Here is a 56,127-nt window from a genome sequence, read left to right as displayed (position 1 = left end):
GGGCGCCGTGCGTCGTGCCCCGCGTCCCCCGGCGGCAGGGCGGGCAGCCGGAGCGCGAGCAGGACGGCGACCGCGCTGCAGGCGGCCGACAGCCAGTACGGCGAGGGCGCGTACCACTGCATGAGCGCGCCGGCGGCGGGAAGGCCGGCGATCCGGCCGGTCAGCGTGTACGCGCGCCCGCTGCCTTCGGCCTGCTGGTAGGCCGCGACGGACTCCGAGCGCCGCAGGTACTCGTACAGGTAGGCGCTGCCCGCGCCGGACACCAGCGAGTTGCCGAGCGCGACGAGCAGGAAGTGGACGAGGAATCCGGCGTAGGACGTCCAGGCGACGGGGACGAGGTTGGCCGCCGTCAGCACGAGCGCGCCGGCCTGCAGGAACCTGCGGTAGTCGAAGCGGTCGGCCAGCGCGCCGGTCGGGATCTCCAGGAGGCAGAACGCCAGGTAGTAGATGCTCTGGATGCCGAAGATCTGCCCGTCGGACAGTCCGCTGTCGTGCTGGTAGACGTAGTAGATCGGCAGCCACCACAGCAGACCGGTGAACAGCTTGTAACCGTTGAAGAGCCTGACGACGCGCCGGACGGCCGGTGTGGTGCCCGCCGTCATGATGCGGGCCGGTAGGGCCGGATCTGCAGGAGTTCGATGCGGTCGCCGTCCAGGGCCCACTCGATGTCGACGGGCACCCCGTAGAGGTAGTCCGGGGAGAAGTGCGACTGCAGCAGGCGGCCGATCAGCGCCAGCCGGGCGAGGGAGTCCTTCGTGGCGGGGTCCAGGTCGGAGCGCGCGGACCCGAGGGAGATCGTCCGGCCGCCGCCCTCGACGGTGTTGTAGAGATGCTGCACCGGGTCGGCGGTCCCGGTGACGACGTCGGCGACCGAGCCCGCGGAGATGTTGACGTAGACGTTCCTGAAGTCGCGGGGGTCGGCCGGGTTGCAGGTGACCAGGACGCCGCCGAGGGGGACGTCGACCCACTCCTGCACGATCACCCCCATGTAGCAGTCCTCCAGGGGGATGCCGGCCTGCTCGCGCAGCCGTACGCTGCGTGCGGACACGAGCGAGGACCACACCTCCTTGACCCCGTCGGCGATCGAGTCGAGCGTGCGCGCGTGCGCCACCGACTCGTACACCCCCGCCGCGGAGAAGCCCGCCAGGTCCTCCGCGTTGGACGAGCTGCGCACCACGAACTGCCCGACACCGGACAGGTGGCTGACGATGGCGTCGTCGATCCGCCGCAGGAGGTCGCCGGGCAGCCGCGTCTCCATGATCATCTGCTGGAGCTCCGCGCAGATGTCCTCGACGTGGTGGGTGCCGGCCTCCAGTGCCATCTTCAGCCGGCCGATGGTCTGCTGGATCCGCGGCGACGACTCCAGGAACTGCCGCTGCAGGGAGAACGGCAGCGCGATACCGCGCGGCACCTCGACGTGCTGCCTGATCAGACGCTCGGCGGCGGCCGACAGGGTGGCGTCGTCGGCGGGGACGCTCACGCCGAGCCGCCCGGCCAGGTAGCCGAGGAGGTCGGGCCGCGGCGGCCGGGGGATCTGGTAGAAGCCGAGCCAGCGGCGCGAGCCGTGTTCCAGCACGTGGCACACCTCGCCGAGGTTGGCGGCCTTGGTGCCGTAGCGATAGTGGTCGCCCATCCGCAGCCATGACAGCGGGACGATCTCGGCGGCGGCCGTCTCGGGCCGTTCCAGCGAGACGCGCCCGGCGGCCCACGGCGGCCGGGAGTCGAGACCGGCGGGCCGGTCGGCCGCCTCGATGAGCACCTCTGGAGCGTCGGGCGCCACCTCGTACCGCACCCAGCCGCCGTCGAGCTCGGCCAGGCCGGGCCGGTCGAGCAGGTCGGTCTGGATGGCGTTGGGGATGCCCCACCCGGTGGCCAGCACGTTGGTGTGCGACAGCGGGGTGGTGTGCTCCGTGTTGACCAGACCGGACACCCGCGGGATGTCGTCGGGGACGCGCGGCATGACGATGATGTCGTGCCATTCCACGGAGCGGGCGGCGGCGCGGTAGTCGGCGGCCGAGGCGAACAGCCGGAGCCTGCCGTACGCCGTGCCGCTGTTGAGCGGCACGAACGGCGCCTGGGACAGCAGCTCGTGGGCGAGGAGCCGGGGTAACTCCTCCTCCGGGATGCCCGCGACGTGGGTCTCCTGCAGGTGGTTGGCCGGCTTGAGGAAGAGCGGCACCGACGGGTCGAGGTGCGCGCGCACGTGGCGGTAGAAGGACAGCAGCATGTCCGCGGACATGGTGTCGGCCTCCACGGTCTCCAGCGACAGGAAGACGCGCTCCTCCCCGTCGCCGTCGTCCGGCCTGCGCCTGTGCAGCGCGAGCAGGCCCAGCAGGAAGCGCCGGTCGGGGCGGACGTAGACGTCGTGGTTGAAGGCGTCGATGTCGCGCAGGAGGTTCTCCGCCGGCACGCCGAGGATGTGCTCGGCGATGTAATGCACGTGCAGCGGGTTGCCGGTGCTGTCGATGACGTGGAACTCCGCCTTTTCGAGATCCACGACGACCTTCACGAACGGGAACCCGGCCAGGCGCCCGGCGAGCCTCATGAACGTCGGGACGGTCAACGGCACGTCCAGTGTGGCGGGAATGACGGAGGTGCGGGGAAGCGTCTTCACGTGATCTCCTTTCGCTACCGTGTGCGGGTTTCGCTGCCGTGTGCGGGCACGCGGGAGGGCACCGTACGCGGGCGCGCGGACGGTGCCTTGGTGCTGTTCATGGGGGGTGCGTGCGGGCGGACAGGCCCGATGCGGCTCCGCCGCGCGGTCTCCCGGGGCAATGGCCGGAGACGTCAGAAGAGGTGGCGCGGCTGTTCGGCACGGCGCGCGGAATAAGGGCGGGAATAACTCGCCGAGGTCAACGGGTCGCGAATGGCTAATATCTCATCTGCTGCAACCTTAAACCTTTCTGCGTTCAAGCACATGGGTGGCGGGACGGTTGTGCGCCGTCGCCGGGGTACGACGATACACATGCCCTGCAGTTAGGAAAAATCACCAATTGCCGGAGGCCCCGGGTTTGCCGCGGTCATCGGCGGGGACTATGATCAACAAGTAAATGCGGCGCTAATTCGCAGTGCCGTACGACGTATCTCGCTGTTTTCCGCGTCCGTCGATTTCGCCGGGCGTCGGCCGTCGCGTCGGCGGTCATGCGAGCTGCCCGCGTGCCGCGGCCGGAAACCCGCTTGAGCGGTCACGGTCGTCCTTGCCAGACTGGGAAGCCGCCCGGACCTGGAACCACCAGCGTCACCCATCGGCGTGAGCCGGGCCGTGAAAGAGCTGGTCAGTGGAAGATCCTAGCTTCGACGATCTCGGACGCGCCGTCGAGATCGCCTGCGACGAGTCCGGCTCGGAGGGCGAGAAGCTGGTCGGCGGCAACACGAACATGTTCGCCCACGCGAGCGTGCGCATGGACGTCCAGGCGGCGGAGCGGTGCCTCGAAGCCGTGCGCGAGCGGGCGCCGTCCCCGACCACCATGTACAAGTCCAGCATCCTGCGCCGGGCCAAGCACCGCTGGGTCGTGGTCTGGCTGCTCGGACCCTCGGGCCCGCTGCTCGGCCGCGCCCACGTCCACCTGATCGACAAGCCGCGCTTCTTCACCCTCCGGCTCGCCGACCTGCTCACGGGCAGCCCCGAGCGGGCGCGCCACCTGGCCGCCGCGCTCGGCGTGGAGGGGCCGCGGGTGTACGGCGCGGAGGGCTGGACGGCGCTCCTGGCCTCGCTCAACGACGTCCTGAGAGCCCGCAACGGCCGGGTCGAGGTCACCGCGGACGCCGCGTTCGACCTGGTGGAGTCCCTGCGCCCGGCCGCGCCGCCCGGCGGCCCGGTGGCCGAGCTCATGGACCTGCTCCTCCGCGCCAGGCCGCGGGTGGAGGCGTTCGGCGAGCGGGCCCCCGGCGCGATGCCCGTCCTGGACCCGCTCATCGCGGCCATCGTCGGCACCGTCGCCCACTGGGCCCGGGGCGGCGCCCGCGTGCGCGTCGTCCACGACCGGCAGACCATCCTGACCGACGACCGGATCTCCGAGCTGACGAGCCTCGCGGGGCCGCTGCCCGGCGGCGGCCGGCTGGACGGGTTCCGCCTGGCGCCCTCCGCCTCGGACGCCAGGATCCAGGTGGCCGACCTGCTGGCCGGCGCGGCCCGGCAGATCGCCGAGGCCGACCGCCGGGGCCGCCCCGACCCTGAACTGGCGGCCCTGCTCCGCCCGTACACGTCCTCCTGAGACCTCAGCGGGCGTACGTCTTGAGGACCCTGCCGTTCGTGTCGGCCGCCAGGTAGCCGGTGCCGTACTCGTCGCCGACGTAGAACAGGATGACCGGCTGGTTGTTCGCGAACACCCAGGCGCCCTGCGCGATCACGTAGTGCGTGGTCGGCTTCTTGACGCCGAGCCGCCGGTCGGCGTACTGGCGCAGCTTCGGCAGGGAGTCCCAGTCGAACGACCGCGCCGTGAACGGCTTCGCGTCCGGGCTGAGCGGGCCCCCGGTCGCGCGGATCACCTGACCGTCGCGGTAGGTGTAGGTGTCGTAGCCCTTCTTGGCGGGCACCGCCACCTGAGCGATCGCGAAGTCCTCGTACACGGTGAGCCCCGTGAACCGCCTGCCGCGCGACGCCTTCTCCAGCGCGCTGATGGCCGTGCGGACGCCGGCGGGCGTCAGGAGGTTCGCCGGCTTGTCGGGGTTCGCGTCGGCGGGCTCGGTCGCGGCGGGCTCGGTCGCGCCCGGCTTGGTCCTGACGGGCGTGGAGGTCGTCCCTGGGAGGTCGGGGGTGACGCGGTCCTGCAGCCGGGGGACCACGATGAGGGCGGCGGCGACCACGCCGCCGACGGCGGCCATCCCCGCGATCGTCGCGGCCCGCCGCCCGCCGGAGCGCCGCTTCGTATCCTCCGTGGGCAGGCCCGTGTACGCGTGCTGCCGCCCCGGGCCGGTCGCGTGACCGCCCCCGGGCGGCACGGGTCCGGATGCCATGGGGCCGGACGGCATGGGTGCGGACGGCATGGGTCCGGACGGCATGGACCCGGCGGGCGGCGGGGTGAAGGGATGCGGCGTGAAGGACGGCGGCGGGGGCGCGGTCGCCGCCTGCTCCTCCGCCCGGGCCAGCATCCGGTCCAGCTCCGCCACCGGAGGACGCGCCCCGGGGTCGGACGTCAGCAGGGCGTGCAGCACGTTCGCCAGCGGCCCGGCCCGGTACGGCGGCGGGACCTGCCCGTTCAGCACCGCCGCGAGCGTCGCGATGGGAGTGTCGCGGCGTAACGGATGACGGCCCTCCACCGCCACGTACAGCAGCATGCCGAGCGACCACAGGTCGGAGGCGGGGTCGCCCTCGTGGCCGCGCAGCCGTTCCGGGGCGATGTACTCGGGGGAGCCCACCACGTCGCCGCTGGCCGTCAGGCCGGGGGAGTCGAGCATCGCCGCGATGCCGAAGTCGGTGAGCACCGGGCTGCCGTCCGGGCGCAGCAGGACGTTCGCCGGTTTCACGTCGCGGTGGCAGATGCCCGCCTGGTGGGCGGTCCGCAGCGCGGCCAGGGTGCCGCGCCCCAGCCGGGCCGCCTCGACGGGCGCCATCGGGCCCTCGGTGAGCCGGTCGGCCAGCGACCGCCCGCGCACCAGCTCCATGACGATCCACGGGTGCGTCAGGGCCGGCGTGTCCACGATGTGGTGGATGGTCACCACGTTCGGATGGTCGAGCCGGGCCAGCGCGCGGGCCTCGCGCAGCACCCGTTCGCGCATCATGCGGGCCCGGCTGGAGTCGGGGTCGGGGGAGTCCGAGGGACGGACCTCCTTGAGCGCGACCTCGCGTTGCAGGGCCAGGTCGTAGGCACGCCACACCGTGCCCATGCCGCCGCTGCCCAACCGCCCGACCAGCTCGAATCGGCCGTCGATGACCGTACGCCCGGATGTCACAGCGCACAGCCTAGAGCCGCCAAAGCGGATACATCGGGTTGATCTTCCCGAATCCGCCCGGCACGATATGCGGACTCCCTTTTTCCCTATTTCTGGATCACATGTTTTCTCGAAAGCTCCTCCCGGCACTCGTCCTCGCGGCGGCCGTGACGGCGGCCACCGCGACCCCCGCCGGGGCGAACGGCTTCGGCTCCGGCAACGGCTGCTGCCCCTTCGCCGACAACGGCAAGCACTGGTACAACTACGCGTCCCTGGAGACCCGCACCCGCACCGCCGTGAAGGCCGCGCTGCTGAACCTCGACGCCCAGACCGACATGACCGTGGCCGCCGACACCACGCCCGACCCCAGCACCGACGTGGAGTCGTTCGACCGCTACTACGTCGACCACTGGGACCTCGACTGGGACGGCTCCAGCACGGGCTACAACCTGTACGCGTACTCGAAGTGCGTCAAGACCATCGCCCCGGCCGACAGCAGCCAGCCGTGGCGCTGCGACCAGTACGAGGTCCGCTACGACCTGCGCGACATCGACTGGATGACCGCGACCCAGCGGCAGGCGCTGGCCTGCCACGAGGTCGGGCACACGGTCGGCCTCGACCACTCCACCGAGTCGACGTCCTGCCTGAAGACCGGCGCGCACAAGATCCTCAAGTACAGCGCGCACGACGTCGCCCACATCAACGGCCGCTACTAGGAGACCGGCGATGCGCAACCTCAAGCTCCTCGCGGCCGGCCTCGCCGCCGCCGCGTCCGTCGCCTCCGTCACCGCGTGCGCGGCCCAGCAGAGCGCCGTCCCGCAGGCTGAACGGCAGCCCCAGCGGTCGTTCTGGTCCCAGCTCCACCCGGACGCGGGCGGGACGGGGCAGTACCTGTTCGACTCGCTCGACGACATCACGCCCGGCGCCCGGCCGTCCGGCGCGTTCCGCCCGGCCGCCGCGCTGGTGGAGGGCACGGTCGTCGGCGTCGAGCCCGGCATCGCGTACGCCTCGGACGACGACTCGCCGACGCCGCGGGTCGTGCCGTACGAGAGCGCGGAGGCCGCGATCCGCTGGGCCAGCGTCGTGGTGAGGGTCGACAAGGTCCTCGCCGGCAAGCTCGGCCGCGGCCACACCGGCGGGCAGATCCGGCTGCGGGTCGAGCAGCCCACCGGCACCACGCTCGACGGCCTGCGCCAGTCGCTCGGCACGGCCGGCCGTGGCCTGTTCTACGTGGACAGCGCCCTCGCCCGGGCCAAGCGCCGGGCCGCGTCACCGCAGGCGCAGGCGTACCAGGCGTCGGTGCACATCCCGATCGGGCAGGGCGTGTTCATCGAGGAGAAGCCGGGCGCGGCGCTGGTCGCCCCGCTCACCGACGAGAACCGCGCCGCCCAGCTCCTCGGGGACACCGGCGAGCCCGCGGCCACGTCCGCGAGCGCCACGCCGTCGGCCACGTCCGCGAGCGCCAGTCCGTCGGCCACAGCCGACGCCGCGAGTGCCTCGCCCTCCGCCCGGCCCGCCTCGACGGGCGCCTCGCCGCGATCCACGGCCACGGGTGCGTCGCCGCAGCTCAAGGCCGCCGCGGACTCGCCGCTGGCCCGGCTCAGGGGCCGCGCCCAACGTTCGGCCTGCGAGACGGGGACGGCCACGGACCGCTCCTCCTGCTGACGCCCACGTCCGAGGGGACGTCCCATGCCGGGACGCCCCTTCGGGAACCCGAAGTCCGGGCTCCCATCCGAAGCCCTGGCTCTCAGGCGTGGCTGATGACGACCTTGCCGAAGCCGCCGCCGGCCATGCAGTAGCGGTACGCCTCGTGGACGTCCTCGAACGGGAACACCCGGTCGATCACGGGACGCAGCCGGTGCGCGGTCATGACCCGGTTCACCTGGAGGAAATGGGCCCGGCTGCCGGTCGCGACCGGGCGCAGCACCGCGCCCGCGCCGAACAGCACCGCCGGGTCCACCGGCGCGGCCCCCTCGGCGCCCGACAGGCGGTAGCCGACGAACGCCACCTCGCCGCCGAGCGCCACCGAGCGCAGCGACTGCTCCAGCGGCCCCGCCGGGTCGATGACGCGGTCGGCGCCTCGGCCGTTCGTCACGGCGCGGACCTGCTCCGACCACGACGGGTTCGCCCGATAGTCGATCACCTCGTCGGCGCCGAGCTCGCGCAGCCGCGCCGCCTTGTCCGGGCCGGACGTCGTCACGATCACCCGGGCGCCGCCGGCCTTGGCGAACATCAGCGCGAACAGCGACACTCCGCCCGATCCGAGCGTCAGCACGGTCTCGCCCGGCCGGGGCGCGCCGCCGGAGGTCAGCGCGTTCCACGCGGTCACGGCCGCCAGCGGCAGCGCCGCCGCCTCCTCGTACGACAGGTGCTCCGGAAGAGGCACCACGCCGTCCTCGCTGAGCACCGCGTACTCGGTCAGCATGCCGTTGATCATGGTGCCGAGCTGGGCGGCGTTCTCAAGCAGGAACGGCCCGTCCTGCCACTGCGGGAACACGGTGGCCGCCACACGGTCGCCCGGCCCGACCCGGGTGACGCCCTCACCGACGGAGACCACCTCGCCCACGCCCTCGCAGCCGGGCACGATGCCGGGCGTGATCGGCAGCGGGTAGTCGTCCTTCAGCACCATCAGGTCGCGAAAGCCCAGCCCGTTGGCGCGCATCCGCACCACGACCTGCCCGCGTCCCGGCGTGGGCTCGTCGTGGTCCGCGGTGGTCAGCCCGTCGAGCCCGCCCCCCGGATGCAGGTGATAGCTCCTCATCGCACGTCCTTCCTCGCCATGTTGCGGTACGAGGGAATCGTCCGGACGAACGCTGACATCGGGCAATTCCCTGGAAGGAATCGCCGGCTGTCGTACGAAGCCGATAGAACTGCCTGGTGAGCACCACCATGACCGAGCGCAGCGGCATCGGCGGCACCAGCGGCAGCGGCAGCGGTATCGGCGGCGAGCTGAGGCGCTGGCGCCACAGCCGCCGCGTCAGCCAGCTCGAACTCGCCACGCTGGCCGGCACGACCCAGCGCCATCTGAGCTTCATCGAGAGCGGCCGCTCCCTGCCGGGGCGCGCCATCGTGATCCGGCTGGCGGAGTCGCTCGGCCTCACGCTGCGCGAGCGCAACGACCTGCTCACCGCGGCGGGCTACGCGCCGGTGTTCGCCGAGTCCGGCTTCGACGAGGCCGCGCTGCGTCCCGTGCGCGCGGCGCTGGAGCAGATCCTGGACGGCCATCTGCCGTACCCGGCGCTGGTCATCGGGCCGTACGGACAGGTGGTGGCGGCGAACGCCGCCATCGAGGTGTTCACCGAGGACGCGGCGCCCGAGCTGCTCGAACCCCCGCTCAACATGCTCCGGCTCATGCTGCACCCCGACGGCATGGGGCACCGCCTGCGCAACCTCCCGGAATGGGGCCGGCACGTCATCGAGAACCTCCGCGCCCGCGCCCGCCGCAGCCCCGACCCGCGCCTCGACGCCCTGGTCGACGAGCTGGCCGGGTACGTGCCCCAGACCCCGGTCGGGCCGGAGCACCTCGGCTTCGCGGTGCCCATGCGGCTGGCCTCGGCCGACGGGGAGCTGCGGCTGATCACGACGCTGACGTCGTTCGCCACGGCGACGGACGTCACGCTCGCCGAGCTGCGCCTGGAGGCGTTCCTGCCCGCCGACGACGCCACGTCCGCCCTCCTCCACAGCCGCGCCCGACACCGTCACGCGACCGAGTAGCCCTATGGCGGGCTCCGCGATCGAACGGGCGGGCGGCGGCTCTACGGCGGACTCCGTGATCGACCGGGCCGCCGACGGCCCTACGGTGGACCCGACGATCGGGTAGCAAGGAGACGGACCTCCGGTGGACTTCACCATCGACTACACGCCCACGCAGGACGAGGTGGCGCGGGCCTTCGGGCAGGGACTCAGACGGCAGCTCAGCGCGCTTCGCGTGGCGCTCCCGGCGATCCTCGTGCTCGCGGGAGCGGCCTGCGCCGTGATGGGCGGCATCGGCCTGGCGGTCGGCATGTTCGCCGGGGCGGTCGCGTTCCCCGTGGCGCTGACGTGGGCGATCCGCCGGGCGGCGCGGCGGCAGCTCGCGTACCTCTGTGTGCCGACGACGCTGCGGGTGACCGGCCAGGGGTACGAGTGCCGGACCGACCAGTACACGACCACCCTCAACTGGTCCATGTTCGGAAATATCGTGACCACGCCGGAGTTCTGGCTGTTCTTCATCGGCAAGCAGTGCGCGGCCTTCCTCCCCAGGCGCGCCTTCGACTCCGATCAGCAGGCCGCACTCGACGCTCTCTTCGCCGCCCGGCCCGCCACGGGCACATCGGTCGCATAAGATCGAGAAACGATCACCGGCACCCCGCGGGAGGGCGCGTGGACCGCACGATCCGCATGATGAGGGAGCAGCCGCCCGTCGCCTCGTGCTTCGGCGTCCCGTTCCTCCTGATCGCCCGCCTCCGCCGCCTGGCGGTGGGCTGAGCCGTGCAGCCGGAGCCCATGCCGCGCACGGTCAAGGTCGTGCACTTCATCCTGACACTGCAGTGCTTCCTGTCGCTTCTGGGCTCGGTGCTCGCTCTCCTGCTCGCCATCTCGGCGGGCGGGACGGTGTGGATCCTGCCGGTCATGGCCGCCGCCTGGGCCGCTGTCCAAGGATGGGCGCTCAAGCGCGTCCCGGGGCGGCTCCGGAGCACCCGATGGCTCCTGGTCGCGATCGGGGCCGTCCAGGGGGTCATGTTCCTGGCTCTCCAGGTGGCGGACGACACTTTCGACTCGCCCGCCGCGCTCTTCGTGAACGTGTCCGAATCCGCGGTGGTCGTCGTCCTGCTCCTGCTCCCGTCGGCGGGGCGGTGGTTCGACCGCCCCCGTGACGCCGCTCACCTCAGCGCGCCGCGCACCAGCGACGGGTAGTCCTTCAGCGTGATGTTCTCGGCGAAGTCGTCGGTCATCTTCATCATGAGCTTGAGCAGGAAGCCCACCTTGAACGTCCAGTTGCGCATCCGGATGCGGGCCGCCGACGGGGGAGCCAGCCACGGCCCGGCGTTGCCCTTCTCCGAGACCTTGGCGTACTCGCGGAAGCCCTCCTCGTACCGCTGGAACGCCACCCGGTGGTCGCCGCCGGCCGCCGCCAGCTCGCCCGCCAGCACGTACGCGCCGACCAGCGCCAGCCCGGACCCGAACCCGCCGAGCGTGTTCGCGTAGGCCGCGTCGCCCACCAGCGCCACCCGGCCCTCGGAGTACCGGTCGATCTTCACCCGGCTGATCGAGTCGAGGTAGAAGTCGCCCGTGCGGCGCACCGCGTCCAGGATCTCGGGCGTCCGCCAGCCCATACCGGCGTACGCGTCGATCACGATCCGCCGCATCTGCTCGGTGTCGTAACGGTCGTAGTCGAGGCGCGGCGAGGCGAAGACGAAGAACGCGGACGCCTTGGGGCCGCCCGCGGCGACCATCCGGCCCGGCTCGTTGTACATCTGCGCCTCGCCGCCGAACCGCTCGGGCACCTCGGCCAGCGCGTAGTAGTGGCCGAGGAACTCGACGTAGTCCGACTCGGGGCCGAAGGCCAGGCGGCGCACGTTCGAGTGGATGCCGTCGGCCCCGATCACCAGGTCGAACGTGCGAGGCGCGGACCGCTCGAAGGTCACGTGCACGCCGTCGGGCGACTCGGTGAGCGAGGTGATCGAGTCGCCGAAGACGTACGCGCAGCCCGCCGCGACGCTCTTGTCGTGGACCAGCCGCGCCAGGTCGCCGCGGTGGATCTCCAGCTCGCCGCCGGTGAACTCGCCGGGCAGGACCGCGACCGCCCGGCCGCGGGCGTCGACGAAGGTCTGGTCGGTGCCGCCGGTCTGGAGCCGCCGCACGTCGTCCAGGATGCCCATGCGGCGCAGGACCGTCATGTGGACGTCCCCCTTGAAGTCCACCGCCTGCCCGCCGGGACGCAGGGCGGGGGCCTTCTCGACGACCGTGACGCGGAAGCCGTAGCGGGCGAGCCAGTAACCGAGGGCGGGACCGCCGACGCTGGCACCGGAGATGAGGATGTTGGTGTTCTGCATGTCCACGACTTTCGCGGGACGCGCTGACACTCCGAGCTCAACCGGCTGACAGCCGGCGACCACCCGCGAGCGCACTGACAGCACGCGGCCTCCGCCCAGCCGGAGAGCGCGGACGGGTCAGTCGAAGAGGGCGGCCAGCGCCTCCTCCTGGCTCAGCGCGGCGCCCTTGGCGAAGTGCCCGGCGAACGCCTCGGCCCCCAGGAACCCCGTGACCCCGGCCGCCACTCTGGCGACGTCGCGGTCGCCGGTGATCGTGGTGCCGCGCAGCGCGGCGCCCACCCCGAGCAGGTACGCCGCCCGCTCGGCCGCCCCTTCGAGCAGCGCCGGCCCGGCCAGGCCCTCGGCGACGTCGGCCACGTCCGCGTACACCGCCCCGCGCGCCAGGCGCAGCGCCTCGGCGTGCCTGCGACCGGCCTCCGCCAGGTCGCCCTCCGCCTCGGCCAGCCGCCCGAGCGCGGTGTGGGCGAACGGCCTCATGCCCTCGGTCACGTACGCGCCCGAGACGGCGGACTCCAGCACCGCCGTGTAGCGGGCCCGCGCCTCGTCGAGATCACCGGCGAAGCGGGCCAGGTCGCCCCAGCCCAGGTCGAGCGCCGGCGTCGAACCGGACGTGCCCGTGCGCCGGGCCAGCTCGGTGGCCTGTTCGAGGTCGGCGCGCGCCCCGGCCAGGTCACCCTCCCGCACCAGCCCCGCCGCTCTGCGGCACAGCACGTCCACCTGCTCGTCCACGGAGCCCAGTTGCCCGTGCAGGTCGAGGGCCTGCCCCCAGAGCCGTCTCGCCCCCGCCCAGTCGCCGCGCCAGCTCGCGATCATCGCCAGCCATTCGAGGGCCTGCGCCATCCCCCAGCGCTCGCCGAGGGCGCGGAAGCGCGCCAGCGTCTCCTCCAGCCCGCGCTCGGCCTGGCCGGGCCGGCCGTGCACCAACGAGATCAGCGCCTCGCCGAGCATGAACACGGCCTGGCTCCACGGATCGGAGTCGAGCAGCCGCCCGTGCCGCTGGACCGTCACCGTGTCGCGGGGGCCCGCCATCATGCCCCACAGCACGGCCAGGAACGGGTGGCGCAGCTCGTGGTCGATCGACCGCATGAGCTCCGCCGCCCGTGCCCACCGCTCGGGCGGCAGGTCGCGGACGGCGAGCAGCACGCACAGGATGTACTCCTCCTCCAGCCCCTCAAGCGGCTCGCCGCCGATCCGGTCGAGCAGCCGCACCACCGAGGAGGTGATCTGGCCGCGCCGCCCGCTCAGCCACCAGTACGCCGCCAGCGCCCCGGCCAGCCGTGACGCCGTCTCGGGGTCGTCCTGGACGCAGTGCCGGATCGCGGCCTGCAGGTTGTCGTGCTCCTCGGAGAGCGCGGCCAGCCAGTCGAGCTGCTCGGCCCGGCGCAGCCACGGGTCGGCGCGCCGCGCGAGGGTGAGACACCAGGCGGCGTGCGCGTCGCGGGCCTGCCGCTGGTCTCCCGCCTCGGCGAGCCGTTCGGCGCAGAACAGGCGGATGGTGTCGAGCATGCGGTAGCGCCCGCCGTCGGCCTCGACGAGGGACTTGTCGACCAGGTCGGCCAGCACGTCGCCGTCACCGCAGACGGCCTCGGCCGCCTCCAGCGACGCGCCCCCGGCGAACACCGAGAACCGCCTGGCCGCCTCCCGCTCCTCGGGGCTGAGCAGGCTCCAGCTCCACTCGACCACCGCGTGGAGGGTGCGGTGCCGGGCCGCGGCCGTGCGGTCGCCGCGGGAGAGCAGCTTGAAGCGGCCGTGCTCGTTCAGCCGGGCGGCGATCTCGGGCCCGGTGAACGTGCGCAGCCTGGCCGCGGCCAGCTCGATGGCCAGGGGCAGGCCGTCCAGCGTGGCGCAGATCTCGGCGACCTCCGGGCCGATCGTGAACCCGGGCCGGACGGCGGCGGCCCGATCGGCGAACAGGCGGACGGCGGGATAGGACAGCGCGTCGCCCGGGTCGGTGCCCGGCGGCGGCACGGCGAGCGGGGCCAGCGGGACGAGGACCTCGCCGGTGAGCCCGAGCGGTTCCCGGCTGGTGGCCAGGATCGTGAGGCCCGGGCAGGCGTCCAGCAGCCGCCGGACCAGCTCCGCCGCGGCGGCGATCACGTGCTCGCAGTTGTCGAGGACCAGCAGCAGCGGCCGGTCGGCGAGCGCGGCGACGAGGCGGTCGGCCGGGTCGGGACGGCCCGCCGCCGGAGCCTGCAGGCCCGCCTCGCGCAGCCCGAGCGCGCCGAGCACGGCCAGCGGCGCCTGCGACCCGTCGTCGACCGGCGACAGGTCGGCGAACCCGGCCTCACGCCCGGGACCCGCCCGGTGGGCGGCCTCGACGGCCAGACGGGTCTTGCCGGTGCCGCCGGGGCCGACGATCGTGACCAGCCGGGCGTCGCCGAGCGCGGCGATCCTGGCCAGCTCCTCCTCCCGCCCGATGAGCGGGTTGAGCGGGGCGGGCAGCCGTCGCCTCGGGGGTTGCCGCTGCTCCCCGCCGCGCAGGATCGCCAGGTGCAGCTCCGCCAGCTCCGGCGCGGGGTCGGCGCCCAGCTCGTCGGCCAGCAGCCGGCGGGTCTCGTCGTAGACGGCCAGCGCGGCGGCCTGCTGCCCGGAGGCGTGCAACGCCCGCATGAGCAGGCCGCGCGGGCGCTCGCGCAGCGGATGGGCCGCCACCAGCTCGCGCAGCTCGGCGACCGGCGCGCCGCCGGGCAGGGCGAGCTGGGCCTCCGCGAGGTCCTCCCTGGCCGCGAGCCGGGTCTCCTCCAGGCGGGCCGCCTGCGGCTGCGCGAACGGCGCGTCGGCCACGTCGGCCAGCGCGGGCCCGCGCCACAGCTCCAGCGCCTCCTTCAGCAGCCGGGCGGCCCGCTCGTGCTGCCCCGCGGCCAGCGTCTCCCGGCCCTCGCGGGCCAGCCGCTCGAACCGGTGGGCGTCGACGTCCTCCCGGTCGACCGCAAGCCGGTAGCCGGAGCCGTGGAACTCGACCAGGCCGGCCGGCAGGTTGCGGCGCAGCCTGGAGACGTGGGTCTGGATCGCGTTGGCCGCCCCGGCCGGCGGGTCGTCGCCGTACTGGCCGTCGATGAGCCGCTCCACGCTGACGAGGCGCCCGGCGTCGAGCAGCAGCAACGCGAGCAGCGCCCGGGGGCGGGGCCCGCCGACCGCGACCGTCTCGCCCCCGGCCGTGCGCACCTCGAGGGGCCCGAGAATTCCGAACTGCACGCCGCTGATTCTGCCCGGTGCGCCGACCGGGCGGCACCGAGCCGGCGCCGCCCTGTGGACGGAGCCCTCGGCGGGGTCAGCGCCCTGTGGACGGCGGCTCCGGGATGGGGATGCTCAACGAGGGCAGGTCGGGCGGGTCGGGGCAGGCGAAGGCGTCCGTCAGCATGACCGAGACCGTGTACAGGTGCCACAGGACGTCCATCCGGTCGCCGGACGCCTCGCCGCCGACGATGTGCGGCTCGTCCACGATGGCCGCGAGCCCGTCGCCCTTCAGCGTCCCGTGGGCCTCGACGATGCCCGCGCGCATCAGGTCCAGCAGCTCCTGGGACGGCTTCAGCCGCCAGTTCCACGGCTTGCCGGCCGGGACGGGGCCGCCCGGCTCCGGCCGGGTCTCCTTCCGGACCGGCAGCCGGAGCCGCGACCGGAGCCGCTCCGCCGGCGTGGGATCGCGGGCCTCGGTCGTGAAGCGCCAGGGGCGGCCCTCCACGGGGACGTCGCGCAACTGGGGCGCGAAGGCGCCGATCACGCCGTGGATGAGCGCCTCGGAGCGCCGCCACAGCGGGTCCATGCCCAGGGCGGTCCGTACGACCAGGTTGTCGAGGAACGGCGGGACGGGGTTCTGCGCGCGCAGCAGCGACGCGCGGGAGGCGGCGTGCCAGCGGCCCACCCGGTACGCCAGGTACAGGTGGTCGAGCGCGCCGGGGCCGTCCTCGCGGCAGCGCTCCCGCCACGGGGACGCCACGGCCTGGGCGTGCTCCCTGCCCTCCCTGGTCAGCACGTCGGCGTTCCTGCCGAAGAGGGCGTCCACCCTGCGCCTGATGGCTCTCGGGTCCGGATCGGCCTGGTTCTGCAGGAAACCGCCGCGCAGGATCTCCCCGCCGTGGCCGGACATCCGCGGCGTCGGGTCGTACCGCGTGCCGCCGGGGATGTTCTCGTACGCCGAGATCATCCCCTCGCAGGCGAACAGCGTGTTGTGCGTGCGCACGCGCGGATGCGGGACGATCAGCTCGCCCCCGCCCTCGGAGCGTCTCGGCCGGGAGACGCTGTGCCGGACGCCGAGCGCCTCCGCGACGCGCCCGGCGAGCACCACGTCCGGGCTGTCGTCGTGCCCCGAGGTCGCCGTCACGAACGGGATGCCCGCCTTGTACAGCAGCGCGGCGAGCAGACGGCTGTCGCGGCCCCCGGTGAGCGACAGACGTACCGGTGCCGCGGTGTCCCGCAGGGGACGCACGGCGGCGAGCAGCGCGTCGGCGAGCTCGTCGACGTGGGCGCGCGTCGCGCGCCTGGAGGTGGGCGCCGCCCGCGGCTCCGGAGGCGGGCTCACGGTGATGGCGCGCCGGCCCGCCGTGATCGTGATCTCGGCCGCGCACGGTAACGCGCCGACCCCGCGGAACGGCGTCTCGTCGGAGAGGAAGTACCCCGTCCGCACCATCGACTCCAGCGCGGGCAGGTCCCAGACGATGTCGGGCCGGCGCGACGCCGTCTCGGCCGCCCGGGCGGCGAGGTGGACGAGCAGCGCCCGGCTGCCCACGACGTGGACGTCCGCGGTCTCGGCGTAGAAGACCGGGCACGCGCGGGTGAGCCCCGTGGCCGCGCTGATCTGTCCCTCACCGGCCCGGAACACCGAGAACACCCCGCCGGTACGGACGGCGGCCTCCCCCAGCCGGGGCGCGGCCAGCAGCCGTTCCACGTCCCCCGGATCGGCCAGGTGCCCGGTCAGGCCCGCCACCCGGCCGGCCCCCGAGGCCAGCGTGGGCGGCCCGTGCCCCTCCGGCTCGTTGGACCAGGACAGCAACGCCGTGTCGCCGGTGGCCGACCGCCATCCGCTCGCGGTCACGGTCGCGGCCGGCACGGGGAAGGCGCGGGTGATCGCCTCACGCGCCGCCTCCAGCACCACGGACGGCAACGGGACGCCCGCGCGCCTGGCCGCCAGCGCTAGATGGACGCGCAATGCCACCTCCCGGTGACGGGACGGGCGGCGGCGTTCGGTGGAGCGGTCATGCGGCGGGTGTCCTTTCGATGGCCTACACCCTTTACTCCGCCTTTGTCCACGATCACATTCACGCCCGCGGACCCGCGTGGCCGGGCTACCGTTGCCCGCCATGACCGACTTCATCTCCCTCCCCTTCTACGACCTCTTCCAGGAGGACGGCCACGTACCGGTCATCCGCGAGAAGCTGCCCCCGCTCCTCGCCGGGGTGCGACGGAGCATCCTGGAGATCGGCGCGGGCACCGGCCTGATCACCACGTCCCTGGCCGAGTGGACCCCGGCCGAGATCTTCGCCCTGGAGCCCTCGGCCGGCATGCGCGCGATGCTGCTCTCCCGCCTCAGCGGGCACCCGGAGCTGCTCGAACGGGTCACCGTGCTTCCCTGCGACGCGCTGAGCCTCGACCTGGACGAGCCGGTCGAGGCCATGGTGATGATCAACGTGATGTACGCGCTGGAGCCCGGTTACCGCGCGAAACTCTGGCCCGTGCTGGCGTCCCACCTGGAGCCGGGAGGGCTCCTGGTCTTCACCTGGCGGCCCGGGGGCGCTCCGGTGCCGCGCCCCATGCGGGAGCTGACCTCGCGCCGGGTGGGCCGCCACACCTACCGGGTCTCGTCGGAGATCCTCTCGTCGGCCGACGAGTCGTTCGAGGCCCGGTACGTGTACCAGGTCGTCCAGGGCGGCAAGGTGATCGAGGAGGAGGAGATCGCCGGCCACGCCCACCGCCCCGTGTGGGAGACGATCAAGGGGGAGCTGGAAGGGGCCGGTTTCGTCCAGGCCGACGCGCCCGAGGGCCTTCTCGCGTGGCGGCTCCCGTGAGCGGGCTCACTCCGGCTCGTTCGCCGCCTCGCCGCCCACGGTGAACGGCGTGCCGACCCCCTCGTACATCAGATGGGCGACCAGCCCCTCGGCCGCGTGCGGCAGGTTGTGGCAGTGGTCCATCCAGACGCCCGGGTTGTCGGCGACGAAGGCGATGTCGTACGACTCGCCGTTGCCGACCTCCAGCGAGTCCGTCCACCACGGGCTCCCCGTCGCCCGCACGCCGTTCCTGCTCAGCACCACGGCGTGATGGCCGTGCAGGTGCATGGGATGCGACTCGCCGCTGTGGTTGGAGACGCGCATCCGCACCACGTCGTGCTCGGCGACCATGAACATCGGCACGTCCGGGAACAGGTGGCCGTTGACGGTCCACCAGACCCCCGGCGTCCCGTCCAGGAAGCCCGGCCGGCGTCCGATCTCGTAGGTGAAGCGGCGATCGGCCCGTTCGGGGTCGAAGCCGATCGGTTCCGGCGCGCCGTAGGAGAGCAGGTCCAGCGTCCTCGCGGGCCGGGGCGCGGCCGGCGCGTCGTACGAGCGCGAACCGAGCACGACGCCGCCCGGGCCGCCGATGTGCACCCGCACGGGCGATCCGTCCTCGGGCATGGTCACCTCGATGTCGGCGCGGCCTCCGGCGGTGACCATCACCGCGGTGTCGCGCACGGGGGAGGGCTCGTTCACGTCGGTGCCGTCCACCGCGACGAGCCGGAACGGAGCGCCGCCGACCCAGGCCGGCGTCTCGCCGTTCTCCGTGTTGATCACGCGTACCCGGACCCTGTCACCGGGGCGCGCCGCCACGCGGACGTCGCCCTCCCGGCCGTTGACCGTGCGGGCTCCGTCGTACAGGTGCAGCAGCGCCACGACGTCGACCGTCCCGGCGGGCGGCCGCCGCGCCGGGGTGACCACGAGCGGCCCGAGCAGACCCCGGCGGACCTGCTCGTGCGACACCTGGTGGGAGTGGTACCAGAACGTGCCCGCCTGGTTCGCGACGAAGCGGTAGACGTGCGACTTCCCCGTGCCGACCGCGTCCTGGGTCACGCCGGCCACCCCGTCCTCGGCGTTGGGGACGTCGACGCCGTGCCAGTGCAGCGTGATGCCGCCGGGCACCGACTCGTTGACCAGCCGGACCTGCACCAGTTGCCCCACCGTGGCGTGGACGGCCGGGCCGGGGGAGGCGCCGTTCAGGGTGTACCCGTCGACGGAACGGCCGGTGGGCAACCGGAACCGCTGCGCGCGCGCGACCAGGGTGACCGTGACGTCGGCCGTGCGGTTCGGGTCGGCGACCAGCGACGTGACGCTGCGCGCCGCCGTGGTGCGCCCGGTGTCATCGGTGTGTCCTCGGTGCCCCTGCGCGGCCGTCGTGAGGTGGGATCCGTGTCCCGGGCCGGTCGCGTGGCTCGGCGGGCTCGGCGAGGGGCCGCCCCCGTAGTCGGCGTACCCCATGTCCATGACGGAGTACGCCGCCGGCATCAGGCTGTCCTGCCAGAGCCATACCAGGGGACCGAGCACGGCGACGGTCGCGGCGCCCGCGACGGCGAGCCGGAGGCGGGCGCCACGACGATGGGTGTCCTTCATGCGCGGTGCGTCAGCCCGCGGTCCCGAGCCGCGGCTCCGCCTGCGCGGGCACGGCCACGCCCCGGTCCCGGCGCGCCGCGTACAGGGCCGAGCTGAACAGCAGCAGCGCGTTGAGGCCGTGCAGGGCGCCCAGCGCGGGGATGTCGTGGCCGGACAGGCCGAGCGTCACCTGGACCGCGACGAGCAGCAGCACCAGCCCGGCCGCCTTGACCGCTCCCGGCACCCGCGCGAAGAACGAGGAGACCAGGAGCAGCAGCGCGATCACCGGGATGACCATCATCCCGTTGATGCCGTGGGCCATGAAGCCGATGACCTCCGGGAACGGGGACCCCTCGCTCTCCAGGACGCTCTTGTCGAGCACACCGCCCTGCCCGACCCACTTGCCGAGGCCGGCGTCGCCGAAGACCATCACCGCCGCCTGCACGGCGACCTCGACGGCGACGAGGTAGGCCAGAACCTTGTAGACGACTCTCATGCCGGACTCCCCACCCTGGGCTCTGCGTTGCGGGCCATGCGATCCCCTCCTGCTTCGGTCAGCGTCCGTCCGTGCGCACGCTGGTGCCTCCACCGGCGAAGGTAGGCAAATCGACTTGGCGAACTCTTGTGAACGAGTTGCAACGCTCCGCGACGACGGCGGGGTGAACTGCTCGTACGGGGCCTACGACAGCTCTTCTCCCGGCGCCGCGGCACGAGGGCGGGTGCGTTCGGCCTGGCTCTGCTGCCACTGCTCCAGGACCTGCCGGAATGCCTGGTTCACGAGGAGAAGGAGCTCGGCGGAGGACCCGAAGCGGGCGCCCGCGGGAGTCGTGACCCCGAGCACCTCGGCTCCGCGCTGCGACGCCGACGCCAGGGCTTCGTTCATCTGCAGGGCCGCGAGGATGGACCGGAGCCAGATCTCGTCGTCGGCGACATAGCGTTCGCGGCGCGCGCCGGGAACGCGTTCGCGGCGGAGCATTCCCTGCTGTTCGAGGAAGGCGACGGCGTGCGAGATCGACGCCGGGCTGACCTGAAGCCGCTGGACCAGGTCGGCGGCGGTGAGGGCGCCGGAGTCGGTGATGTACAGGCAGGCCAGCACCCTGGCCTCCATCCGGGGCAGCCCCTGCTGGACGAGGAGGGCGGTGAAGGACTCCGCGAAGTCGAGCACCGCTTGGGGGTCGCGCCCATGGCCGGTGTCGGGGATCGGCGGCACCGGGGGCCGCGCCTGCTTGTGCCGGCGCGCGCGATGCCGGGTGGCCTCCTGCGCCCGGTCCGCCCGGTAGCCGTCGGGTCCGCCGTTGCGGGTGACCTCCCGCATGATGGTCGAGGCGGGCCGGCCCAGCCGCCGGCCGATCTCCGCGTATCCGAGCCCCTCGGCCAGGCCGGCGGCGATGTGCTGGCGGTCCTCGTCGGTGAGTCTGCCTCCGGGCATCGGTGCTCGTCTCCTGTCTGCTCGCTGCACAGTATGCATTCGTGGCCACCTCATTGCAATGCTCCGTCCGGTGATCCCATTGCGTTCAGTGTCAGTATCATTGCAAAGCTGATCCCTTAATGCCGCAGTACCAGCGCTTCTGTTGGTGTTCACTCGTTGACTAGTATCTAAACGCAATGTACTGTCGCAGTCATTCAGAGATTTGCGAACGTGGCAAGGAGATGCGTGATGGGACACAGCGACGGCGGCTTCTCCGCGACCGGGCTGCGCAGGCTGCGCGACGTCCTGGCGCGGCATGTCGACTCCGGAAAGATCCCCGGACTCGTCGCCCTGTTCAGCCGGGGTGACGAGACGCACGTCGAAGCGATCGGCACGATGCGTCATGACGGTGGCGCGCCGATGAGCCGGGACACCATCTTCCGGATGGCCTCGACGTCCAAGCCGGTCTCGATCGCGGCGGCGATGGTCCTGCTGGACGAGTGCCGGCTGCGGCTGGACGACCCGGTCGATCAGTGGCTGCCCGAACTGGCCGACCGGCAGGTGCTCAAGCGCATCGACAGCCCGCTGGACGACACCGTGCCGGCGCGGCGGCCGATCACCGTGCGCGACGTGCTGACCTCCACGTTCGGGCTCGGCATGGACATGACGGTGCTCGGCACCCCGATCATGGGCGAGGTCTTCGCGCGGGGGCTCACGCCCAACCTGCCGGTGCCGATGCCCGAGCCCGACGAGTGGATGCGCCGCCTCGGCGAGCTCCCGCTGATGCACCAGCCCGGGGAGCGCTGGCAGTACCACATCAGCAGCGACCTGGTCGGCGTGCTGGTGGCCAGGGTCACGGGCCAGCCGTTCGAGACGTTCCTGCGCGAGCGCGTCCTCGACCCGCTGGGCATGAAGGACACCGCCTTCAACGTGCCCGACCACAAGATCGACCGGCTGCCGCCCCTCTACGCGCCCGACCCGCAGACGGGGGAGTTCCTGGTGTGGGACGAGTCCAAGGGCGGACGGTGGAACGAGCCTCCGGTCTTCCCGGGCGGCGGCGGCGGGCTGGTCTCCACCGCCGACGACTACCACGCCTACTTCCGGATGCTGCTCAACGGCGGGACGCACGGCGGCGAGCGGATCCTGTCGCGGCCGGCCGTCGAGCTGATGACCACCAACCGCCTGACCCCCGAGCAGAACGCCGCCCGCGACGCCCTGGCCCGCGACAACGTCCACATCTCCCACGGCCAGGGCCAGCACGGCGGCTGGGGCTTCGGGATGGCGGTGCGCACCTACCGCGGCGACTACGCCTCCGTCGGCCAGTTCGGCTGGGACGGCGGCAGCGGCTCGGCCACCTACGCCGACCCGGACAAGCAGCTCACCGGAATCCTGCTCACCCAGGTCGGGGCGTCCACCCCGGACTCGATGCGGCTCATCCACGACTTCTGGACCACGCTCTACCAGGCGATCGAGGACTGACGGCCGACGGCGCACGGCCCCACCGCGGCGCTGCCCTCAGCCGACGGCCGCCCCCAGGCGGCGCGCACCGTCGAGCAGTTCGCTCGGGTCGGCCGCGGCGGCGAAGCTCAGCCGGACGAAGGTCCCGGGTGCTTCGGCGGCGAAGAAGTCCTGGCCCGGGTCGACGGCCACACCGTGCCGCCTGGCCGTCTCGGCGGCGTCGTGCGCGCGGCCGGTCTGCGCCCACAGGTGCAATCCGCCCTTGGGGACGCGAGCCACCTGCCATTGCGGCACGTGTTCGGCGAGCGCCGCGGCGAGAGCGGCGCAGCGTTCCCGCAGGGCCGCCCCCAGCGCTCGCAGATGACGGTCCCAGGCGGGCGAGCTGACCAGCTCCAGCGCCGCCTCCTGCAGGGGCCGGGCGATGAAGAAGTCGTCGACCAGCCGCATCGCGCGCAGCCTGGCCATGACGGGGCCGCGGGCCACCAGCGCGCCGACCCGCAGGCTCGGCGAGGCCGCCTTCGTGAGCGACGTCACGTACACCACCGTGCCGTCGCGGTCGTCGGTGACCAGCGGCGGGGGCGGCGGCGCGCCGTGGCCGAGCAGGCGGGCGAAGTCGTCCTCCAGGACGAAGGCGCCGCTCGCGCGGGCCACGTCGACCACCTGGCGGCGCCGATCGGGCGGCAGCACCGCGCCGGTGGGGTTGTGGAAGGTCGGCTGGCAGTAGAGCAGCCGGGCGCCGGTCATGGCGAACGTCTCGGCCAGCAGGTCCGGGCGCAGGCCGTCGGCGTCCATGGGCACGGGCACCGGACGCAGACCGGCGGCGCGGGCGGCCGACAGGGCTCCGGGATAGGTGGGCGACTCGACCAGCACCTGGTGGCCGGGCGCGGCCATGGCGCGGAACGCCATCGACAGCGCGCCCTGGCCTCCACCGGTGATCAGGACGTCGTCGGGATCCACGCCGGCGGTGCGGGCGAAGACCGCGCGGAGCGGCGCCAGCCCCTCGACGGGGGCGCGGTCCCAGGCGTCGGGACGGCGTGCGGCCCTGGCCATCGCCGCGGCCAGGGCCCGTACCGGATGGAGCGAGCGATGCGGATATCCCCCGGACATCGTGATGGAGCCGGGCGGGGGCGGCCCGAGCACGTGGCGCACCAAGGCGGTGTCGATGCTGCGATCGCCCAGGGCCACCGCCTGCCACGAGGTGTCCGCGGACGCCGCGCCGGGCCGGCCCCGTCGCGGGGCGACGAACGTGCCGCTCCCGGGACGGGTCACCACGGCGCCCTCGGCCGACAGGAGCGCGAAGGCGCGGGTCACCGTCACCGGGCTCACGCCGTGGCGGCGCACCAGCTCGCGGGCGCTGGGCAGCCGGGCGCCCGGCGGGAGGCCGGAGACCTCGGTCCGGAGCATGGCTGCGAGCTGCTCGATAGTGTTACTCTCCTGCATGAGAGACCAGAGTAACGTTATTGACTTCAGCGCGGAAACGCTCCAGGAGCTCCGGGCGGACGCGCCCGCCTGCGAGTCCGTCATCCACTTCAACAACGCCGGCTGCGGCCTGCTGCCCAAGCCGGCCCTCCAGGCGATGATCGAGCACCTGGAGCTGGAGGCGGCGATCGGCGGTTACGAGGCCTCCGCCGCCCGCGCCGCCCAGGTGCGGGACTTCCACGCCTCGATCGCCGACCTCATCGGCTGCCGTCCCGAGAACGTCGCGTTCGCGGGCAGCGCCACCCACGGCTACAGCAAGGCGCTCTCGGCCATCCCCTTCGAGCCCGGCGACGTCATCCTGACCACCCGCAACGACTTCATCTCCAACCAGATCGCCTTCCTGGCGCTGCGCAAGCGGTTCGGCGTGGAGATCGTGCACGCGCCCGACCTTCCCGACGGGAACGGCGTGGACGTGGCCGCCATGGCGGCTCTCATGCGTGCCAGGCGCCCGAGGCTGGTGGCCGCCACCCACGTGCCCACGAATTCGGGCCTGGTCCAGCCGGTCGCCGAGATCGGCCGCCACTGCCGGGAACTCGACCTGCTCTACCTGGTGGACGCCTGCCAGTCAGCCGGGCAGTACCCGCTCGACGTCGAGGACATCGGCTGCGACCTGCTCACGGCCACCTGCCGCAAGTTCCTGCGCGGGCCGCGCGGGTCGGGCTTCCTGTACGTCTCCGACCGGGTGCTCACGCAGGGATACGAGCCGCTGTTCATCGACATGTACGGCGCGCGCTGGGTCGCGGGCGACCGCTACGAGCCGGTGCACACCGCCGCCCGGTTCGAGGAGTGGGAGTTCCCGTACGCCACCGTGCTGGGCTGCGCGGCGGCCACCCGCTACGCCCTGCGGGTCGGGCTGGAGCGCATCTCCCGGCGCACCCCCGCGCTGGCGGCGCGCCTGCGCGACCACCTGGCCGCGGTCCCGGGGGTACGGGTCCTGGACCGAGGGCCGGAACTGGCCGGGATCGTCACCTTCGAGGTGGCGGGCCGGCGCCCGGAGCCGTTCAAGGCGGCCATGGACGCCCGGGGCGTCAACTCCGCGCTGAGCTTCCGTGAGTTCGCCCAGTACGACTTCGCCGACAAGGACGTCGAGTGGGCGCTGCGCCTGTCGCCGCACTACTACAACACCGAGGAGGAGGTGGACACGGTGGCGGCGATGGTCGCCGAGCTGGCCGAGGACGGGCCGCGATGACCTCGGCCGGCCATCCCGGAGAGGGACGTCACAGGCAGCACCAGCAGTAGAGCAGCTGATCGTTGTCTCTCGCGCGACGCGCCAGACCGACGAGATCCGTGGTGAGCGACAGCATGTACCCGTCGTCGTCGGTGAAGCGGGAGAACTCCTCGATGGCCGCCCACTGCTCCGCCAGCGCCGGCAGGCGGGCGTCGGCCACGCCGGCGAGCATGTCGCGGGCGTCCGCCGACAGTTCCATGATGCCGGGCCCTTCCCGGTACGGGGAGTCCTCGGGCAGGGCCTCCCACTCCTCGTCGCTCCGTGGCGCGTCCTCCGGAGGCGGATACAGCACCACCGGCTGGACCAGCCCCAGGGAATAGTCGACCTGGCCGGCGAAGGCGACGAGCTGACCCAGGACCACTTCGGGGTCGATCCACTTGGTAACCACCACATCGAACTCCGGAAGCCCGAGTGAGGCATCGGCGAGCTCGCGGGAGTGCTCAGGCCCGACGGTCGCCGCGGCACGGTCGGCGGCGCGGTAGTACTCGAAGAAGACACCCACGAAAGCGCTCCTGTCCGTGATCCATGGCCCCATGGCGTCATGGCGCCATGGGGCAGGTGCGACACGCTAGAGCATGGGACTGACATGACGAGCGGGAGACGCGGGCCGCCGGATCCAGGCCGAGGACTGCCGCCGCCTGGCCTCGCCGCCTCCGGCAGCTCTGCCGGAGGCGGCGAGGCCGCGTCACGCCACGGCGGTCCCCTCCAGCTCCACCATCAGGCCGGGGATCGCCAGCCGGGTCACCCCGAGCATCGTGGTGGACGGCGCCACCCCGGCGGCGCCCAACCGCGCCGCCAGCACGCCGTAGTGCTCGAAGAGGCGATCGACGTCGGTGCTGTAGACGTTGAGCCGGACGAGGTTCGCGAGGGACATGCCGGCCTCGCCGAGCACGGCCTCCAGGTTGTCCAGGCTCAGCGCCAGCTGCGCCGCCATGTCATCGGCGTGCTGGGGCTTGCCGTCGCCGCTCATCGCGGTCTGCCCGGAGCAGTACAGGGTCCGGGTGTGCCCGGAGACGACCTCCCCCTGGTTGTACCCCAGCTCCACCGACCACGCCCACGGGTTGACCGCCGTTCGCTGCATCGCCACGTCAGCTCCATTCGCCTCATCGACATCGGGTACGTCCGTCCGTCCGACCGGCTCGGTGGCCGGTCGATCTTCTGGTCGCGTCGATGAGCCTCCCAACAAATCACGACATCCTTTGTCGCGTATTTCGATAGATTTCCCGCATGCGAGCTGACCGGTTGGTCTCGCTGGTGCTGCTGCTGCGGCAGCACGGCCGGCTGTCCGCCGCCGCGCTGGCCCGCGAGCTGGAGGTGTCCACCCGCACCGTCCTGCGCGACATCGAGGCGCTGTCCGCGGCCGGCGTCCCGGTCTACGCCGAACGCGGCCGGCACGGCGGTTTCGCGCTGTTGCCGGGCTTCCGGACCGAGCTCACCGGACTGAACCCCGACGAGGCCCTCGCCCTGCTGGTCGCCGGGTCACGGCGCGGCGCGCAGGCGTTCGGCCTCGGCTCGGCGCTCGCTTCGGCGATGCTCAAGGTGGTCGACGCGCTGCCCGAGAGCTATCGGGCCACCGCGGCCGGCGCGGCCGAGCGACTGCTCATGGACCCGGAGACCGACCTGCTCTCGCGTCGGCTGGTCGCCGAGGAGTTGCCCGACTCCATCGCGGCCGAGATCCTGCGCGCGGTGTTCGCCGGACACAGGCTGCAGATCCACTACGCGGCCGTGGACCAGGCCCCGAAGTGGCGAACGGTGGACCCGATCGGCCTGGTCACCGTACGCGACCAGGGCTACCTGCTGGCCACGAGGTCCGGCGCGGACCGCACCTACCGGCTGTCCCGGGTCCTGGCCGCCAAGGAACTCCCCGAGCCGGCGCAGCGCCCGGACCGGGTCGACCTGGAACGGGCCTGGCGGGACCGCAGCACGCGGTTCCGGACCGGCGGTGACCAGGTCACCGTGCTGCTCCGGCTGGACCCGGCGCGGCGGGAGGAACTGGTGGGCACGGCGCTGGCCGTCCGCACCGAGGAAGCCGACCCGGACGGCCGGTTGCGCCTGGAGGTGACGTTCCAGGACCCGAGACACGCCGCATGGGCGCTGTGGCAGCTCGGCACGCACGCGGAGGCCCTGGCCCCGCAGTGGCTGCGCGACTCCCTGCGCGCCCGCGCCACCGCCATCGCCACCCGCTACGGAGCGCCATCCGCTACGGAGCGTCATCCTGAGAGTCGCACCACCTCGGGTGGCGGGTGACTCCGGGCCGTCTCGGGCGACACACCGTCACGGAGGCCCTTCGCCGGAGATGGAGAAACCATGCACCGCAGCACGGCGTCCATGGCCGCCGGAGCAGTCATCTTCCTCGTTGGCGGCCAGCAGGCGCCTCCTCCTCACACAGAGGGCATCTCCGTCGCATCCGACTCGGACAGGCGGCAGCCGGCCCCGTCACCGCCCGAGCGACTGCGGGTCAAGATCCTTCAGAGCCTGCCGCACGACCCCCGCGCCTTCACCCAAGGACTGGAGATGGCAGCCGGCATCCTGTACGAGAGCACCGGCGGGTACGGCACGTCGGCGGTCATGGCAGGACCGGCCGGGAAGACGCCCACCGCCCACGCGCGACTGCCGGCCGGGCTGTTCGGTGAAGGCATCAGCGTCCTGGGTCCGAGACTGTGGCAGCTCACCTGGCGCGACGGCATCGCCGTCGAACGGGACAGCCGCACCCTCGCCGAACGCCGCCGCGTCACCTACACCGGCGAAGGCTGGGGACTGTGCCACCGGCGACGGGACGGCCGGCTGGTGATGAGCGACGGCTCCGCCGTCCTGACCTTTCGCGCCCCCGCCACGTTCGCCCCCACCGGCTCGCTCACCGTGACCGAGCGCGGCCGGGCCGTCCCAGGACTCAACGAGCTCGAATGCGTGGGCGCCGACACCGTCTACGCCAACATCTACTGGACCGACCGGATCGTACGGATCGATACCAGCACCGGCACCGTGACCGGCAGCATCGACGCCACGGCCCTGCTCACCCCGGAAGAACGCCAGAACGCGGGTCCCCTGAACGGCATCGCGGCCATACCCGGGACCGATGAGTTCCTGCTGACAGGCAAGCGGTGGCCCAGGATGTTCCGCGTGCGTTTCGTCTCCGAGTCCGGCTCAGGCTCGGGTTCGGGTTCGTCGATCGGCCTGCGGTGTCGACAGCGAAACGGACCAAGATCGCCTTCAGTCCCGTGCTGAGAGAGCGTACGGCTGTGAGCTTCGCGCCGGGCGCGAGGCGAAGCGCGACGGAGACCCGGCATGAGCACGGGAGGGCGCTCTGGCGGGAGCCGGTGAGGAGGTCAGGCAGAGGCGCCGGCTCGTTCGGCGCGGCTGGCGGCGATGCGCCGTGCCGCGAGCGTGCGGGCCTGGTCGGCGTCGTCGCCGGTGAGGCGGGTGAGGATGGCGGCGAGGGGCATGATGCGGCCCCGGCCGCCCCAGTGCCCGTCGGGGATCTCGGTGGGGAACACCCAGACGCGGCCGGGGTCGCGCGGCCACGCGCCGTTCTCCGCGTCGAGGACGGCCTTGGTCACCTCGGAGACGACATCGGCCCTGCTCTGCGCGTCGAGCTGTCCTTCCGGCACGGAGGCCACGACCTTGTAGCGGGGCGCGTCGGCGGGCACGCCCGCGACGTAGACGGCCTCGGGGCGGTGGAGGAACACCCAGGAGGCCGCACGGGTCGCCGGGTCGTCCGGGTCGAAGCCCTCGTGGGTGATCAGGATGCCGGTGATGCGGTCGATCAGCTTCGCCTCGGCGTCCGGGGCGAGCGCTCCCTGCGGGATGTACACGTCGAGCATGGGCATGCCGGCCTCCTGGGTTTATTTTCTCAACTCAGCCGGGGCAACGGTATCCCGTCTGAGTGGAGAAAGTAAACCCAGCTCGGCTAGACTCGCCTGGTGGACGCCCAACCGCGGATCAGCTCGGTCAACTGCTCGGTCTCCCGCGCCCTGGCCGTCGTCGGGGAACGCTGGACCCTGCTGATCGTGCGCGAGGCGTTCGACGGAGTGCGGCGGTTCGCCGACTTCCGCGCCCGCCTCGGCATCGCCAGCAACCTGCTCGCCGCCCGACTGGACACGCTGGTGGACACTGGGGTCATGCGCCGGGTGCCCTACCGGGAGCCGGGAGGCCGGCAGCGCTTCGAGTACGAGCTCACGCCGCGCGGCGCCGACCTGCGGCCCGTCCTCGTCGCGCTGCTGCAGTGGGGGGACAAGTACCTCGCCGACCCCGAAGGACCCTCGGTCATCGTCCGGCACCGGGCCGGGCCGGGCGAGACCGCTTGCGAGGAACCCGTACGCGTCGTCCTGGAATGCGCCGCCGGACACTCGGCCCTGCCCCCCGACTCCCTGAGGCGCGCCCCGGGCCCCGGCGCACACCTCATCGAGCCCTGACCCGGCCGCCCCGCCGCGGCGAGAAGTGGCGTCGCCGGCCATGCCGGCGTGGCCCGGTCGGGACGACGCCGGCTCGGCGCATCGGTCACCGCAGTGGCCCGAAGAAGGCCTGCAGGTCCGCCGCAAGCTCGGCCGGGGCCTCCATCGCGGGGAAGTGCCTGCCGCGCTGGAACTCGCTCCAGTGCGCGTCAGCCGGCGCGGGGACCAGCTTGCGCACCGTCTCGTCGCTGCCGAAGACCGCGAAGCCCTGCGGCACGGCGGGCGGCGCGCCCCATTCGGACGAGTGCGCCTGCTCGTACAGGGTGTGCGCGGCGGTGGCGCCGCAGCCGGTGAACCAGTACAGGCTGACCGTGGTGAGAAGCTGGTCGCGGTCGACCGGCAGGTCGGTCCACTCGTGGACCTTCTCGGCGATCCAGGCGAGCTGCAGCAGCGGTGAGTCGACCAGGCCGTAGCCGATGGTCTGCGGCCGGCTGTTCTGGATCGCCAGGTAGCCGGAGCCTTCCTTCTCGAACGCGTCCATCCGGCTGAGGATCAGCTTGTCGACCGGGTCGTTCTCGTCGAGCCGGTCGGCCATCCCCGGGATGAAGGTGGCGACGCTCGCGGCGGTCAGCGGGTCGGTGACGACGTGTACGCCGATGACGTGCTCGCCGTCGAGGCCGGCGACCATGCCGGACACGCCGGCGCCGACGTCGCCGCCGTGGACGCCGTACCGCTCGTAGCCGAGCCGGCCCATCAGCTCGGCCCAGGCGCGTGCGGTGCGACCCATCGTCCAGCCGGTCGCGCCCAGCGGGGTCGAGAAGGCATAGCCGGGCAGCGACGGCGCGACGACATGGAAGGCCTGACCCGCGGCAGGGTTGACCAGCGGCTCGATCAGGTGCAGGAACTCGGCGACGGAGCTCGGGTAGCCGTGGGTGATCAGCAGCGGCTTGGCATCGGGCCGGTCGGATCTGACGTGCAGGAAGTGGATGCGCTGGCCGTCGATCTCGGTGGTGATCTGCGGGTACCGGTTGAGCCGCGCCTCCTGGGCGCGCCAGTCGTACTGCGTGCGCCAGTACTCCGCGAGCTCCTTCAGATGGCCCAGCGGTACGCCGCGGGTCCACTCGGTGCCGGGCAGCTCGCCGGGCCAGCGGGCGTTGGCGAGGCGGTCGTGCAGGTAGTCGACGTCGGCCTGGGGGACCTCGACGCGGACGGGCTGGATGGCGTCGCTCACTGCGTTTCTCCTTGTCAAGGGGCCGGTACGGCCGGGCCTTGGATGAGCGCTCTTGTGCTCACGCGGAGAAGACTAGGAACATTACCGGAAAGGGTCGTTCCTAGATTGTCGTCAGGATCGAAGAATGCTGGAAACCTCGGCGCGGCTGCTGCGCCTGCTGTCCCTGTTGCAGGCCCGGCGCGACTGGACCAGTACCGAACTCGCGACCCGGCTCGACGTCACCACCCGCACCATCCGCAATGACATCGGCCGGTTGCGCGGGCTCGGCTATCCGGTCGACGCGCGGCCGGGTGTGGCCGGCGGGTACCGGCTCGGCTCGGGCCGCGCCCTCCCGCCGCTGCTGCTGGATGACGATGAGGCGGTGGCGGTCGCGGTCGGCTTGCGCACCGCCGCGAGCGGCTCGATCGCGGGGATCGAAGAGACCTCGATGCGTGCGCTGGCGAAGCTCCAGCAGGTGCTTCCCCCGCGGCTGCGCCACCGGGTGAGAGCTTTCCAGTCGTACGCGCTGACGATGCCGTCGCGCGGCTCGCAGGTCGATCCCGACGTGCTGACCGTCATCGCGGGTGCGTGCCGGGACCATGAGCGGCTCCGCTTCGACTACCGGGCGCATTCCGGGGCGGCCAGCCGGCGCTCGGTGGAGCCGTACCGCCTGGTCAACGACCGGCGGCGCTGGTACCTGGTGGCCTGGGACGTGGACCGGGACGACTGGCGTACCTTCCGGGTCGACCGGATCGAGCCGCGCACGCCGACAGGGCCGCGCTTCACCCCCCGTGACCTCCCGCCCGACCCGGACATCACGGCGCGGGTGGCACGCGGAGTCGGCGAGGCGACCTGGCGATACCGGGCGCGGGTGATCGTGCACGCGCCCGCCTCACACGTGCGGGGCCGGCTGCCGATCCCGGTGGAGGTGCAGCCCCTGGGCGAGGATCGGTGCGTGTTCGAGCCAGGCTCGGACCATCCGGAGATGCTCGCCCTCTATCTGGGCATGCTGGACGCGGACTTCACCATCGTGGACTCGCCGGAGCTGGTGGACGCGCTGCGCACGCTGACGAGGCGCTATCAGCGCGCGATCGACACCAGCCAGAAGACATCCGGCTAGCTGGTACGGGACCGGGATCCGCCGCGCGTGCGACCCTTACCGCAACCCCAAGGCCCCCGAACCTTGCACGGAGGATCGGAGGACCGGCTCGACCCTGCTCAGTCGAGGCGTGCTCGTCGCTCAAGAGGATTCCATTCGATGGCGATGAGCCCGCCATAGTGCTCGGCCAGCCTCCGGCGCAGATCCTGGTCGAAGACGTTCGTCTCGATGACGACGCGGTTGAGCTCCGGCTCGATCCCCATGCCGAGTACTTCGGGTCCGTCGATCGGCCCACCATGACTCTCCATCAGCGCGCTGAGCTTGGCTTGACTGTTCTCTGCAGGCTGCACCCGAGGCACGATGGTGTAGGGGATGAGCCTGCCGTCCGATGGATTCACTCCTGAGATCGGCGGAGAGGCCAGCTCGCGTCCTCGCGCGGTGACATAGGGGGCCACAAGCCGATATGGCTCGTGCAGGATGTACGGCGGGGCGAGATCGTTCGGGTGCGCCTTGGCTCGCTGCTCGGCGGCTTCCAGGCCGCGCAGGAACGGTCCGATGCCCTCGTACGACCTGAGCATCACGGGGGACACGGGCTGGTAGAAGACCTCGACCGCATCATCCGTCGCGGGCTGCAGGATCACCCGCCACTCGCCCGGCAGGAACTCGGGCGCCGCCGTGACGGCATAGACGGCGAACAGCGCGAAGATCATCTTCAGTCGCATGCGCGACGAGTGTAAGGCATGCCCCGCAACAGCCTGGCCGCTTGAGCTCACAAGTAGTCCCGCCAGAACAAGACCGTGGCCTGCGGCTGCAATTCCCGGATGCGTTCGGGCCGCGGCTCCTGGAACTCCTGGTTGATGTAGTCGGCCAGATCGCTGCCGTAGTGAATGATGTCCGAACCCCACATGGACAGGACCGGATGTCCAAAGGTGCCACGTCCAGCGGGCAGAAACCGATGCGCATAGACAGGGACCATCTGAGGCGCATCCGCCAGCCGGAGCCGAGCCCTCTCGACGGCTTCGACAGGGTCGCTCGGCCGTTCGCCCCAACTCGTTCGCCAGTGGCCATGCTGGACGTCCGACAGGAGACGATCGACCGGCCAGTCGAGATGCTCTCGCAGGGCCGCAGGGTCACCGTTGCGCCAATCGGGCCACGGGTTCTCCCACGTCTGGCCCGCTTGCCAAGGTTGACGCACCGGCAACCCCGCTGCCAGGAAGGCGCGATGGTCCTCGGCGAACTCAATCCCGTACTCGCGCTCTATGCGGGCGAACTCCGCTTCGGAGAGACCTTCGGCGATCTCGCAGCAGCCCAGCTCTGCCAGCCGACGCGCGGCCCGAGCGCCCAGCCGGGAACCTTCTGTACCGATCATGATCCAACCGTAGCTGTCGACTGACGGTCCGTGACCTTGTCGCATGGTGGTCACTGGCCGTGCTGGTCACCGGTGCTCCGCTTGTTCAGGCCTGTTCGCCGCACTTCATGGTCGTCCTTCTGAGTGCCTCCCAAAACGACCTACTCGTACAGGTGGGCGACTACACCCGCCCCGGAGCCAGGCGGGGCCGCCCCGACTCCGAGTCCGCCCTCGGAGCGCCGCTCAGCTTGTCCCATCCTCCCGGAGCCCGAGGGCCCCGTCGGAAGCATGAAAGGAGCGAGTAGCCGCGTTATTGGGCGGCGGCGGCAAGCCGCATCGCGGTCGGTGGTTCTCTGCGGCGACCTCGATGGCGCATGGCCGAGAAACCCGCTTGTCCGTATGATCGCCCAATGCCTGATGGAAAGTGCACCTACTGCGGCCACCAGGGCCTGGAGCCGGGTTTCCTGGCCGACCGTCAACAGCCCGGCTTCGGCGTCTGGGTGGAAGGTGAACTGGAACGGGGAATATTCGGCGGAGCCAAGCTGATGGGCCGCCCCAAATGGCTGGTGGACGCCCATCGCTGCCCGCAGTGCTCCCACTTGGAACTTTTCGCCAGCCGCCAACTGTAACCCGTAACAGACGCGGAAAATCGACTAGAAGCCCGGAAAGATGATGCCAGACGGGGAAGCGTTCCCAGATCTGGCCTCTCCTTGCTGGAGCGGGTGACGAGCGAACCTGCACTGTCAGCTTGCGAACGGGCACGCGCCACCGCCTGTCCGAAGACTGATCGCAGCGGCAGCCCTGCAGCCTCACCCGGAAACGGCACCACAGGCCAGGAGTAGCCCCCCAACCCAAGGAAGATGATCCGTGACCGACATCGTCCCGCTGCGCAGGAACGTGCGTTTCCAATCGCTGTGGATCGGCAGCGCGGTGTCTGAATTGGGGTCGGAACTCACCAGACTGGCCATGCCGCTCCTGGTGCTCGCGCTTACCGGCTCCCCAGGATTGGCGGGCGTCGTTGCCGGTGCCCGCACCGTCGCCTTCCTTCTGGTTCAGATGCCCGCCGGCGTCTGGGTGGATCGGTGGGACCGTCGCCGTACGCTGATATCCGCCCAGGGTCTCCAGGCGGTTGTCTCAGCGCTGCTGGCAGCACTGGTCCTCACCGACCAGGTGCAGATCTGGCATTTCGTCACACTGGCGGTACTCGACGCGCTGTGCGCTGCGTTCATCGAACCGGTCCTGGGCACAGCCATTCGCGGGATCGTCCCCACAAGCCAGCTTCACAGCGCCTACGCTCAAGAGGAGTCCCGCACCCATGCCGCCGGGCTGGTCGGCCCGCCGCTCGGTGGCCTGCTCTACAGCCTGGGACGTGCGGTGCCCTTCGTCGTCGACACCATCACCTTCCTTGCCGCCACGATCTTCTACGCTCTGGCGAAGGTGCCGCGCCGCCCGGCGAACCAGTCGCAGACCTCCGCACGAGAGGACGGCCAGGAGCGGCACCCGAACCGGGGTGGCATGCGCCGGGAAGCAGTTGAGGCCATCACGTGGCTGTGGCGCCGGCGGGGCCTGAGGGAGGTCACTGCGGCGGTGATGGTCCTCAACCTGCTGGGCGGGGCGTTCCTGATCCCCCTGATCGTGCTTGTCGGCGAACGCGGCGGTAGTGCGCTCACCACGGGCACAGTCCTGGCCGGCCTTGGCATCGGCGGACTGGCCGGGGCGCTGCTGTCGGGACGCATCGGAAAGCTCCTGCCGCCCGGCAGACTGCTGTTGGTCGTCCTGACGGTCTTTGGCGCCGCGCTGGCGGCCACGGCGCTGCCATGGGGAGCGTGGTGGCCGATGGTTCCCTTGGTGTTCATCACCCTGTCCACACCCTCGCTGAACGTGGTGCTGAACGTGGTGATCGCACGGATGGTGCCCGAAGAGATGCTCGGCCGGATGGGCGCGGTCCTGAGCATGGGCAGCATGGCCCTCAAACCCTTCGGCCCGGTTCTCGGCGGAGCACTGGCTGCGGCACTGGGCGGCGCGACGGCGCTCGTCATCCTGGGCGGTCTCATCGGCATGACGGCTGCCATAGCCTCGCTCAGCCGAGAGTTGCGCAGCTTCACCGGGGAAGTCACCCCAGCCGGACGCGACGCCGTAGGGCCGGGCGCACATCCCGGGCAGGTGCCTGAATAGGCGCTGAAGAGCGGCCGGCCGGGTGCGCAGAGCCCGGCCCGGCACGACAGAAGCGAGGGCATTCCGGCACGATCACTGGATGTTCAACTTCGGGGTCCCCGGATACAGGCCGGAGTGGGTCGAGATCAACCACTGGAAGTTCGACGAGGTCTCCATCGCCTGGAACACCATCGATCCCAAGCGCGCGCTGGACTGGCAGGACTTCCACTTGGCATGGCGAGATGACACACCAGATGAGCTTGCTGCACTGGTCGGTCAGCCTTGTTCGGCAGTGGAGCTGCTGATGTGGAGAAACCGGGATCTCGTAGAGGGAACGATCGTGTCTCTGGGGTTCGGCTTCCCAAACGGCCAGGTGACGATTCACAACGCCCTCGATGAAAACGGCATCGAACTCACTTCTCCTGGCGACCGCTACGCGCGATACACGCTCGGACCATCTGATTCGTAGGCCCCCAAGGTGACTCCCAGAGGTCGGAGTGCCGACGGTTTACTGGGCGTCACGCGTTCCGGTTCCCCTTGCCCAGCCACGTGCAGTGGGGCGGTATCCCATGCCACGTGCCTCAAAGATCATTCCAGGCATACTCCAGATCATGAAATGGAGCGCGCTGAGTGGTCGTCCCGCACGAGCGGGTCAGTGGATGCGCCACTCGTCGGCCGGAATGCAGTCGAACATGGTGTTGGCCCAGTCGTTGGGCCTGCCAAAGACCAGCCGGGTGAGCAGAACGTCGCCGGCTCGCTGCGCGCGCGGGTATATCCCCAGCTCTTCTGAGCCGACGTCCCCTTCTGGGGTGAACCTTACTTCCCTGCCGGTCTTCTCCAGGTAGGCGCTGAGCTCCGCTGAGAGCTCTGAGGGTGGCCGACCTACCAACCGGATCCCATCGAACGAGACCTGTGGTCCGGACAAGGCGTCGACAGTAATGCAGGTCAATCCCAAGGGGCCGACGTAGTACCCCACGGTGTCCGCTCGGCACATGGGGGCGTCCACGGCGCGGAATCGCGTACACAACTGCTCGAAGGGGCCCACCTCACCGACTTGGGAGACGGCCTCGGAGATGTATCCCCGTGCCTTCATCGCGGTGATCGCTTCCTGCAGGCTCATACCGAAGCGCAGAGGGCCGACACGTTCAAGTGGTGCGTAGTCCCACTGCGCTCGATCGGACTCGCCTCCTACTGCCCTCCACAGGTCGTGCAGCATGTCCCGGCAACTCCTTCGAGCTCCGTCTGTTGGATGAGCTGGTCACCCAATCGGCGTGGCCGGTACGCGCTCACATCGAACGCTACTTCTCCGGCAGTTCGGACGCCTTCCTGCAGAGCGATCAACCACGTTAGCCCATGCCTCAAGCGGACGGACGGCCTGGTGTTCGCCACCAAGCACGGCACACCGATCGAGCGCACCGAGGACTGGAAGGCGTGGAAGGCCATCCTCAAGCAGGCTGGCGTCCGAGACGTCCGCGTCCAGGACGCCCGCCACACCGCCGCGACGCTCCCCATCGAGCAGGGTGTGAACATCCGCGTCGTACAGCGGGTCCTCGGCCACACGACAGTCGCCACCACCGAGCGATACACCCACGTGTCCACACCGCCGATGCGCGACGCGAGGAAGCGCCTCGCCTCCGCACTCAGGGAAATCCGTAGCCGTTGCACCTACCGCGCCCTGGAAAAGATCAAAGGCCCTTCCCCCCACTACGGGGAAGGGCCTTTGGACCTGGCGGAGGATCGGGGATTTGAACCCCGGATGGTGTTGCCACCAAACCGCATTAGCAGCTCGGATCTTGACCGTTCCAATCAGTTCAACCTGGACCGCTCGGCCTCGCTGGCCAAAATTGGACGGCTCTGAACGATGCGGCATTGCAACTAGAACGCTTCCGCAGCACCAGGTTGGGATGCACGACGCCCGGCCGGCTCTCCACACGTGATCGGTGCGGCTCCAGCCCGTCTCAGAGCAGCTGCATTGGTTGTCTCAAGGGGTCCCAGTCCATGGTGACGAGTCCGCCATAACGCTTGGCCAGCCTGCGGCGTAGTTCTTGGCTGAACGTGGTTGTTTCAACGACGATCCGGTTGAGCTCGGGTTCGATGTACATCGCCAGGACCTCGCGTTCGTCGATCGGCCTGCGGTGTTGCGTGTCCTCCGTCAAGGTGGTCAGTGCCGCTTGGCTGTTCCGCACCGATCGGACTTGGGGCACGATCCGGTACGGGGTGGGTTTCCCGTGTGACTGGTCCACCCCCGAGATCGCTTGGGAAGCCAGTTCTTGTCCTCGGGGTGTGACGTAGGGGGCGACGAGCCGGTATGGCGTGTACAGGAGGTAGGGCGGGGCGAGATCGTGCGGGTAGGCCTCGGCCCGCTGCTGAGCCACCTGTATGGCCTGATAGAAGGGCCCGATGCTCACGGCGAACCGGGGAGCCGACGGCCTCAGTGCGTAGTACACCTCCACCGCGTCATCTGCCGCTGGTTGCACGATCACTCGCCATCCGCCCGGCATGCACACAGGCACCGCCGTCACAGCGTAGACAGCGAACAGCGTCAAGATCGCCTTCAGCCGCATGCGGGAAGAGTGTAAATCCCACTCATGATCGGTTGCGACGCCTTCTGTGAGGTGGAGCCGAAGCGCAACAAACTTCTGACACCCTGCTCGCAAAGACGCCCGCCGATCTTGCTCCACCAGCGAAGACGCAGCTCAGCATGCGGATCGCATACCCCGTGGCTCCCCGCTCTTCCCCTGCTTCCCCGCCCTATCGGGCACGCAACGGGCACGCCAGCCACATCGTCCGGTGGGCCGGGGCTGAGGAACGAAGCCCTGGACCTGCGATCGCCCCCAGCCAGCTACGGCGGCCTGCCGTCCAAGGCGATCGTAACTACGGTAGGGATAGCCGTCGTTCTTACAAGACGTGACAGTAGCGAAGAGCTCAAAGCCGCTGACCTGCAACGCACCCTGCTCAATCAGCAGCGTCAGCTCTCTTCACGAAGCCGGTCAGGCGACTTAGTCTCTTAAGCGTGGCCGAGAAGAGGGACAAGCGAAGGAACATTCCAGCCCCCATACAGGCGGCGCTCTGGGCGCTCAGTAACGGACGATGCTATGCCCCAGATTGCCCCTTTCCAGTGATTTTCGAAGTCAGGCCTGGCATCTACAAGAAGAACGCCCAGATCGCTCACATCTACGGCGTGCAACCCGGGTCCGCACGTCATCGCCCCTGCCGTACTCCCGAAGAGGAGCGGGAAAGGGACTCCTTTCGCAATCTAATACTTCTATGCCTGGCGCATCATGCGGAGGTGGATGACAAGAAGACAGGCTCGGATCTGTACCCGCCCGAGCTTCTGCTTGAATGGAAGCGCAAGCATGAAGGAGAGCACGGCATACACCTCGCGCGCATCAGCAACCCGATGACCGACGATCTGATCGAAGCCTTGCTAGTAGAGGCATTCGAGCCGCCCGTAACTCGCCTTGAGCGCATCGCTGAGCAGCTGGAACGGACGGGCAGCCTCAACATAGACGCCTTGCAGGAGTTGAGGCAGATCATCTCAGTGATGAACGACGCCCCAGTAGGGGTCGACAATCTCACAGCAAGTCGCCTTGCCTATGCAGCGGAAGTGTTCGAAGGAAACAACCTCAGCAGAACCGCGGCGTCCTTATCGTACGCGGCAGAAACACTGCCCGGCGTCCTACATTCCCTTGATGACAAGCTTCGGAGGCTTGGCGGCATGATCTAGGCAAAAAGCTAAGCCCGGTCTCGTCTACGGCAGCACGGTGGTCCTATCGAGCGCGCCGAAGACCGGAAGAAGTGGAAGTCCATCCTCAAGCAGGTCCGCGTCCGCGACGTCCGTGGTCACGACGCCCGGCACACCACCGCCACCTGCTGATCGAACAGTACGTCCACATTCGCGTTTTACAGGAGATCCTCGGCCACACCGAGTGACCACCACCGAGTGGTACACCCTGGTGATCAGCAGGTGACATGGCCTTTCCTGCGCGCCGCACACGCTTCCCGTCCTCATCATCCCGTTCGCCATCGACCCGCACGAAGGGAGCAGGCGAGGGCTACGGGCACAAGGTGGAACGGGGAATGACCTTGGCCCCGTGGCCCTGCTCGGCTTGTCCCGGGTCTATGTGGGACAGGATGATCAGGCTTCCGCGTTGGTGAGCTACAGTCTGGCCTCCAGGGGCGGCGACCATCTCCGAGCCGAAGCGCCCGTGGCTGCTCGAAAAGCACGAGAGTTCGCAGGCGGCTATCGCTAGCATTGCACTCATGAACATCGAATGGTGCATTGAGCGTTTGGAGTAATACGCTTCTGTAATCGCAGAGCTTAATGCCGGCCGCCAAACATTCAGCATGCATCTATCCCCGGAAGACATTCTTCAGACAGTGCAGCGACTGTCTCGAACAGCTCATACGATCATGCGTAGGTTAGATCCATCGATGGCTGATCGTTTCTCATGGGACGACCGGTGGCAGATTGAGCAGGATGTGAACGCTGCGATTGGCATGCTCCGCGACTGGAGAGATGTAGAAGAGAATCTTGGACCTGGCGGACCCTCACTGTATGCAGCACATCTACATCCTTGGGTATGGGGCGCCGCCGCAACTTTCTGGGATGCTGGCCATTATCGTGAGGCAGTTGCGCAGGCTGCGCGCTCGATAAGTGCTCATACACAGTCTAAGCTCGGCCGAACAGACATCTCCGAAGGAAACCTACTCAAGCAGGCATTTAGCAAAGAAGATCCGAAGCCGGGCGCTCCACGGCTTCGATTCCCAGGGGACCGCAACACCGAGACTTGGCGGAGTCGCCAAGAGGGCGCAGTTGCGTTCGCATTTGGTTGCTATACCGGCATTCGCAATGTTGCAACTCATGAGCACACTCTTGATTGGGACGAGCAGGAGGCCTTTGAATACTTGGCCGCATTCAGCGTGCTAGCTCGATGGGTGGATGAATGCATGGTCGAGTCCATAGCCGGTCCTTGACGGGCTTTCGTTGCGCCACTGCACGCCTTCGCGGCCCGAGCACGGGCGCGCGCGAGAACGGCCCCCAGGCCGCACGCGCAGCGTGCGGCCGAGCGCAGGGCCGCGCCGGCGGCGCGGAGCGCCGCCGCTTGATCTTCATAAGGACTATTCGGCAACGATCTCGGCTGTCACCTGGAAGTGCGCGTACGGCGCCGTCGTGGGCCGGTAGCTTCACGGTGTGGCTGATGACGCTGAGCTGACGCGCTGGGTGGTTCACGGGGAACGGCTGATCTACGACAACCGGTGGATCCGGCTCGGCATGGCCGATGTGGAGATCCCTGGGGGAGAACGGTTCGAGCATCATGTGGTGCACCTGGGCCGGGCCGCTATCGCTGTCGTCGTCGACGAGCAGGACCGGGTCCTTCTGATGTGGCGGCATCGGTTCGTGTTCGACCGGTGGGGGTGGGAGCTTCCCGGTGGGCTGGTCGAGGCCGACGAGGACTCGATGGCCACGGCCGTCCGGGAGGTCGAGGAGGAGACCGGGTATCGGGCGAAGCAAGTCGAGCATTTGGTGAGCTATCAGCCGATGGCCGGCATGGTGGACTCCGAGCACATCCTGTTCCTGATGCGCGGGGCTGAGCTGGTCGGCAAGCCGGAGGGCGAGGTGGAAGCCGATCGGATCGAGTGGGTTCCGATGGCGGAGATCCCCGACATGATCGCCCGCGGGGACATCTGGACGTCGGGGACGTTGATCGGGCTGCTTCAGGCTCAGCAGAGGCTCAACGGCCAAGGGCGCGGTTAACTGCTCGCGTTAGCTCGTCGATGCGGCGCCGTTGACGGCGTGAGCCGGTCATGGTGGCCAACTGCTTGGCGCGGTGGATGTGGGGTTGGGCGGCTTCCGGTTCGCCGGCCGCGAGGAGCGCGTGTCCGAGGTCGCAGCGGACGCCTGCTTCGGCGCGGTTGTAGGTGCCGTCCATCCCGGCAAGTGATGAGCGGAGGTCCTCGACGGTGCCGGGGTCGCCGAAGCGGAGCAGACAGCTTCCGCGCCAGCGGGCGAAGTGGTGGACGTTGATGGACAGGTAGGGCATGTCCGGGTCGCCGTCGCCTTCCGGCATTACGGCGGCAGCCTGGTCGAGGGCGCGACGACATGCGGTCTCGTCTCCGAGGATGGCCGCGGCTTCGCCTTCGGCTGCGGCGAGCCATGTACGCAAGCGGGCGGGGACGTGGTCTCGGTGCACGGCGTGGATGTGCTGGAGTAGCTCGGCGGCTTCGGCTGGCCGCCCCATGTCCATGAGGACATACGCCTGCTCGCCGGAGACGTAGGCCAGCACGGCGGCGTCCTCGGCTTCGCGGGCGGCAGCTTTGGCGGCTTCGTAGTGGTTCCATGCGTCGTTGAGGGCCACGGTGTTGATGGCCTGCCAGCCGGCCAAGGAAGCTGTTTCGGCAAGTAGGTGGGCGAGCTGGGCGCGGATGCGTGGGCGTATCGCGTGGCGGTGGGCTCGTTCGATCTGGGCCATCTGGGCGCGCATCTTGTCGGCGATGGCGACGCTCCCGAGTCGGCGGTCCTGGAGGCGGAGGTTGTTGGTGTCCGTCCGCAGGATCATGACCATGGTGTCGTCGACGGCTGCGGCGGCCTCCAGGCGGGCGGCGAGTTCGTCGGTCTGCTCCTGGTGCTCGTCGTCGAGGTCGCCTGTTGGGGAGGCGATGTCGAGTGGGGCCAGGCCGAGGAGCATGCGGGCGTGGTCGGGCAGGCCGAGTCCGGTGGCGATGCGCTCGAAGACCGCCAGTTCTTCGATGGGGCCAGCTGTGCCTTTGAAGATCTTGTTGACGCGGGGTTGCGCTATTTCGGTCGCACTTGCGATGCGGACCTGACTGATACCGCCGTATTTTGCGACGAGCCGGAATAGTCCTGCGATGTCGCGGTTTTTCAGGCTTTCTCGCATGTCGTCGCGTTCCCAAACCGATGGCGGTTGCAGTTCGCCACCCGTACGCCAGCGTGAGAGCGACGGGCGTCAGGGCGATGAGCAGGGCGACGGGGTGCCGCCACAGCAGCCGTACGCATCCGGCGACGTGGGAAGGTGAGCTGGAGCCGCCCGCCCCGGATGACCGCCACGCGGCGATGCCCGCCACACCGCCGCGACCCTCCTCATCGAGCCGGGTGTGAACATCCGCGTCGTACCGCAGGTCCTCGGCCACACGAGGGTCACGACCACCGAGCGCTACACCCACGTATCCACACCGCTGATGCGCGATGCGGGGGAGCGCCTGGCCTCCGCCCTCTGGGGAAATCCGTAGCCGTTGCAACTAGGTCTGCAACTATGACGCCCAGAAAAGATCAAAGGCCCTCTCCCCGTTACCGGGGCGAGGGCCTTCTACCTGCGGAGGATCGGGGATTTGAACCCCGGATGGTGTTGCCACCAAACCGCATTAGCAGTGCGGCGCCATAGACCTGACTAGGCGAATCCTCCTGGAAGCCAAGCGGCTCAGGACAGCGTACCGGCCTTCTGGCGAGGCGGCAAAGCGGTTGGCTCCGCGAGCCTTCCGCGAGCCTCCCTCGAGCCCCCCGAGAGCCTTCTCATCGGCGCCCCGGCGCGCCCCGAAGCCGTTATCCACAAGCTGTGGACAGTGGCCTGTGGATGGAGCCCGCCCGGGGTCGTCAGGGCGGGCCTGCCATGGGAAATGCCTCAGGCGGCCGGGTTGGCCTCGCCCTCGATCTCGATCTTGACCTTCTTGCCCACCAGCACGCCGCCGGTCTCCAGGGCCTGGTTCCAGGTCAGGCCGAAGGCCTCCCGGTCGATCTCCGTGGTGATGGAGAAGCCCCACACCGCCTGGCCCCACGGGTTGGTGCCGGCGCCGCCGTACTCGACCTTGAGTTCGACCGGCTGCGTGACGTCGCGGATCGTGAGGTCGCCGACGACCGTGAACTCGTCGTCCGACTGGTGCACGACGCGGGTGCTGCGGAAGGTGATCTGCGGGAACTTGTCGGTGGCGAGGAAGTCGTCGCTGCGCAGGTGGCCGTCACGGTCGGCGACGCCGGTGTTGATGCTGGCGGTCTGGATGGTGAGCTCGGCGGCCGAGTCGAGGGGGTTCTCGGCGATCGTGACCGAGCCGCTGAACTCGCCGAACGTGCCGCGCACCTTGCTGACCATCATGTGCTTGGTCACGAAGCCGATCGTGGTGTGGGCGGCGTCGAGGTTGTAGGTGCCGGGGGCGGGGATGGTCAGGTTCTCCCAGGTACGGGTGCTCATGAGGTCCTCCAGTGAAGCTTGCCTTGCGGATATTTGCGCCAACAAAGGTCTACATGAGGAATATTCCCCACGTCAACTAACGTCGGCTAGAGTGTGAACGTGAACCCTCTCGACGACCCTCGACTCACCGCCATGGGACTGCTGGCCGAGGTGCACGCAGGCCTGATCGCCCGCATGCAGCCCGCGCTGAGCGCTTCCGGGTTGTCGGACATCGACTTCGAGACGGTGCTGCGCCTGGGCCGTTCGCCCTGGCAGCGGCTGCGCATGACCGATCTCGCCGCCCAGACCGGCCTGTCGACCAGCGGCGTCACCAGAGTCATCGATCGTTTGGAACGTGACGGCCTGGTCGAACGGGTGGCCTGCTCCTCCGACCGGCGCGCCTCCTACGCGGCGCTCACCGACGCGGGCCGGGCCCGGCTGGAGGCGGTGCTGCCGGTGCACCTGCGCGACATCGAGAGCTGTTTCACCGGTCTGCTCTCCGACGACGAGCTGACGGCGTTCCTCGCCACCCTGCGCAAGATCCGCGACGTCGTACGGCCCTGCGCGACAGCCGGGACGGCCTCAGCCGCGGCGGCTACGGCTCGGGCGGGGGAGGAACTTCACCTGCCTCGGCAACCTCAACAGCCGCGACGCTGATGCCGAGCTCGTTCCTGAGCTTGGCCATGGCCCGCGACACCGTGCTCTTCACCGTTCCGATGCTGATCCCCAGCAGCCGCGCGACCTCCGGCTCGCTCAGGTCCTCGTAGTACCGCAGCACGATCGCGGCCCGCATGCGTTCGGGCAGCCTGTCCAGCGCCCTCTCCAGCCGCTCGTGGGCCTCCCCGTACGCCCCGTGGGAGTCGTGCGGCTCCACCGCCACCTCGGGCAGCTCGTCCGAGGGGTACTCCTCGACCTTGCGCCGCCGCCACTGCGAGATGTTGATGTTCACCATGGCCCGCCGGACGTAGCCGTCGAGCGAGCCGCGGTCCTCGATGCGCTCCCAGGCCAGGTACGTCCGGGTGAGCGCGTTCTGCAGCAGGTCCTCGGCGTCCAGCGGGTGCCCGGTGAGCTGGTGGGCGGTGCGCAGCAGGGAAGGTCCGCGGGCGCGCACGTACTCGCGGAACTCCTCTTCGCCCTCGATGATCGGCATCGTGGTCAGAATCGCAGCCGAACGCGCTGTTCGGGCTGAACCGGAACCCAGGATTCGGCCCGCCGACGACAAAGGTCCGTCAAGGTCGGTGGCGGTTTGTATGACGACGGGTGCCATCTCCTTCACCGTGAGTGCGTTAATTGCTCCCTTATGCGGTGTCACCCCCACACGACCGGCCAGGACGTGTGAACCTAGAGGCGACGAGGAGGGATGGGGATGGGCTACCCGAGCGTTGACCGGCGCAGGCTGCTCGCCGCCGCCGCCCTGGGCCGTGAGGCCGGAGTGCCGGGACCCGCCCCCGGCGACGGCGATCCCGTCCGCGCCGTCACGGGCGAGATCCGTGACGTCAGCCCCCACCTCGTCGTCGTCGAGACCCCCGACGGCCGGGAGGAGCGCCTGTTCATCACCCCCTCGGCCACCGCCTGGAACGGCGGCGACACCACCCCGGCCGACCTGCCCGTCGGGGCCAGGGTGGTCATCCGGGCCCTGCACGAGGGCAAGGTCGTCGATCGGATCTGGGCCGGCATCACCCGCATCACCGGGACCATCCTGTCCGTGGAGGGACGCGCCGACCTGTCGGTCGAGCTCGCCTGCGGCCCGCACCGGGGCCGCCGCACCATCACCGTCCCCCACCGCGCCGCCGGCCGGCTCCAGGTGCGCCACCCGCGGCTGGAGCCCGGCTACCTGCTCGACGCGATCGGCGTACGGCGCGACGGCGGCTGCCTGGCGCTGCTGCCCGCCACCTCCCAGCCCCCGTACCCGGCCCGCGCGGTCCCCCCGGCGCCCGCCGCGTACGCCGGCACCCAGCAGCGCGTCTCCGGCACCGTCACCTGGTCCGACGCGTTCGACGAGGGGGAATGGGGTCTGGCGTACCCGATGATGGAGCGTTCCGACGCCGGCTGCCCCGAGGCCGAGGTGTCCTGCGCGGGCCTGCCGTACCTCGCGATGGGGTCGCTGGTGCAGGTCCACAACCAGTGCGCCGGGCGCTCGGCCAACGTGCCGATCGTCGCCTGCGGTTGCGTGGCCGGCCGGTTCTGCGATCGTTGCGTGGAGTGCGGGACGTCGCCGCGCGGGCGCCTCGCCGAGCTGTCACCCTCGACGTTCGTGGAGCTCGGCGGAGAACTGGTCAAGGGGTGTTTCAACGCTCAGATCGGATTGGGGTGACGCTCGTGCTGGCATCGCAGCAGCCGGCGCTGATCGTGCTGCTCGTCCTCGGGACGGTGGCCAAGATGATCACGGTGCGCTCCGGAGGGGAGCCGGGCGCGCTGTCGCGGCTCGGGCCGGCCGTCCTCGTGCCGGGGCGCATGCAGGCCCCCGCGCTCGTCGTCTGCGCCGCGGGGGAGCTGGTGCTCGCCTGCGGGCTCCTGCTCACCACCCATCCGCTCTTCCGGTGGGGCACAGTGACGTTCTTCACGCTGTCCACGTACGTGCTGCTGGAGCTGCGCAGACGCCGGCCCGACGCGGGCTGCGGCTGCTTCGGCGAGGTCAGCGCCGCGCCCGTGGGGCTGCGTTCGGTCGCGCGGACGGTGACGCTCAGCGGCATGGCGCTGATGACGGTGTGGGGCGAGACGCCCGGATGGACGGTGTTCGCCCGGCCGTCCTGGCACACCCTGGCCGGCGTCGCCGTGCTCGTCGCGCTGTCGCCGGAGCTGGAGGAGATGGTGGACCGCCTGCGCTACCGCGCTCCGTGCGAGCGGCGCAGGGCCCCGGCCGAGAGCGTCACGCTGTCACGGCTCAGGAGCAGTGGTACGTGGCGCGCCCACCAGGCGGAGCTGGCCGCGGCCGAGCCGTACGACAGCTGGCGGGAGCTGTGCTGGCGCTTCTTCGCCTTCGACGGCCAGGGCGACCGGGACGTGGTCTTCGCGGTGTACCTCAGCGGGCGGCGGCCGGTGGTGCGGGCGGCCGTGGTCGACCGGCAGGACAGCGGCTCGATGCCGGAATATACCCCTGTATCGGCCTGACGCTAGACAGCCGTAGATTTCCCACGACGGCATGCTCGATGTGGCTCTATTGGGCTGTCTAGCTTCCCCACTAGACAGCCCAATAGAGGACTAGGGGTGCCGCTCAGATCGGCTGGGCCCGCAGGAACCTCCCGAAATGCGGCACGGTGAACGCGATCAGCCCACGCTCGGCGCTGTAGATCAGGCCCTTCTTGATGAGGCTGTCGCGCGCCGGCGACAGGCTGGACGGCTTGCGGCCGAGGGCGTCGGCGACCTCGGCGGTGGCGACCGGCTCGTCGCCGATCTGCGCCATGGCGTGCATGTAGTCGCGCTCGGCCGGGGTCGCCCGCTCGTAACGGCTGCCGAAGAAGCCGACCGCGAGCTCCTCCTCGGCCTCGGGGGCCGACACCCGCACGTCCTCCACCGTGATGGGGCTGCGCGGCGCGAGGTCCCAGGCCACCTTGCCGTACGCCTGGACGAAGTAGGGGTAGCCGTCGGCCGCCTCGTAGAGCGCGTCGAGGGCGTCCTGGGTGAACTCGACGTCCTCCTCGCGGGCCGGCAGGATCAGCGCCAGGTCGGCGGCCTCGCGGTCGAGCCGGTCGATGCGGGCGTAGCGGAACAGCCGCTCGGAGTAGCTCTTGCTGGCCGACAGCACGCTCGGCAGGTGTGGCAGCCCGGCGCCGACCACGATGAGCGGCCCGCCCGACTGCGACAGCTCGTGGCAGGCGGCGCACAGCGCCGAGACGTCGGCCGCCGGCACGTCCTGCATCTCGTCGATGAACAGCGCGATGCCGACCCCGAGGTCGGTGGCCACGCTCGCCGCGTCGACGAACAGCTCGGTCAGGTCGATCTCCAGGTCGCCGGAGTCGGCGCGGCCCCGGCTGGCCGGCACCTCGATGCCGGGCGACCAGTGGGAGGTGCCCTTGGCCGCGGCCGGGTCGCGCATCGCGAACGCCTTGAGCACGCCGAGGAAGTCCTCGATGCGCTCGGGCGCGCGGTGCCGCGGGGCCAGCTCGCGGACCGCCATGTGCAGGGCGGCGGCGACGGGACGGCGGATCGACTGGTCGGGCCGGGCCTCGATCTTGCCCGTGCCCCACAGCCGCTGCATCGCCATGGACTTGAAGGTGTTGAGCAGGACGGTCTTGCCCACGCCCCGCAGCCCGGTGACGACCATGCTGCGCTCGGGCCGGCCACGGGCCACCCGCTCCAGCACGACCTCGAACTGCTGGAGCTCACGGTCACGGCCGGCGAGCTCGGGGGGACGCTGCCCGGCTCCGGGGGCGTAGGGATTGCGCACAGGGTCCACGCTCTCGGACTTTATTGCCGGATATAGCGGCCGTCGTAGATTTGCGCAGAAAGCCGTACGGCGTGTCCGAGCGCGGGCCGTCGCCGTCGCCGTCATCGAACACACCCCCTCTCACCTGGCCGAACCCATGTTCGATTCGACACCCAGAACTGTAGCGCGGACTCGAACACCCATGCGACGCTTTCGAGTAAAGATCTTCGCAACAGATCCGCCGCCCGGGGGCGAGCCGGGCGTTCCGCCCGTACCGGCGGCTCGACTTGGCAGCCGTCCCGCCAGCGCAATAGCGTTCAGGCCCATGCGGACCTTCGCGAACGTACAGGAGCTCAAGTCGGCCGTCGGCGAGACGTTCGGCCCGACCGAGTGGCGCACGATCACCCAGGAGCAGGTCAACCTGTTCGCCGACGCCACCGACGACCACCAGTGGATCCACGTCGACGTGGAGCGCGCCAAGGAGGGACCGTTCGGCGGCACCATCGCCCACGGCTACCTCAGCCTGTCGCTGCTTCCGTCGTTCATGATGGAGCTGGTCAAGGTCGAGGGCATCGCCATGGGCGTCAACTACGGCCTGAACAAGGTCCGCTTCCCGCGGCCGGTGCCGGTGGGCGCGCGGGTCAGGGCCTCGGGCGAGCTGACCGACGTCAAGGGCACGCCCGCCGGCTACCTGTCCAACCTGAAGATGACGATCGAGGTCGAGGGCGAGCGGCGTCCGGCCTGCATCGCCGAGACGCTCAGCCTGTACGTCCCCGCCGAGTAGCCCCCGCCGTCACCTGAGGGACAGCACGATCGCGACGGACGCCGCCACCGCCAGCAGCCCCAGGTAGGCCAGCACGAGCCGGGTGTCCCGCAGCAGGCACTTGCTGCGGGTCAGCCCGGCCCGGCGCGCCTTCCAGTACCCCGCGAACCCCAGTACGGCGAACCCGAGCACCGCCCACGGCCCCAGCAGCCACGCCAGCAGCGCGACCGTCGCGTACACGCACAGCCGCAGCGGGTCGTACGGCTCGGCCTTCACGTCAGGACCTCCAGAGGAAGCCGCGTCCGGGGCTCCGACGCCACCGCCGACAGCCGCTGCGCCGAGAGCTGCGGCCACGCCTGCACCGCGCAGAACGGCGCGCACTGGTCCTGCTCGGCCCGCGTGCCCACATGGACGCAGCACTGCGTGAGCCGTTCCTCGATCATCGTCGAGATGTCCATGAACGGCTTGACCGTGATCCGGACCACCCGCTCGCCCAGCATCCGGCGCAGCTTCGCGCGCCGGCCCGGCAGCGCCGAGGAGGCGAGTGTGAGCAGCGTGGACACGCCGAGGTCGCAGTTCTCGCAGATGTCGCGCCACAGGTCGCCGATCTGCGGGTGCGACAGCGACGACTGCTCCGACAGCAGCCCCAGCAGCGACTCCTGTACGGCCGCCCGCAGCTCGCGCGGGATGTCGCTGTCGGCGATCCGGTTGGCGACCAGGCCCAGGTTCGCCTTCAGCCGGTCGTGGCCCATCAGCGCCACCAGCGACCGCCACCGCCGCGAGTCGTCGCGGATCAGGTAGCCGACCGAGCAGCAGTGGGGGTGGGAGCACGGCAGCGCGGTCAGGTCGCGCCAGGTGACCAGCCCGCCGGTCTGCGGTCCGAGCCGGCTGAGCACGCCGGTGTGGGTGAGCCGGTCCATCGGGTCGATCCGCGCCGAGCGGCCCGAGCCGAACTGCGGCTGCAGCGACACGCCGCCCACGAACGGCGTGTCGAGCGCCACCCGTACGACGTCGCCGATCTCGCCGTCGTTGACGCCGAGCGCCGCCGTCATCACCAGCGTGGTGAAGATCTCCCGCTCCGACAGCCGCCGTACGGCCTGCTCCTTGAGCCGCCGCAGGTCGCCGCCCCGGTGGTGTCGCGACGCCTCGGCCGAGCCGCCGTCGTACTGGAGGTAGACCTCCACCCGCTCGCGGTGCTCGGTGAGCAGGTCGAGCAGGTCGTCGTCGCGGGCGACGAGGACGCCGTTGGTGTTGATCAGGATGCGGGTGACCGGCCGCTGCGTGAGCTCGCGCAGCAGCAGCGGGAGCTCCGGGTGCAGCGTCGGCTCGCCGCCGCTCAGCATGAGCACGTCCAGCCGGCCGTTCTCGCGGGCCAGGCGCTGGTCGACGTTCGCGAGGACGTCGGCGACCGGGACGATCCCGCTCAGGTCGGGCGAGCTGTCGGCGAAGCAGGTCGGGCAGCGCAGGTTGCACGCCTCGGCGATGTCCTCCAGCAGGATGCACGTGTGCTGCGTCTGCATCTCCGGCAGCCCCTGGAGGTACGCGGCGGGGACGGGCGCGAAGTTGCCCGACACGTCCGGGATGTGCTGCTTGGTGGGAGCGGTCCACTCCTCCAGGTACTCCAGGATCTCCGGGTCCTCGTCGTAGAGCGTCCGGACCAGGCCGTGCTCGCGGCACCCGCGCTCCAGCCACACCCGGCCGTCGCGCACCGCCAGGTAGCCGCTGAGCCGCTCGACGTGTTCCAGGTCGCGGCCGTGGCAGTGCGGGCAGAACGCGTTGACGTACCTGAGGATGCGGTCGCCCCGCAGTCCCATTCCTGGGCTCATGACCGAACTGTCGCCTTCCGTCGGAGAAGTGCATCGTAGTGGCCGCGCCGCCAGCCGTACCCGACGCGTACGGCCAGCAGGATCGTCCCCGGGACGAGGAACCACTGCGGGCGCGTCAGCCCCAGCCACACGGTCTCGTTCGCCCGCGTGAACTCGACGAGGAACCGGAACGCCGCGTACCCGGCCAGGTAGAGCGTGAACAGCTCGCCCGGCCGCGTCACCTTGTCCCGCGCCCACACCAGCGCCCCGTACGCGACGAGATGGAAGATGATCTCGTAGATGAACGACGGGTGCATGGCCTGACCGGTCAGGCAGCCGGGGCACTCGGGCGTGGTCGGCGGCGCGTGGACGCCCCACGGCAGGTCGGTGGGCCGCCCCGGGGCCTCGGTCAGGTGGCAGCCGACGCGCCCGACGGCCATGCCCAGCGCCACGGCCGGGGCGAACAGGTCGCCGGTGCGCTCCCGGAGGCCGATGACCCGCTTGGCGACCAGCACGCCGACGTACGCCCCGGTCAGGCCGCCCAGGATGCTGCGGGACCCGTACAGCCAGAGGTCCTTCAGGTCGAGCGTCTCCATCCAGCCGGCCAGGCGCATGCCGATGGCGCCGCCGACGAGCGCGCCGGTGACGGCCACGAGCGACTGCTCGTTGAGCGCGCCACGGCGGCGAGCCTCCCGTACGAACACGACGGACGCGACGAGAACGCCGAGCCCGACGAACACCTCATGCAGTGGTATGGCCATGTCAGCCGTACATTCCCGGATTGATGCCCGTGCAGAAACCGGCCGACACGATCGACCACAACGCCCACCCGAGCATCAACCCGAGCCCCAGCCCGGTCGCCCACGGCCGCCGCAGGACCAGCAGCCCGGCGCCGGCGCCCAGGCCCACGAGCGCGAGGACGACGGCGGCGATGGCGGTCCACAGCTGGTTGCCGCCCTTGTCCATGGCGGCGAAGAGGACGACGAGGACCAGCAGGAAGTTCAGCGCGCTGTAGAGGGCGAGGCCGGCGAAGGCCATGCCTATGAGGAGGGCGGGGGAGCTGTCACGCGGCGGCTTCGGCGGCGGCGCCCAGTAGCCGTGCGGCGGGGGCTGGGGCGGCTGCGGCGGCTGTGGTGGCTGCCCGTGGCGCTGAGGCCCATGTGGTGTGGGCCCGTGGGGCTGCGGCCCGTGAGACTGCGGCCCGCGAGGCTGCGGCCCGCGAGGCTGCGGCCCGTGAGACTGCGGCCCGCGAGGCGGCGGGGGCGGCGACTCACTCATCCGCGCACCGCGCCGTGCCGACCGCGACCGGATGGCCGCCCATCAGGCGTAGAGATTCGGATTGAGCCCGGTACAGAATCCGGCGGTCACGATGGAGGCCAACGCCCACCCGATCATCAACCCCAATCCCAGACCGAGGGCCCAGGGCTTGCGCCGCGACACCAGCAGAACCCCGCCGCCCAACGCCCCGAGAGCCAGCACCGCCGCCCCCACCCCGACCGCGACCCGAGAGTCGAACCTGATCACGATCAGCCCCAGGAGCACGTTGACGACCCAGTAGCCGAAGGCTCCCGCGAACGCCAGCCCCACCACGAGACCGGTCTGGCGAGGCGGTTGACCGGACGGCCCGGGGGAGACAGGCGGCGGAGAACTCACGACGGCCAGCCTACGGGCCGCCACCGACGGAGAGTAGGCCCGGGGGACGATGCCCCACGGCCGAAGGACACCGACCGCTCACTTCCCGAATGGGCCGGAACGGGCGGTCACGGCGTAACCGATGGGAACAGGCGACTTGAAACAGGCGACCTCGAACGACGCGCCGGGATCACCTGACGGGGTGGCGGGCGGCGTGGGGCCGCGGGGCGGCGGGCTGGATCGCCCAGCCGGTGGCGAGCGGCGTGGAGCGATGGAGCGGCGGTATCGCCCAGCCGGTGGCGAGCGGCGTGGGACGGCGGTATCGCCTGACGGCATGCCAGGCGCTTTCCGACGGCATGGCCGACCCAAAAGCGAAACCGGCCGGAAACCCCACCAGTCCGCCTCGACCGGTGAGAGCGTCGGCGCGCTACTCCTCGTACGCCGAGTAGTAGATCGCAGCCTGCACCCGGCTCTTCAACCCCAGCTTGCCGAGCACCCTGCTCACATGTGTCTTCGTCGTCGCCTCCGCCATGTCGAGCTCCTTGGCGATCTCCGCGTTGGACAGCCCCCGAGCCACGCAGGCCAGCACCTCCCGCTCCCGAGGCGTCAGCCCGGCCACGGCCTGCCGATCACGGGGCGGAGGCATCTCCGCGAAAGCCGAGATCAACCGCCGGGTGACAGCCGGCGAGATGAGCCCGTCCCCCCGCGCCACCACCCGAACCGCCTCCACCAAGCTCTCGGCGTCGGTGTTCTTCAGCAAGAACCCCGCCGCTCCAGCACGAAGCGCCCCGAACACGTACTCGTCCACGTCGAACGTCGTCAAGATCAATACATCCGCCACCCCGGCCAGCTCCCGGGTGGCCGAGATCCCGTCCAGCCGCGGCATGCGCACATCCATCAACACGACGTCCGGCCGCTTCTCCCGCGCGAGCGCCACGGCCTCCTCCCCGTCGGCGGCCTCTCCCACCACCTCGATGTCGTCGGCGCCGCCCAGGATCAGCGCGATCCCCGCCCGTACCGCCGCATGGTCATCAGCGACCACCACCCGGATGGCCATCACCTCACCACCGCCCGCAACGAGCCCGAGCGCCGGTACGCGCCCAACGCCAACCCGACCCCGCATCCACCGCCGCGGCGACAGCCGAGCCGGCCATCAACCCCTCAGCCCGGCACGTCATGAAGCCGTCACCCCCGTGGGCAGAACGGCCTCCACCCGCCAGACAGCCTCCTGAGAGCCGACACCACCCGCAGCAAGGGCAGAAGGCCCGCCGCCATAGGCCACGGCATCGACCCTCGCGGAGCAGCCGCCATCACCCGTCACCATCTCAAGCCCGACATCGACCAACCCCGCCTCGCAAGAACCGCCCACAAGCAAGGCCCTCTCCCGCATCCCCACCAGCCCGGCCCCGGACCCCGGCAGCCACACCTCACCCCGACGACCGCGACCATCTCGATCCACCGAGCGCAAGGGATTGGCCCCACTGCCACCATCGGCGAGGCGAGGAGCGCCGGCACCTGCGGCGACCAGCGGGGAGACCAGACCGGACCCGGCGCCAGACCCTACGCCGGCGACCGGATTGTCCACGACCACCCTCACGCTCTCAGCCTCATAACCCAGCACGACGCCGGCCGACCGCCCCCCATGCTTCAGCGCATTGGTCAGCGCCTCCTGCAGGATCCGATAGCCCGCCAGATCGACAGAGGCCGGCAACTCCCTCGGCTCCCCCTCCACCCGCAACTCCACGGTCATCCCCGCCCGCCGAGCCCGCTCGACCAGGCTCTCGGCGTCAGCCAACCGAGGCCGCATGGCATCGCCGCCACTCCCGATGCCACCAGTCCCGATACCGCCGTTCCCGGTGCCGTCATCCTGTCGCAACAGCCCGATCATGGCCCGCATCTCGGCCATCCCCTTGACGCTGTTCTCCCGTACGGACTCCATGACCGTCCGCACCGTACGCGGATCAAGATCCTTGCGGGAGAGCACCGCCGTCGACTGGATCGCGATGGCGCTGAAGTGGTTGGCCACCATGTCATGGAGCTCGCGCGCCATGGCCGCCCGCTCGGCCGCGATGGCGGCCTGCCGGTCGAGCTCCGCGAGCCGCGCCACCTGCTCCGCCCGAGCCCGCTCGGCCGCCGCCTGCTCCCGCTGCTGCCGCAACACCATCGCCGTCGTCACCGGCGAGATGAGCACCAGACCGGCCTGCACCCCGTATACCGCCGGCACCCGCCAATCCTCCGTCAGAAACCAGGCGACGGCCCCCACCAGCACCGCAAGACAGCAGGCCACACCCAGCAACCACCGTGCGAACCGCGAGGGCCCGTAGAGCGCCGCGGCGTAGATGTTGTCCGTATAGATCAACAACGTAGGCAATGACGGCCCCACGAAGAGGTCCACGACCACGCCCAGCGTCCCCAGCCCCAACGCCGACAGAGGACTCCGCCACCGCACGGCGACCCCGGCGCACGTCAAGGCCAGCGGGACGAGGAGCGCCCACTCGTCCGCCCCACGGCGAAAGAAGGCGCCACCCGCGATGAGCAGCGCCCCGCCCAGAAAAGCGGCAACCGCCCACAACCCCGCACTCCGCATGCCCCCCATCACACCACCCCGCGCCGCCGCGCTCCTCCTCCACCGGACCGCCTGTGGATACACCCTTCGATGTATCCACAGGCTCCTATCCGCCGACGATGTGCGAGGCCACCGCCCCCGCGACCATGGAGAGCGTGATTGTCGCCATCCTCATCGGCTGCGAAATCGGCTTCTGGGTCCTCCTCGCCCTGGGCCTCGCGTCCCGCTACCTCTGGAAGCGCCGCACCGTGAGCACTGTCCTGCTCCTCTGCGTACCGCTCCTGGACGTGATCCTGCTCACAGCCGCCGTCATCGACATGCGAGGAGGCGCCACGGCGGACCTCAGACACGGCCTGGCGGCCGCCTACCTCTCCTACTCGATCGTCTTCGGCCACCGTACGATCCGCTGGGCGGACGCCAAGTTCCACCACCGCTTCGCCGGCGGCCCTCCGCCCCCGCAGCCACCGGCCGGCGGCATGCCCAGAGCCCGCTACGAATGGGTGATGTGGCTCCGCATCGTCCTCGCCTACGCGCTGACCTGGGGCATCGTCCAGGCCCTCATCTGGCTCGTGGACGACCCGGCCCGCACGGGCTACCTCATCGCCTTCATCGGCGGCCTCCTCAAGATCCCACTGATCGCCCTGATCTGGCCGGTCAGCTACACCCTCTGGCCCCGCAAACCGGAGTCCGCCAGATCCTGACCGGCAATCCGGTTCGAGGTACTGCCGAAGGTCCGCTATGCTTGCTTACGCAGCGAGCGGCCGTAGCTCAATGGATAGAGCATCTGACTACGGATCAGAAGGTTAGGGGTTCGAGTCCTCTCGGCCGCGCTTCAGGTCAAAGGCCCTTCGGGATGATCCCGGAGGGCCTTTTTCGTGGCCGTACTGCAACGCGGCCCCGCGCAGACGCTCTCCGACGGACATCAGCCGGCGCGTGCCCCGATCTCCAGCTGTGGGACTCCGACGGCATCACTCAGACGCCGTCGAGGCCTTCTCGAAGGCGGCGAACCCACTCCGCGGGGAAGACCTGCGCAAGCCGCTCCTTGCTGATCTCCAACATCCCCTCCTTGGCCAAGGGAAGGAGAGCACCGTCCTGTACGGCCCTGTGGTCCTCGGGCGCCGGACAGATCAGGACGGCGAGGATCCAGCATGTCCGTTGGAGGTCCTCGATCCCGGTGGTGTGGATCATGTGCTTGATGGGTTCCCATGCAGTCTGTACGGCAAGCCTCACCAGCGCTTCGAGGAGAACGCTGCGGCGCTCGGTCCTTCGGGACCGCATGATGACCGCCGTTACGTAGTCCGGTATTTGGTCCACGGCTTTCGAGAACTTCTTGATGCCCTCGGCCAAAGCGACGAGGAGGTCGCACCAGAAGTGATCAGTGAACTGTCTTCTGGCCTCTCGCGGCTTGCTGGCGCCGAACCTTTTATCCAGCTCCTCAATCACTGGGCCGGCAAGAAGGTCTCCGACCTCCTGTATGCGTTCGATAGCGTCCGGATTCTCGGTCAGCCAATCAACGAGATCGACGGTGGCGCTATCAGTAGCGGCTGCCTTTCTTCGCCTGGATGGCTCGCGCCGTCC

At 70.6% G+C, this 56,127-nt stretch carries 56 protein-coding genes, 2 tRNA genes and 1 pseudogene (1 of these 59 cut by a window edge); 27 read left to right on the top strand and 32 right to left on the bottom strand.

From position 1 onward, the window contains the following. Positions 1–602: the 5' end (the start) of an MFS transporter gene (locus HT134_RS40535; RefSeq protein WP_175605803.1), read on the bottom strand. It extends 640 nt beyond the left edge of the window; 602 of the gene's 1,242 nt are visible here — the first part of the coding sequence; the start codon lies at positions 600–602; its stop codon lies beyond the left edge, outside the window. After that, complete coding sequence (locus HT134_RS47935; protein ID WP_217708935.1) at positions 599–2,614, bottom strand: PEP/pyruvate-binding domain-containing protein; 2,016 nt, start codon at positions 2,612–2,614, stop codon at positions 599–601. The genes HT134_RS40535 and HT134_RS47935 overlap by 4 nt, the downstream gene beginning before the upstream one ends. 664 nt (positions 2,615–3,278) lie before the next feature. Here HT134_RS47935 and HT134_RS40525 point away from each other — a divergent pair. Further along, entirely contained in the window at positions 3,279–4,214 is a 936-nt protein-coding gene (locus HT134_RS40525; RefSeq protein ID WP_175605802.1) for a hypothetical protein, read from the top strand. Positions 4,215–4,218: 4 nt separating this feature from the next. Here HT134_RS40525 and HT134_RS40520 read toward each other — a convergent pair whose 3' ends face one another. Next, positions 4,219–5,892 carry a serine/threonine-protein kinase gene (locus HT134_RS40520; protein ID WP_312888791.1) on the bottom strand — a complete coding sequence of 558 codons (1,674 nt, stop codon included), beginning with the start codon at positions 5,890–5,892 and terminating at the stop codon, positions 4,219–4,221. A 101-nt stretch (positions 5,893–5,993) separates the two neighbouring features. Between HT134_RS40520 and HT134_RS40515 the strand changes: the two genes are divergently transcribed. Both HT134_RS40515 and HT134_RS40510 read left to right on the top strand, forming a co-directional pair. Continuing rightward, a complete protein-coding gene (locus tag HT134_RS40515) occupies positions 5,994–6,587 on the top strand; it encodes a matrixin family metalloprotease (protein ID WP_175605801.1) in 594 nt (197 codons plus the stop codon). Between the two features lie 10 nt (positions 6,588–6,597). After that, positions 6,598–7,536: a hypothetical protein gene (locus tag HT134_RS40510; RefSeq protein WP_175605800.1), complete on the top strand. Its 939-nt coding sequence runs from the start codon at positions 6,598–6,600 to the stop codon at positions 7,534–7,536. An 82-nt stretch (positions 7,537–7,618) separates the two neighbouring features. Here the strand turns inward: HT134_RS40510 and HT134_RS40505 are convergent, their stop codons facing one another. After that, a complete protein-coding gene (locus HT134_RS40505) occupies positions 7,619–8,632 on the bottom strand; it encodes a zinc-dependent alcohol dehydrogenase family protein (protein ID WP_175605799.1) in 1,014 nt (337 codons plus the stop codon). A 116-nt stretch (positions 8,633–8,748) separates the two neighbouring features. On the opposite strand from HT134_RS40505, the gene HT134_RS40500 reads away from it, so the two are divergent. The 3 genes from HT134_RS40500 to HT134_RS40490 all read left to right on the top strand — a co-directional run bounded on the left by HT134_RS40500 (position 8,749) and on the right by HT134_RS40490 (position 10,767). After that, positions 8,749–9,585, top strand: coding sequence for a helix-turn-helix domain-containing protein (locus HT134_RS40500; RefSeq protein WP_312888789.1), 837 nt, complete (start codon positions 8,749–8,751; stop codon positions 9,583–9,585). A gap of 124 nt (positions 9,586–9,709) precedes the next feature. Continuing rightward, positions 9,710–10,195: a YcxB family protein gene (locus HT134_RS47385; RefSeq protein ID WP_175605798.1), complete on the top strand. Its 486-nt coding sequence runs from the start codon at positions 9,710–9,712 to the stop codon at positions 10,193–10,195. Positions 10,196–10,341: 146 nt separating this feature from the next. After that, complete coding sequence (locus tag HT134_RS40490; protein WP_175605797.1) at positions 10,342–10,767, top strand: hypothetical protein; 426 nt, start codon at positions 10,342–10,344, stop codon at positions 10,765–10,767. Here HT134_RS40490 and HT134_RS40485 read toward each other — a convergent pair. From HT134_RS40485 to HT134_RS47375, 3 genes are all read right to left on the bottom strand, one after another. After that, the gene (locus tag HT134_RS40485) at positions 10,734–11,906 is read right to left on the bottom strand and encodes an FAD-dependent monooxygenase (protein WP_175605796.1); all 1,173 of its coding nucleotides are present in this window, start codon (positions 11,904–11,906) and stop codon (positions 10,734–10,736) included. The genes HT134_RS40490 and HT134_RS40485 overlap by 34 nt on opposite strands. A 117-nt stretch (positions 11,907–12,023) precedes the next feature. Then, positions 12,024–15,101 (bottom strand): AfsR/SARP family transcriptional regulator, encoded by a 3,078-nt coding sequence (locus HT134_RS40480; protein WP_175605795.1) that lies wholly within the window; start codon positions 15,099–15,101, stop codon positions 12,024–12,026. 76 nt (positions 15,102–15,177) lie between these two features. Continuing rightward, positions 15,178–17,052, bottom strand: a complete 1,875-nt coding sequence (locus HT134_RS47375; RefSeq protein ID WP_175605794.1) for an adenine nucleotide alpha hydrolase family protein — start codon at positions 17,050–17,052, stop codon at positions 15,178–15,180. A 151-nt stretch (positions 17,053–17,203) separates the two neighbouring features. On the opposite strand from HT134_RS47375, the gene HT134_RS40470 reads away from it, so the two are divergent. Continuing rightward, positions 17,204–17,908: a class I SAM-dependent methyltransferase gene (locus tag HT134_RS40470; RefSeq protein WP_175605793.1), complete on the top strand. Its 705-nt coding sequence runs from the start codon at positions 17,204–17,206 to the stop codon at positions 17,906–17,908. 6 nt (positions 17,909–17,914) lie between these two features. Here the strand turns inward: HT134_RS40470 and HT134_RS40465 are convergent, their stop codons facing one another. The 3 genes from HT134_RS40465 to HT134_RS40455 all read right to left on the bottom strand — a co-directional run bounded on the left by HT134_RS40465 (position 17,915) and on the right by HT134_RS40455 (position 20,888). Continuing rightward, the gene (locus HT134_RS40465; RefSeq protein ID WP_175605792.1) at positions 17,915–19,480 is read right to left on the bottom strand and encodes a multicopper oxidase family protein; all 1,566 of its coding nucleotides are present in this window, start codon (positions 19,478–19,480) and stop codon (positions 17,915–17,917) included. Positions 19,481–19,490: 10 nt separating this feature from the next. After that, positions 19,491–19,955: a hypothetical protein gene (locus HT134_RS40460; RefSeq protein WP_175605791.1), complete on the bottom strand. Its 465-nt coding sequence runs from the start codon at positions 19,953–19,955 to the stop codon at positions 19,491–19,493. A gap of 183 nt (positions 19,956–20,138) precedes the next feature. Next, positions 20,139–20,888, bottom strand: coding sequence for a GbsR/MarR family transcriptional regulator (locus HT134_RS40455; protein ID WP_175605790.1), 750 nt, complete (start codon positions 20,886–20,888; stop codon positions 20,139–20,141). Positions 20,889–21,116: 228 nt separating this feature from the next. Between HT134_RS40455 and HT134_RS40450 the strand changes: the two genes are divergently transcribed. Then, positions 21,117–22,346 (top strand): serine hydrolase domain-containing protein, encoded by a 1,230-nt coding sequence (locus HT134_RS40450; protein ID WP_175605789.1) that lies wholly within the window; start codon positions 21,117–21,119, stop codon positions 22,344–22,346. 36 nt (positions 22,347–22,382) lie between these two features. Here the strand turns inward: HT134_RS40450 and HT134_RS40445 are convergent, their stop codons facing one another. Further along, entirely contained in the window at positions 22,383–23,765 is a 1,383-nt protein-coding gene (locus tag HT134_RS40445) for an aminotransferase-like domain-containing protein (protein WP_175605788.1), read from the bottom strand. Between HT134_RS40445 and HT134_RS40440 the strand changes: the two genes are divergently transcribed. Further along, positions 23,764–24,993: an aminotransferase class V-fold PLP-dependent enzyme gene (locus HT134_RS40440; RefSeq protein ID WP_175605787.1), complete on the top strand. Its 1,230-nt coding sequence runs from the start codon at positions 23,764–23,766 to the stop codon at positions 24,991–24,993. The genes HT134_RS40445 and HT134_RS40440 overlap by 2 nt on opposite strands. A 28-nt stretch (positions 24,994–25,021) precedes the next feature. On the opposite strand, the gene HT134_RS40435 is transcribed toward HT134_RS40440, so the two are convergent. Both HT134_RS40435 and HT134_RS40430 read right to left on the bottom strand, forming a co-directional pair. After that, positions 25,022–25,534 (bottom strand): hypothetical protein, encoded by a 513-nt coding sequence (locus HT134_RS40435; protein WP_175605786.1) that lies wholly within the window; start codon positions 25,532–25,534, stop codon positions 25,022–25,024. A 183-nt stretch (positions 25,535–25,717) separates the two neighbouring features. After that, complete coding sequence (locus HT134_RS40430) at positions 25,718–26,113, bottom strand: RidA family protein (RefSeq protein WP_175605827.1); 396 nt, start codon at positions 26,111–26,113, stop codon at positions 25,718–25,720. Between the two features lie 146 nt (positions 26,114–26,259). On the opposite strand from HT134_RS40430, the gene HT134_RS40425 reads away from it, so the two are divergent. Further along, positions 26,260–27,279, top strand: a complete 1,020-nt coding sequence (locus HT134_RS40425; protein WP_175605785.1) for a helix-turn-helix transcriptional regulator — start codon at positions 26,260–26,262, stop codon at positions 27,277–27,279. A 60-nt stretch (positions 27,280–27,339) separates the two neighbouring features. Next, positions 27,340–28,257 carry a glutaminyl-peptide cyclotransferase gene (locus tag HT134_RS40420; RefSeq protein ID WP_217708933.1) on the top strand — a complete coding sequence of 306 codons (918 nt, stop codon included), beginning with the start codon at positions 27,340–27,342 and terminating at the stop codon, positions 28,255–28,257. A 101-nt stretch (positions 28,258–28,358) separates the two neighbouring features. Here HT134_RS40420 and HT134_RS40415 read toward each other — a convergent pair whose 3' ends face one another. After that, a complete protein-coding gene (locus tag HT134_RS40415; RefSeq protein WP_175605784.1) occupies positions 28,359–28,859 on the bottom strand; it encodes a Tautomerase enzyme in 501 nt (166 codons plus the stop codon). A 93-nt stretch (positions 28,860–28,952) separates the two neighbouring features. Here HT134_RS40415 and HT134_RS40410 point away from each other — a divergent pair, with 93 nt between their 5' ends. Then, complete coding sequence (locus HT134_RS40410; protein ID WP_217708932.1) at positions 28,953–29,444, top strand: winged helix-turn-helix transcriptional regulator; 492 nt, start codon at positions 28,953–28,955, stop codon at positions 29,442–29,444. Positions 29,445–29,529: 85 nt separating this feature from the next. On the opposite strand, the gene HT134_RS40405 is transcribed toward HT134_RS40410, so the two are convergent. After that, positions 29,530–30,654, bottom strand: a complete 1,125-nt coding sequence (locus tag HT134_RS40405) for an epoxide hydrolase family protein (protein ID WP_175605783.1) — start codon at positions 30,652–30,654, stop codon at positions 29,530–29,532. Between the two features lie 124 nt (positions 30,655–30,778). Between HT134_RS40405 and HT134_RS40400 the strand changes: the two genes are divergently transcribed. After that, on the top strand, positions 30,779–31,753 hold the full coding sequence (locus tag HT134_RS40400; RefSeq protein WP_175605782.1) for a helix-turn-helix transcriptional regulator: 975 nt from the start codon (positions 30,779–30,781) through the stop codon (positions 31,751–31,753). Positions 31,754–31,851: 98 nt separating this feature from the next. Here the strand turns inward: HT134_RS40400 and HT134_RS40395 are convergent, their stop codons facing one another. Beyond that, entirely contained in the window at positions 31,852–32,454 is a 603-nt protein-coding gene (locus HT134_RS40395; RefSeq protein ID WP_175605781.1) for a hypothetical protein, read from the bottom strand. A gap of 47 nt (positions 32,455–32,501) precedes the next feature. Beyond that, on the bottom strand, positions 32,502–33,101 hold the full coding sequence (locus HT134_RS40390; RefSeq protein ID WP_175605780.1) for a hypothetical protein: 600 nt from the start codon (positions 33,099–33,101) through the stop codon (positions 32,502–32,504). Between the two features lie 389 nt (positions 33,102–33,490). Here HT134_RS40390 and HT134_RS40385 point away from each other — a divergent pair, with 389 nt between their 5' ends. The 3 genes from HT134_RS40385 to HT134_RS40375 all read left to right on the top strand — a co-directional run bounded on the left by HT134_RS40385 (position 33,491) and on the right by HT134_RS40375 (position 35,703). Further along, positions 33,491–33,709 (top strand): hypothetical protein, encoded by a 219-nt coding sequence (locus tag HT134_RS40385; protein WP_175605779.1) that lies wholly within the window; start codon positions 33,491–33,493, stop codon positions 33,707–33,709. 238 nt (positions 33,710–33,947) lie between these two features. Beyond that, entirely contained in the window at positions 33,948–35,255 is a 1,308-nt protein-coding gene (locus HT134_RS40380) for an MFS transporter (RefSeq protein WP_175605778.1), read from the top strand. Between the two features lie 79 nt (positions 35,256–35,334). After that, positions 35,335–35,703, top strand: a complete 369-nt coding sequence (locus tag HT134_RS40375; RefSeq protein WP_175605777.1) for a hypothetical protein — start codon at positions 35,335–35,337, stop codon at positions 35,701–35,703. Positions 35,704–35,886: 183 nt separating this feature from the next. On the opposite strand, the gene HT134_RS45015 is transcribed toward HT134_RS40375, so the two are convergent. After that, positions 35,887–36,450 (bottom strand): hypothetical protein, encoded by a 564-nt coding sequence (locus HT134_RS45015; RefSeq protein ID WP_217708930.1) that lies wholly within the window; start codon positions 36,448–36,450, stop codon positions 35,887–35,889. A gap of 162 nt (positions 36,451–36,612) precedes the next feature. Between HT134_RS45015 and HT134_RS40365 the strand changes: the two genes are divergently transcribed. Continuing rightward, entirely contained in the window at positions 36,613–37,092 is a 480-nt protein-coding gene (locus tag HT134_RS40365; RefSeq protein WP_217708929.1) for a tyrosine-type recombinase/integrase, read from the top strand. Between the two features lie 100 nt (positions 37,093–37,192). Here the strand turns inward: HT134_RS40365 and HT134_RS40360 are convergent, their stop codons facing one another. Continuing rightward, on the bottom strand, positions 37,193–37,798 hold the full coding sequence (locus HT134_RS40360; RefSeq protein WP_175605775.1) for a hypothetical protein: 606 nt from the start codon (positions 37,796–37,798) through the stop codon (positions 37,193–37,195). A 725-nt stretch (positions 37,799–38,523) separates the two neighbouring features. Between HT134_RS40360 and HT134_RS40355 the strand changes: the two genes are divergently transcribed. The 3 genes from HT134_RS40355 to HT134_RS40345 all read left to right on the top strand — a co-directional run bounded on the left by HT134_RS40355 (position 38,524) and on the right by HT134_RS40345 (position 40,992). Beyond that, positions 38,524–38,961: a hypothetical protein gene (locus tag HT134_RS40355; RefSeq protein ID WP_175605774.1), complete on the top strand. Its 438-nt coding sequence runs from the start codon at positions 38,524–38,526 to the stop codon at positions 38,959–38,961. A 707-nt stretch (positions 38,962–39,668) separates the two neighbouring features. Continuing rightward, a complete protein-coding gene (locus HT134_RS40350) occupies positions 39,669–40,211 on the top strand; it encodes a TIGR02391 family protein (RefSeq protein WP_175605773.1) in 543 nt (180 codons plus the stop codon). Between the two features lie 217 nt (positions 40,212–40,428). Continuing rightward, positions 40,429–40,992, top strand: coding sequence for an NUDIX hydrolase (locus tag HT134_RS40345; RefSeq protein ID WP_175605772.1), 564 nt, complete (start codon positions 40,429–40,431; stop codon positions 40,990–40,992). Here the strand turns inward: HT134_RS40345 and HT134_RS40340 are convergent. After that, positions 40,970–42,133 carry an NsdA family TPR-like regulatory protein gene (locus HT134_RS40340; RefSeq protein WP_175605771.1) on the bottom strand — a complete coding sequence of 388 codons (1,164 nt, stop codon included), beginning with the start codon at positions 42,131–42,133 and terminating at the stop codon, positions 40,970–40,972. The genes HT134_RS40345 and HT134_RS40340 overlap by 23 nt on opposite strands. 190 nt (positions 42,134–42,323) lie before the next feature. On the opposite strand from HT134_RS40340, the pseudogene HT134_RS48235 reads away from it, so the two are divergent. Then, positions 42,324–42,485: pseudogene (locus HT134_RS48235) on the top strand (tyrosine-type recombinase/integrase); the annotation flags it as partial. An 84-nt stretch (positions 42,486–42,569) separates the two neighbouring features. Here HT134_RS48235 and HT134_RS40330 read toward each other — a convergent pair. Together HT134_RS40330 and HT134_RS40325 are read right to left on the bottom strand one after the other, a co-directional pair. After that, positions 42,570–42,658: transfer RNA gene (locus HT134_RS40330), tRNA-Ser, on the bottom strand. Between the two features lie 216 nt (positions 42,659–42,874). Next, positions 42,875–43,438, bottom strand: coding sequence for a YceI family protein (locus HT134_RS40325; protein WP_175605770.1), 564 nt, complete (start codon positions 43,436–43,438; stop codon positions 42,875–42,877). A gap of 99 nt (positions 43,439–43,537) precedes the next feature. On the opposite strand from HT134_RS40325, the gene HT134_RS40320 reads away from it, so the two are divergent. Then, on the top strand, positions 43,538–44,074 hold the full coding sequence (locus tag HT134_RS40320) for a MarR family winged helix-turn-helix transcriptional regulator (RefSeq protein WP_312888788.1): 537 nt from the start codon (positions 43,538–43,540) through the stop codon (positions 44,072–44,074). Here HT134_RS40320 and HT134_RS40315 read toward each other — a convergent pair. Beyond that, complete coding sequence (locus HT134_RS40315; protein WP_175605768.1) at positions 44,013–44,567, bottom strand: SigE family RNA polymerase sigma factor; 555 nt, start codon at positions 44,565–44,567, stop codon at positions 44,013–44,015. The two genes, HT134_RS40320 and HT134_RS40315, sit on opposite strands and share 62 nt — an antisense overlap. Before the next feature lie 216 nt (positions 44,568–44,783). Between HT134_RS40315 and HT134_RS40310 the strand changes: the two genes are divergently transcribed. Both HT134_RS40310 and HT134_RS40305 read left to right on the top strand, forming a co-directional pair. Continuing rightward, positions 44,784–45,731 carry a hypothetical protein gene (locus tag HT134_RS40310; protein WP_175605767.1) on the top strand — a complete coding sequence of 316 codons (948 nt, stop codon included), beginning with the start codon at positions 44,784–44,786 and terminating at the stop codon, positions 45,729–45,731. A gap of 5 nt (positions 45,732–45,736) precedes the next feature. Continuing rightward, positions 45,737–46,528, top strand: a complete 792-nt coding sequence (locus HT134_RS40305; RefSeq protein WP_312888787.1) for a MauE/DoxX family redox-associated membrane protein — start codon at positions 45,737–45,739, stop codon at positions 46,526–46,528. A 103-nt stretch (positions 46,529–46,631) separates the two neighbouring features. Here the strand turns inward: HT134_RS40305 and HT134_RS40300 are convergent, their stop codons facing one another. Then, on the bottom strand, positions 46,632–47,813 hold the full coding sequence (locus HT134_RS40300; protein ID WP_175605765.1) for an ATP-binding protein: 1,182 nt from the start codon (positions 47,811–47,813) through the stop codon (positions 46,632–46,634). Between the two features lie 295 nt (positions 47,814–48,108). Between HT134_RS40300 and HT134_RS40295 the strand changes: the two genes are divergently transcribed. Further along, on the top strand, positions 48,109–48,567 hold the full coding sequence (locus HT134_RS40295) for a MaoC family dehydratase (RefSeq protein WP_175605764.1): 459 nt from the start codon (positions 48,109–48,111) through the stop codon (positions 48,565–48,567). Between the two features lie 9 nt (positions 48,568–48,576). Here HT134_RS40295 and HT134_RS40290 read toward each other — a convergent pair whose 3' ends face one another. The 7 genes from HT134_RS40290 to HT134_RS40260 form a co-directional block, all read right to left on the bottom strand. Next, positions 48,577–48,822, bottom strand: coding sequence for a hypothetical protein (locus HT134_RS40290; RefSeq protein ID WP_175605763.1), 246 nt, complete (start codon positions 48,820–48,822; stop codon positions 48,577–48,579). Beyond that, the gene (locus HT134_RS40285) at positions 48,819–50,372 is read right to left on the bottom strand and encodes a radical SAM protein (RefSeq protein WP_175605762.1); all 1,554 of its coding nucleotides are present in this window, start codon (positions 50,370–50,372) and stop codon (positions 48,819–48,821) included. Before HT134_RS40285 ends, HT134_RS40290 begins: the two co-directional genes overlap by 4 nt. Then, entirely contained in the window at positions 50,369–51,112 is a 744-nt protein-coding gene (locus HT134_RS40280; protein ID WP_175605761.1) for a prolipoprotein diacylglyceryl transferase, read from the bottom strand. The genes HT134_RS40285 and HT134_RS40280 overlap by 4 nt, the downstream gene beginning before the upstream one ends. Before the next feature lies 1 nt (position 51,113). Next, the gene (locus tag HT134_RS40275; protein ID WP_175605760.1) at positions 51,114–51,389 is read right to left on the bottom strand and encodes a hypothetical protein; all 276 of its coding nucleotides are present in this window, start codon (positions 51,387–51,389) and stop codon (positions 51,114–51,116) included. Positions 51,390–51,671: 282 nt separating this feature from the next. After that, the gene (locus tag HT134_RS40270) at positions 51,672–51,941 is read right to left on the bottom strand and encodes a hypothetical protein (RefSeq protein WP_217708928.1); all 270 of its coding nucleotides are present in this window, start codon (positions 51,939–51,941) and stop codon (positions 51,672–51,674) included. Between the two features lie 469 nt (positions 51,942–52,410). Further along, the gene (locus HT134_RS40265; protein WP_175605759.1) at positions 52,411–53,040 is read right to left on the bottom strand and encodes a response regulator; all 630 of its coding nucleotides are present in this window, start codon (positions 53,038–53,040) and stop codon (positions 52,411–52,413) included. 117 nt (positions 53,041–53,157) lie between these two features. Beyond that, entirely contained in the window at positions 53,158–54,384 is a 1,227-nt protein-coding gene (locus tag HT134_RS40260; RefSeq protein WP_312888786.1) for a sensor histidine kinase, read from the bottom strand. Positions 54,385–54,695: 311 nt separating this feature from the next. Between HT134_RS40260 and HT134_RS40255 the strand changes: the two genes are divergently transcribed. Further along, on the top strand, positions 54,696–55,250 hold the full coding sequence (locus HT134_RS40255) for a hypothetical protein (RefSeq protein WP_217708943.1): 555 nt from the start codon (positions 54,696–54,698) through the stop codon (positions 55,248–55,250). 56 nt (positions 55,251–55,306) lie between these two features. Further along, positions 55,307–55,379, top strand: a tRNA-Arg gene (locus HT134_RS40250). Between the two features lie 142 nt (positions 55,380–55,521). On the opposite strand, the gene HT134_RS40245 is transcribed toward HT134_RS40250, so the two are convergent. Then, positions 55,522–55,992 carry a hypothetical protein gene (locus HT134_RS40245; RefSeq protein WP_175605756.1) on the bottom strand — a complete coding sequence of 157 codons (471 nt, stop codon included), beginning with the start codon at positions 55,990–55,992 and terminating at the stop codon, positions 55,522–55,524. Positions 55,993–56,127: the final 135 nt, after the last annotated feature.

It is taken from the genome of Nonomuraea rhodomycinica (assembly GCF_013363995.1).
Taxonomy (GTDB): domain Bacteria; phylum Actinomycetota; class Actinomycetes; order Streptosporangiales; family Streptosporangiaceae; genus Nonomuraea; species Nonomuraea rhodomycinica.
This window is presented reverse-complemented; position numbering and strand designations above follow the sequence as displayed.

Coding starts and splice junctions, on each gene's coding strand:
- HT134_RS40325 (WP_175605770.1), bottom strand. CDS start 43,438: ATGAGCACCCGTACCTGGGAGAACCTGACCATCCCCGCCCCCGGCACC.
- HT134_RS40265 (WP_175605759.1), bottom strand. CDS start 53,040: ATGGCCATCCGGGTGGTGGTCGCTGATGACCATGCGGCGGTACGGGCG.
- HT134_RS40395 (WP_175605781.1), bottom strand. CDS start 32,454: ATGCGACTGAAGATGATCTTCGCGCTGTTCGCCGTCTATGCCGTCACG.
- HT134_RS45015 (WP_217708930.1), bottom strand. CDS start 36,450: ATGCTGCACGACCTGTGGAGGGCAGTAGGAGGCGAGTCCGATCGAGCG.
- HT134_RS40420 (WP_217708933.1), top strand. CDS start 27,340: ATGCACCGCAGCACGGCGTCCATGGCCGCCGGAGCAGTCATCTTCCTC.
- HT134_RS40430 (WP_175605827.1), bottom strand. CDS start 26,113: ATGCAGCGAACGGCGGTCAACCCGTGGGCGTGGTCGGTGGAGCTGGGG.
- HT134_RS40425 (WP_175605785.1), top strand. CDS start 26,260: ATGCGAGCTGACCGGTTGGTCTCGCTGGTGCTGCTGCTGCGGCAGCAC.
- HT134_RS40295 (WP_175605764.1), top strand. CDS start 48,109: ATGCGGACCTTCGCGAACGTACAGGAGCTCAAGTCGGCCGTCGGCGAG.
- HT134_RS40470 (WP_175605793.1), top strand. CDS start 17,204: ATGACCGACTTCATCTCCCTCCCCTTCTACGACCTCTTCCAGGAGGAC.
- HT134_RS40485 (WP_175605796.1), bottom strand. CDS start 11,906: ATGCAGAACACCAACATCCTCATCTCCGGTGCCAGCGTCGGCGGTCCC.
- HT134_RS40455 (WP_175605790.1), bottom strand. CDS start 20,888: ATGCCCGGAGGCAGACTCACCGACGAGGACCGCCAGCACATCGCCGCC.
- HT134_RS40360 (WP_175605775.1), bottom strand. CDS start 37,798: ATGCGGCTGAAGGCGATCTTGACGCTGTTCGCTGTCTACGCTGTGACG.
- HT134_RS40515 (WP_175605801.1), top strand. CDS start 5,994: ATGTTTTCTCGAAAGCTCCTCCCGGCACTCGTCCTCGCGGCGGCCGTG.
- HT134_RS40385 (WP_175605779.1), top strand. CDS start 33,491: ATGCCTGATGGAAAGTGCACCTACTGCGGCCACCAGGGCCTGGAGCCG.
- HT134_RS40310 (WP_175605767.1), top strand. CDS start 44,784: ATGGGCTACCCGAGCGTTGACCGGCGCAGGCTGCTCGCCGCCGCCGCC.
- HT134_RS40510 (WP_175605800.1), top strand. CDS start 6,598: ATGCGCAACCTCAAGCTCCTCGCGGCCGGCCTCGCCGCCGCCGCGTCC.
- HT134_RS40445 (WP_175605788.1), bottom strand. CDS start 23,765: ATGCAGGAGAGTAACACTATCGAGCAGCTCGCAGCCATGCTCCGGACC.
- HT134_RS40400 (WP_175605782.1), top strand. CDS start 30,779: ATGCTGGAAACCTCGGCGCGGCTGCTGCGCCTGCTGTCCCTGTTGCAG.
- HT134_RS40450 (WP_175605789.1), top strand. CDS start 21,117: ATGGGACACAGCGACGGCGGCTTCTCCGCGACCGGGCTGCGCAGGCTG.
- HT134_RS40340 (WP_175605771.1), bottom strand. CDS start 42,133: ATGCGAGAAAGCCTGAAAAACCGCGACATCGCAGGACTATTCCGGCTC.
- HT134_RS40280 (WP_175605761.1), bottom strand. CDS start 51,112: ATGGCCATACCACTGCATGAGGTGTTCGTCGGGCTCGGCGTTCTCGTC.
- HT134_RS40275 (WP_175605760.1), bottom strand. CDS start 51,389: ATGGCCTTCGCCGGCCTCGCCCTCTACAGCGCGCTGAACTTCCTGCTG.
- HT134_RS40285 (WP_175605762.1), bottom strand. CDS start 50,372: ATGAGCCCAGGAATGGGACTGCGGGGCGACCGCATCCTCAGGTACGTC.
- HT134_RS40440 (WP_175605787.1), top strand. CDS start 23,764: ATGAGAGACCAGAGTAACGTTATTGACTTCAGCGCGGAAACGCTCCAG.
- HT134_RS40315 (WP_175605768.1), bottom strand. CDS start 44,567: ATGCCGATCATCGAGGGCGAAGAGGAGTTCCGCGAGTACGTGCGCGCC.
- HT134_RS40415 (WP_175605784.1), bottom strand. CDS start 28,859: ATGCCCATGCTCGACGTGTACATCCCGCAGGGAGCGCTCGCCCCGGAC.
- HT134_RS40375 (WP_175605777.1), top strand. CDS start 35,335: ATGTTCAACTTCGGGGTCCCCGGATACAGGCCGGAGTGGGTCGAGATC.
- HT134_RS40350 (WP_175605773.1), top strand. CDS start 39,669: ATGGCTGATCGTTTCTCATGGGACGACCGGTGGCAGATTGAGCAGGAT.
- HT134_RS40460 (WP_175605791.1), bottom strand. CDS start 19,955: ATGAGAGTCGTCTACAAGGTTCTGGCCTACCTCGTCGCCGTCGAGGTC.
- HT134_RS40390 (WP_175605780.1), bottom strand. CDS start 33,101: ATGATCGGTACAGAAGGTTCCCGGCTGGGCGCTCGGGCCGCGCGTCGG.
- HT134_RS40505 (WP_175605799.1), bottom strand. CDS start 8,632: ATGAGGAGCTATCACCTGCATCCGGGGGGCGGGCTCGACGGGCTGACC.
- HT134_RS40255 (WP_217708943.1), top strand. CDS start 54,696: ATGGAGAGCGTGATTGTCGCCATCCTCATCGGCTGCGAAATCGGCTTC.
- HT134_RS40465 (WP_175605792.1), bottom strand. CDS start 19,480: ATGAAGGACACCCATCGTCGTGGCGCCCGCCTCCGGCTCGCCGTCGCG.